The 57,671-nt window shown below is 42.0% G+C and carries 38 protein-coding genes and 1 pseudogene (1 of these 39 running past the window's edge); 30 read left to right on the forward strand and 9 right to left on the reverse strand.

The window, feature by feature from the left end:
* The 20 genes and pseudogenes from AB5542_RS05745 to AB5542_RS05840 all read left to right on the forward strand — a co-directional run.
* Nucleotides 1–1,544 (forward strand): annotated as a pseudogene (locus tag AB5542_RS05745) (SusC/RagA family TonB-linked outer membrane protein); the annotation flags it as partial.
* A 27-nt stretch (nt 1,545–1,571) separates the two neighbouring features.
* Complete coding sequence (locus AB5542_RS05750) at nt 1,572–3,011, forward strand: RagB/SusD family nutrient uptake outer membrane protein (protein ID WP_279040729.1); 1,440 nt, start codon at nt 1,572–1,574, stop codon at nt 3,009–3,011.
* 28 nt (nt 3,012–3,039) lie between these two features.
* Complete coding sequence (locus AB5542_RS05755; protein ID WP_279040730.1) at nt 3,040–3,918, forward strand: hypothetical protein; 879 nt, start codon at nt 3,040–3,042, stop codon at nt 3,916–3,918.
* Nucleotides 3,919–4,070: 152 nt separating this feature from the next.
* A complete protein-coding gene (locus AB5542_RS05760) occupies nt 4,071–5,009 on the forward strand; it encodes an ABC transporter ATP-binding protein (RefSeq protein ID WP_279040731.1) in 939 nt (312 codons plus the stop codon).
* 30 nt (nt 5,010–5,039) lie between these two features.
* The gene (locus tag AB5542_RS05765; RefSeq protein ID WP_279040733.1) at nt 5,040–7,349 is read left to right on the forward strand and encodes a Gldg family protein; all 2,310 of its coding nucleotides are present in this window, start codon (nt 5,040–5,042) and stop codon (nt 7,347–7,349) included.
* 170 nt (nt 7,350–7,519) lie between these two features.
* Nucleotides 7,520–8,074, forward strand: a complete 555-nt coding sequence (locus AB5542_RS05770; RefSeq protein WP_279040734.1) for an RNA polymerase sigma-70 factor — start codon at nt 7,520–7,522, stop codon at nt 8,072–8,074.
* A gap of 102 nt (nt 8,075–8,176) precedes the next feature.
* Nucleotides 8,177–9,349 carry a FecR family protein gene (locus AB5542_RS05775; protein ID WP_279040735.1) on the forward strand — a complete coding sequence of 391 codons (1,173 nt, stop codon included), beginning with the start codon at nt 8,177–8,179 and terminating at the stop codon, nt 9,347–9,349.
* Nucleotides 9,350–9,514: 165 nt separating this feature from the next.
* Complete coding sequence (locus AB5542_RS05780; protein ID WP_279040737.1) at nt 9,515–12,811, forward strand: SusC/RagA family TonB-linked outer membrane protein; 3,297 nt, start codon at nt 9,515–9,517, stop codon at nt 12,809–12,811.
* A gap of 12 nt (nt 12,812–12,823) precedes the next feature.
* A complete protein-coding gene (locus AB5542_RS05785; protein ID WP_279040739.1) occupies nt 12,824–14,263 on the forward strand; it encodes a RagB/SusD family nutrient uptake outer membrane protein in 1,440 nt (479 codons plus the stop codon).
* A gap of 12 nt (nt 14,264–14,275) precedes the next feature.
* Complete coding sequence (locus AB5542_RS05790) at nt 14,276–15,040, forward strand: DUF4843 domain-containing protein (protein WP_368243013.1); 765 nt, start codon at nt 14,276–14,278, stop codon at nt 15,038–15,040.
* Between the two features lie 12 nt (nt 15,041–15,052).
* Nucleotides 15,053–16,585 (forward strand): PKD-like family lipoprotein, encoded by a 1,533-nt coding sequence (locus AB5542_RS05795; protein ID WP_279040742.1) that lies wholly within the window; start codon nt 15,053–15,055, stop codon nt 16,583–16,585.
* 19 nt (nt 16,586–16,604) lie between these two features.
* The gene (locus AB5542_RS05800; RefSeq protein ID WP_279040744.1) at nt 16,605–17,708 is read left to right on the forward strand and encodes a TlpA disulfide reductase family protein; all 1,104 of its coding nucleotides are present in this window, start codon (nt 16,605–16,607) and stop codon (nt 17,706–17,708) included.
* 242 nt (nt 17,709–17,950) lie between these two features.
* The gene (locus tag AB5542_RS05805) at nt 17,951–19,651 is read left to right on the forward strand and encodes a TldD/PmbA family protein (protein WP_270594440.1); all 1,701 of its coding nucleotides are present in this window, start codon (nt 17,951–17,953) and stop codon (nt 19,649–19,651) included.
* Nucleotides 19,652–19,738: 87 nt separating this feature from the next.
* Nucleotides 19,739–21,388 carry a metallopeptidase TldD-related protein gene (locus AB5542_RS05810; protein WP_279040746.1) on the forward strand — a complete coding sequence of 550 codons (1,650 nt, stop codon included), beginning with the start codon at nt 19,739–19,741 and terminating at the stop codon, nt 21,386–21,388.
* Nucleotides 21,389–21,533: 145 nt separating this feature from the next.
* On the forward strand, nt 21,534–22,079 hold the full coding sequence (locus AB5542_RS05815) for an RNA polymerase sigma factor (RefSeq protein ID WP_279040747.1): 546 nt from the start codon (nt 21,534–21,536) through the stop codon (nt 22,077–22,079).
* A 122-nt stretch (nt 22,080–22,201) separates the two neighbouring features.
* Nucleotides 22,202–23,383 (forward strand): FecR family protein, encoded by a 1,182-nt coding sequence (locus AB5542_RS05820; protein ID WP_279040748.1) that lies wholly within the window; start codon nt 22,202–22,204, stop codon nt 23,381–23,383.
* A gap of 165 nt (nt 23,384–23,548) precedes the next feature.
* Nucleotides 23,549–27,073, forward strand: coding sequence for a SusC/RagA family TonB-linked outer membrane protein (locus AB5542_RS05825; RefSeq protein WP_279040750.1), 3,525 nt, complete (start codon nt 23,549–23,551; stop codon nt 27,071–27,073).
* A 37-nt stretch (nt 27,074–27,110) separates the two neighbouring features.
* Nucleotides 27,111–28,541: a RagB/SusD family nutrient uptake outer membrane protein gene (locus AB5542_RS05830; RefSeq protein WP_279040751.1), complete on the forward strand. Its 1,431-nt coding sequence runs from the start codon at nt 27,111–27,113 to the stop codon at nt 28,539–28,541.
* Between the two features lie 24 nt (nt 28,542–28,565).
* The gene (locus tag AB5542_RS05835; protein ID WP_279040753.1) at nt 28,566–29,453 is read left to right on the forward strand and encodes a hypothetical protein; all 888 of its coding nucleotides are present in this window, start codon (nt 28,566–28,568) and stop codon (nt 29,451–29,453) included.
* A gap of 27 nt (nt 29,454–29,480) precedes the next feature.
* Entirely contained in the window at nt 29,481–32,111 is a 2,631-nt protein-coding gene (locus AB5542_RS05840) for a zinc-dependent metalloprotease (protein WP_270581912.1), read from the forward strand.
* 61 nt (nt 32,112–32,172) lie between these two features.
* Here the strand turns inward: AB5542_RS05840 and AB5542_RS05845 are convergent, their stop codons facing one another.
* The gene (locus AB5542_RS05845) at nt 32,173–32,601 is read right to left on the reverse strand and encodes an Hsp20/alpha crystallin family protein (protein ID WP_118303188.1); all 429 of its coding nucleotides are present in this window, start codon (nt 32,599–32,601) and stop codon (nt 32,173–32,175) included.
* A 270-nt stretch (nt 32,602–32,871) separates the two neighbouring features.
* On the opposite strand from AB5542_RS05845, the gene AB5542_RS05850 reads away from it, so the two are divergent.
* The 9 genes from AB5542_RS05850 (at nt 32,872) to AB5542_RS05890 (ending at nt 43,505) form a co-directional block, all read left to right on the forward strand.
* A complete protein-coding gene (locus tag AB5542_RS05850) occupies nt 32,872–33,750 on the forward strand; it encodes an energy transducer TonB (RefSeq protein ID WP_279040755.1) in 879 nt (292 codons plus the stop codon).
* A gap of 147 nt (nt 33,751–33,897) precedes the next feature.
* The gene (locus tag AB5542_RS05855; RefSeq protein ID WP_288215267.1) at nt 33,898–34,473 is read left to right on the forward strand and encodes an RNA polymerase sigma factor; all 576 of its coding nucleotides are present in this window, start codon (nt 33,898–33,900) and stop codon (nt 34,471–34,473) included.
* Nucleotides 34,474–34,554: 81 nt separating this feature from the next.
* Nucleotides 34,555–35,733, forward strand: a complete 1,179-nt coding sequence (locus AB5542_RS05860; protein ID WP_279038443.1) for a FecR family protein — start codon at nt 34,555–34,557, stop codon at nt 35,731–35,733.
* Nucleotides 35,734–35,847: 114 nt separating this feature from the next.
* Nucleotides 35,848–39,342, forward strand: a complete 3,495-nt coding sequence (locus tag AB5542_RS05865) for a SusC/RagA family TonB-linked outer membrane protein (RefSeq protein WP_279038442.1) — start codon at nt 35,848–35,850, stop codon at nt 39,340–39,342.
* Between the two features lie 4 nt (nt 39,343–39,346).
* A complete protein-coding gene (locus AB5542_RS05870; RefSeq protein WP_279038441.1) occupies nt 39,347–40,879 on the forward strand; it encodes a RagB/SusD family nutrient uptake outer membrane protein in 1,533 nt (510 codons plus the stop codon).
* A gap of 20 nt (nt 40,880–40,899) precedes the next feature.
* Complete coding sequence (locus AB5542_RS05875; RefSeq protein WP_279038440.1) at nt 40,900–41,544, forward strand: hypothetical protein; 645 nt, start codon at nt 40,900–40,902, stop codon at nt 41,542–41,544.
* A gap of 36 nt (nt 41,545–41,580) precedes the next feature.
* Nucleotides 41,581–42,105 (forward strand): hypothetical protein, encoded by a 525-nt coding sequence (locus tag AB5542_RS05880; protein WP_340278256.1) that lies wholly within the window; start codon nt 41,581–41,583, stop codon nt 42,103–42,105.
* A gap of 165 nt (nt 42,106–42,270) precedes the next feature.
* Nucleotides 42,271–43,182, forward strand: coding sequence for a DnaJ C-terminal domain-containing protein (locus AB5542_RS05885; protein WP_279038438.1), 912 nt, complete (start codon nt 42,271–42,273; stop codon nt 43,180–43,182).
* An 11-nt stretch (nt 43,183–43,193) separates the two neighbouring features.
* Nucleotides 43,194–43,505, forward strand: a complete 312-nt coding sequence (locus AB5542_RS05890; RefSeq protein ID WP_087419485.1) for a chaperone modulator CbpM — start codon at nt 43,194–43,196, stop codon at nt 43,503–43,505.
* Between the two features lie 32 nt (nt 43,506–43,537).
* Here AB5542_RS05890 and AB5542_RS05895 read toward each other — a convergent pair whose 3' ends face one another.
* The 8 genes from AB5542_RS05895 to AB5542_RS05930 all read right to left on the reverse strand — a co-directional run bounded on the left by AB5542_RS05895 (nt 43,538) and on the right by AB5542_RS05930 (nt 56,551).
* Nucleotides 43,538–45,835, reverse strand: coding sequence for a Gldg family protein (locus tag AB5542_RS05895; RefSeq protein ID WP_279038437.1), 2,298 nt, complete (start codon nt 45,833–45,835; stop codon nt 43,538–43,540).
* A gap of 50 nt (nt 45,836–45,885) precedes the next feature.
* Nucleotides 45,886–46,806 carry an ABC transporter ATP-binding protein gene (locus AB5542_RS05900; RefSeq protein ID WP_279038436.1) on the reverse strand — a complete coding sequence of 307 codons (921 nt, stop codon included), beginning with the start codon at nt 46,804–46,806 and terminating at the stop codon, nt 45,886–45,888.
* Between the two features lie 97 nt (nt 46,807–46,903).
* The gene (locus AB5542_RS05905; protein ID WP_279038435.1) at nt 46,904–48,184 is read right to left on the reverse strand and encodes a hypothetical protein; all 1,281 of its coding nucleotides are present in this window, start codon (nt 48,182–48,184) and stop codon (nt 46,904–46,906) included.
* A gap of 17 nt (nt 48,185–48,201) precedes the next feature.
* A complete protein-coding gene (locus AB5542_RS05910) occupies nt 48,202–49,698 on the reverse strand; it encodes a RagB/SusD family nutrient uptake outer membrane protein (RefSeq protein ID WP_279038434.1) in 1,497 nt (498 codons plus the stop codon).
* Between the two features lie 11 nt (nt 49,699–49,709).
* A complete protein-coding gene (locus tag AB5542_RS05915; protein WP_279038433.1) occupies nt 49,710–53,375 on the reverse strand; it encodes a SusC/RagA family TonB-linked outer membrane protein in 3,666 nt (1,221 codons plus the stop codon).
* 29 nt (nt 53,376–53,404) lie between these two features.
* Nucleotides 53,405–54,655: a hypothetical protein gene (locus tag AB5542_RS05920; protein WP_279038432.1), complete on the reverse strand. Its 1,251-nt coding sequence runs from the start codon at nt 54,653–54,655 to the stop codon at nt 53,405–53,407.
* A gap of 89 nt (nt 54,656–54,744) precedes the next feature.
* Nucleotides 54,745–55,908, reverse strand: a complete 1,164-nt coding sequence (locus AB5542_RS05925) for a FecR family protein (RefSeq protein ID WP_279038431.1) — start codon at nt 55,906–55,908, stop codon at nt 54,745–54,747.
* Nucleotides 55,909–55,975: 67 nt separating this feature from the next.
* The gene (locus AB5542_RS05930) at nt 55,976–56,551 is read right to left on the reverse strand and encodes an RNA polymerase sigma factor (RefSeq protein ID WP_279038430.1); all 576 of its coding nucleotides are present in this window, start codon (nt 56,549–56,551) and stop codon (nt 55,976–55,978) included.
* A 207-nt stretch (nt 56,552–56,758) separates the two neighbouring features.
* Between AB5542_RS05930 and AB5542_RS05935 the strand changes: the two genes are divergently transcribed.
* On the forward strand, nt 56,759–57,671 hold the 5' portion of the coding sequence (locus AB5542_RS05935; protein WP_279038429.1) for an energy transducer TonB. Its footprint extends 17 nt past the window's final position; 913 of the gene's 930 nt are visible here — the first part of the coding sequence; it begins with the start codon at nt 56,759–56,761; its stop codon lies beyond the right edge, outside the window.

Raw genomic sequence — 57,671 nt, forward strand, 5'->3', positions numbered from 1 at the left:
GCGTGACGTTACAGGTGGGATTTGAAGTTTCTTCCAACACGGCGACCGGTTCGAGAAATACACGTTACGGTTATTTGCGTTACCGGGGAGAGGCTTTCGCATCTGTCCCGACGACCTATACCACGGTGTATAATGCCGTGGCACAACAGAATCCTCTTTTGAATACCATGCGGACTGCGTCATCCGTGACGAACCGGGAGAATAATTATGTCAGCGAGTTCCTGACGGCGGTGTATTCTTTTGATAACCGGTATGTCGTGAATTTTAATGCCCGTTTGGATGCGTCCAATCGTTTCGGTCAGGATAAGAATGATCGGTTCGAACCGACTTGGTCTATCGGGGCGAAGTGGAGAGTGGGTAGCGAGTCGTTTGCCCGGAACTGGAATTGGATGGAATCTTTGGATATATCCGGGTCCTACGGTTACCAAGGAAATTCGGTGGAGGAGGTGTCTCCTTACTTGATCGCGAGTGACGGGGGATTGAATCAATTCTATAACCAGTACACTTTGAATATAAAGTATTTGCCCTACGAGAAACTGGGTTGGGAGAAAACGAAATCATGGAATGCCAGCGTGGATCTTTCTTTTTTGAAGGGGCGGATGAACGTGGTGTTCAATGCTTACGGGAAAAAGAGTGACGTTATCGCTTCCCGGCAGGTTCCGGGAGAGAACGGGATGTTGAATTCCAGAATTTTCGGAACGGAAATGGATAACAAGGGGTACGAGGTGACGGTTAATTTTATTCCAGTTCGCACACAAGATTGGACTTGGTCATTCTCCGTGAACACGGGAAAAGTGACGAATGAGATTTCGGATAATGAACGAGTGAACAAGTTGGAAGATTTCTTGGACGGTTCGGCAGTCTTGAATGGAAAGTCTTATAATTCATTCTATTCTTTCCGGTATAAGGAGTTGAGCCAGGAGAATGGTGAACCTTTGTTCTATAACATGGATATTGAGAAAACGAATGATTTCACGGAGTTTTTGGTGCGTAGCGGGAATTTTGATTCCGATTTCACGGGAGGTTTCAACACGCAGGTGAGGTATAAACGCTTGTCGTTTACTATGCAGTTTGCGATGCAGTTCGGCGGGCAAGATCGCTTGCCAGAGTTGTATACCGGCACGTTGAAAGGTGTTCCGGGGCCGCAGGAGAATGTTTCGCGCCAGTTGAAGAAACGTTGGCGGAAGGCGGGAGATCAGACGAATATCCCGGCAGTACCGAATTATAACAGCGCGAGTTCGTTTGGCTATGTTACGTTGCCGGTGTTATCGGGAACGAGTTCGATGACTCCTTATGCCATGTACAGCCAGTCGGATTTGCGGGTGGCCGACACGGATTTGATCCGTTGCCGTCAAATATCGCTTACGTATAGCGTGGGTGAAAGTATTTTAAAAGCTCTTCACTTGAAGTACGCGAGTATCAGTTGGAGCATGAGTAACCCGTTTATGATTGCTTTTGATAAGGCATGGAAGGGGTTGGACCCGGAGACGAAGGATTGGCCTGCACGGCGGACAACGTCTCTTTCTTTGAACGTGACCTTTTAACGAGTGAAACCAATAAACGATATGAAAATGAAAGAAAGAATTTTATTGATGATATGTGCGTTGGGAATCCTGACAGCGTCTTGTTCCGATTTCTTGGACTCCAAGTCTCAGGATGAGGTGATACCTAAAACGACGAAAGATTTTCGTGAATTGTTGTTGGGATCGGGTTATCCTTCTCCCGTTAATTCCCATCCCTTGGCTCTGACCGGATATATGGATGATGATGTTGACACGGATTTGAGAAATAGTATGGCCGGTAGCGATTTGGTTAAAGGAGTTTTTCCGGTTTTCACGTGGCAGAGTGACGCAGAAAGGTACGAGGGTTCGATAATGAGCCCGGAACTGGCGTCAACGCCCTATTATTTGATGTACGAGCGGATCAAGGGGTGCAATGCCGTGTTGGATTATATCGACGAGGCTATCGGAACTCAACAAGAGATCAATCATATAAAGGCGGAGGCTTTGTCGGTGAGGGCGTTGTTTTATTTCTGGTTGGTGAATCTTTATGGCGAGCCTTACACAGAGAACCCGCAGGCGGCAGGTGTTCCCTTGAAACTTTCTTCATCGGTGGAAGAGGTCAGCGTGTCCCGTGCAACGGTGGAACGAGTGTACGAGCGGATTTTGGACGATTTGACGAAAGCGTCCGATTTGTTCGGGGCGGAGAGTCGTGTGACCACGGATTTCAGGATTAACCGACCGACGGTGGAGATACTTCTTTCGCGGGTGTATCTTTACACGGGAAAATGGAAAGAGGCGGTTGAAGCGGCCACGGAAGCGATCCGGATGGGTGGAAAGTTGGCAGATTTGACGGCGATTGAGAAGAATGGTGCTTTTGCTTGTGTCAGGTATTCTTCGCCGGAGGTAACTTGGATGTATGGTGGAGAGGGGATGGGTTTTTATGTTGAGAATGGCTTGAATATGGCAAAGGAGTTGGAGGAAGGTTATGGTGCTAACGACCGGCGGATGGACCTTTATTATTCGCATGATGAAAATCGGGGGCATTATTATCTTCAAAAGACGGGGACTTCTGCATCGGGGGACCTTGGGGATGCTCCCAAACAGGCGATACGTCTTTCGGAGGCTTACTTGAACCGGGCGGAGGCTTACGTGTTGTGGGATAATAAGGTGACGGAGGCATTGAAGGATTTGAACGAGTTGCGTCGAAATCGTATCGAGGGGTATTCGGATGTATCGATCAGTGATCCCGTGTTGTTGTTGGAGGAGATTCGCAAGGAACGTCGTTTGGAATTGGCTAGAGAGGGCCATCGTTGGTTGGATTTGCGCCGTTACGGTATGCCTTCCATCAAGCATACGTGGTTACCGGGAGAAGGGCTGACTTTGCAAACTTTCGTGTTGAAGGCGAAGGATCCGATGTACACGTTGCCGTTGCCAGAGGCTGTACTGGGAGTCAATCCGGCTTTGAGTCAGAATGCTTCGGCCAATACCCCGGAGCGTAAAGCAGAATGATGTATAGGAACGATTAAAAGAATTCATGATGAAAAAAAGATATATAATAGGAATATTTATCGGGAGTGTCCTCTTTTGTTCGTGTGCCAAGGACTCGGCATTGGGACCGGATGTTTCGCTTGAGCGGGATTACGTGTTACCTCAAGGGAAATCCCCGCAGGCAGATGATCGGATCGTGGATTTGTACGAGAAGTATGGTTCTTATTTCTTGTATGATTTTACTTTGTTGGATTTGAATTGGAATCAAGTGGCTAATTCGACTAGTTATAAGTTGGCATTGGGTGATCCGGCTTACGCGGGGGATATGTTGGATTTGTTGGATGAGGTGTGGTTGCAGTTTTACCCGGAAGAGTTCCTGAAAAAGAATTTGCCGTACCGGGTTTTTATGGCAGACACGATTTATCAGGTGTTGAGCTATATGGATCGCCCGATGGAATGCGTGAAAACGGGTGATAATTCGTTGGCTTTCGGTTATATGAATGCGGACACGAAGAAGAAGACGGCTGCCGAGAAGTTGGCGTTGAAGAACACGGTGCAAACGCTGTTTTTTGATTTGTTGCAGGTGCGGAAGGTTATATCAATTCCGGAGGAGTTTTACAAGATCAGCGATTATTCAACGAAAGCGAGTGCTGATCCGAATGACGATGATTACGCTCGTAAGCGGGGATTCGTGGCGAATCCTCAATACGGGAATGAATGGTGTACTTACGTTAATTGGCAGACGAAGACGTTGTTGCAGTCGGATGATTTGACGTATTTTTTGGCAAGTATTCTTTGCCGGACGTCCACCCAGTGGGCCAGTGATTTGACTTACCCTCTGGTGAAGGAGAAGTATGATATTCTGGTGAATCATTTCAAGAAGGAGTATAATATTGATCTGACGAAGATAGGTAACAAGACTTACTAATACCAAGAGTTTATAAAGTCCATAAAGTTTGTAAAGTTTATCAAGTGATGGGAACCCTGTAAACGAGGTTCTTGGAGCTTGTAAACTTTATAAACGGGGGACGTGTTGTCTTTACATTAAGGGAATAGATGTTTGAATTATAAAATTATTGTATGGAAAAATCAGTTGTAAGAGTAGAAAATCTGTCTCATCGTTACAATGTGCAGTGGGCTATCCGGGATATTAATTTCGAGATAGATCAGCGAGGGGTTGTGGGATTGCTGGGATCGAACGGGGCCGGGAAGTCCACCACGATGAATATTATTTGCGGGGTGTTGAAACAAACGCAGGGAGAAGTTTACATTGACGGTATCAATTTCCGGGAGAACCCGGTGGAGGCAAAAAGGAATATCGGTTTTTTGCCCCAGAAGCCTCCTTTATATATGGATTTTACCGTGGACGAGTATCTCACGTATTGTGCGGATTTGCGAATGGTGGATAAGATGGATGTGAAAAAGGCGGTTGACGAGGCGAAGGCTCGGTGTGGGATTACTCATTTCAGTAGTCGCTTGGTTCGGAATTTATCGGGTGGGTATCAACAGCGTGTGGGAATCGCACAGGCGATCGTGCATAACCCGAAGTTCGTGGTGTTGGACGAGCCGACGAATGGGCTGGACCCGAACCAGATCGTGGAGGTGCGGCATCTGATTAAAGAGATCGCCGAGGAGCGTTCCGTGCTTTTGTCCACGCATATTCTTTCAGAGGTACAGGCTACTTGTGAAGAAATTAAGATGATTGAACAGGGACAGCTGGTCTTTTCGGGGACGTTGGATCAGTTTGATAATTATATACAGCCGAACACGATTATGGTGACGTTGGCAAATCCTCCCGTGGAGGGAAGTCTTGTCTGGGAGGGCGTGAGTAGCGTGGAGAGGGTTACGGATCACCGGTTCCGTTTGCGTTATGACGGATGCCGGGAGACGGCGAGACGGGTGGCGGAGCAAAGCGTGAACCGAGGCTGGGGATTGGAAGAGTTGGTGGTGGAGAAGAGTTCCATGGACGAGGTGTTTGCCAAATTATCCGGCAAGGCGAATGGAGAAGGGAAACGATAAGATATTGGTCAAAAAGAAATTAAATATATTATGAGAAGAATATTGAAAATAGCGAAAGCAGAGTTGTTTACTTTGTTTTATTCCCCGGTAGCTTGGCTGATCCTTGTGGCCTTTACCGTTCAAGTCGGGTTGAAGTTCACTGGGTTGATGGCGGATTTCGTTTACCGGGAAGATATTGGGTTCGGGAATGGATTTTTGACAGCGAATTTGCTGGGGGGTATGTTCGGGATGTATAACACGGTGCAGCAGTATTTATACCTTTATATGCCTCTATTGACCATGGGGTTGATGAGCCGGGAGTTTAGTAGCGGATCGATCAAATTGTTGTATTCTTCTCCGGTGACGTCGTCCCAGATTATTATGGGTAAGTTCTTGGCGATGATGGCTTACGGGTTGGTATTGTTGGGAACGTTAATCTTGTATATCGGTTACGCGGCTTGCGTGGTGGATAACTTTGCTTTTGCCGAGGCGTTGTCCGGTTTGCTGGGGTTGTATTTGTTGTTGTGTGCTTACGCGGCTATCGGGCTTTTTGTTTCGTGTCTGACTTCCTATCAAGTGGTTGCGGCTATCGGGACGTTGATTATTCTGGCCGTGCTGAATTACATGAATCAGGTGTGGCAGGATATAGCGTTTGTCAGGGACATCACATATTGGTTGTGTCTTTCCGGGCGTACGAACGAGATGATCAGCGGTTTGTTGTGTAGTGAAGATATTTTATATTTCGTGATCGTGATTTCCATGTTCTTGTTGTTGAGTATCTTGAAATTGCAGTCCACGAGGCAGCGGGTTTCTTTTTCCATGGTTTGGGGAAAGTATCTTGGCGTGGTGGTGGTTGCGATGTTGTTGGGATTCGTGACGTCTCGTCCCGTGATGATGTGCTACTATGACGCGACGGAGACGAAACGGAATACCTTGACGCCTAATAGTCAGGAGGTCATGGGTAAGTTGGAAGGAGGGATGACGATTACCACGTATGTCAATTTCCTGGATCGGGATTATTATATCGGGATGCCCAATATGGTAAATTCGGATTTGGAGAGGTTTAAGCAGTATTTGCGGTTTAAGCCGGAGATCAAGATGAAGTACGTGTATTATTACGATTCGGTTTCTAATAATCCTTGGCTGGACGTGCGATTCCCGAATACGACGACAAAGGAGAAGGCGGAGCAGTTGGCGGATATGCGTGATTTGAATTTCAAGATGTTCATGGCACCCGAAGAGTTGAAGAAGAAGGTGGATTTGTCGGACGAGGGGAATCGTTTTGTACGGATCGTGGAACGGGAGAACGGGCAGAAGGCTTTCCTGCGTCTGTTCGATGACATGATGAAGTTCCCCAGCGAGGCGGAGATGGCCGTGACGTTTAAACGGTTTACCATGAAATTACCGAAAGTCGGATTCCTGACGGGGCATGGAGAACGTTCGATTGATTCGGACCGGGCGAAGGATTATCTTTTCTTTTCGCAATTGAAGAATTTCCGTTATTCTTTGATTAATCAAGGGTTTGACGTGGAGAATGTTTCTCTTGCCGGAAGTTCGGATATTCCGGATGATATTGAGATCGTGGTGATTGCCGATCTGACAAAGCCTTTGGAGCCGGGGGAACAGGAAAAGTTAGATAGGTATATTGCCAGTGGAGGGAACTTGGTGATTGCCGGAGAGGTGGGCAAACAGGATGTTATGAATCCTCTCGTGGAGCAGTTCGGGGTTCGTTTTTTGCCGGGGGTTTTGGTACAGGTGAAACAGGATATTCAACCGGATTTGATGATCGTGAATGCCACGCCGGAGGCGGGAGAGATGTCTTATTTCTTTCAGGATATGTTGATCGGCCGGAATGCGAAGATCGTGATGAACGGGGCTGCGGGATTGGCCTACACGGAAGATCGGGGATTTAAGGTGACGGAGATTTTACGGACAGATACGACCGGATGCTGGAACGAGATGGAGACGAGGGATTTCGTGAATGATAGCGTGATTCTTCATACGGCGGCCGGAGAGGTGGAGGCGATGTACCCGGTGGCACTGGCTCTTTCCCGGAAGGTGGGCGATCGTGAGCAGCGGATTATGATTCTTGGAGATGCGGATTGTATCAGTAATGAAGAGTTTTCTATCCGTAGGAATTTACGGGTGATGACGGCCAATTATACTTTGGTTACAGGTACGTTCTATTGGCTCTCTGATGAAGAGGCGCCTATTGATGTCCGTCGCCCTATGGGAACGGATAATAAGATACATTTGAGCCGGAAAGCGATGCCTTATTTGAAGACAGCGTGTATGGGAATCGTACCCGCTATATTGCTGATTTGGGGTGTGGTGTTGTGGATGAGGAGAAAGCGGAAATAAGTAGTACGGAATTGTCAAGATGTTGTGTGAACCCCCAAAAGTTTTTATAGGGCTTTTGGGGGATTTTTGTGTTTCTTTGAATTTGTGATGTATTTTGTGTTTTTTTTGAATGAAAAATCATAGCTTTGCCTTGGGTATGTGAGCAAATAATATAATGGCGTAAAGTAGGAATGCAACCGGAAGAATTTATAGAACAAATAAATAGAAAGCAAGTAACAGCTTTCCGGGAATTATTTGGCGCATTTTATCGTTACTTGGTACTATTTGCTATACGTTACGTGAAACAGCAGGAAGAGGCAGAGGATATTGTACAAGAGGTGTTTATGGCTGTATGGGAGAGTGATAAAAAGTATAATTCATATCATGGATTTCGGGCATTTTTGTATGATTCGGTCAAAAATCGTTGCTTGAATTATTTAAAACATCAAGAAGTTGAACGGCGACATGCAGAGATTTTATTGCAGGAGCAGGATGAAGAGGACGAAGATTATCGGTTAATGCGTGAAGAGATGTACCGGGCGTTGCATCGGGCCGTGGATGAATTGCCGGAGCGTTGTCGTCAAGTGTTCGAGTTGCATTTGCAGGGCAAGAAAAACGAGGAAATTGCTCAAATGTTGGAACTTTCCGTGGAAACTGTGAAGACACAGAAAAAGAAAGCAATGCATTTTTTACGAGAATGGTTAGGTGAGTTGTTCTACATTTTAGTTGCTTTGAATATTATCTAATTTTTAGCAAGTTACCAATTTAGGTAAAAGTTTTCCAAAAATAAATGAAAATAGGATACCCTTTTTTTGTGGCATAGTTGTATATGTTGCAAAATAGATTGTATGAAGGATCAATATAGCGATAGGATAGTTCGTTTGATACAACTATATTTAGTTGGTGATATTACTGGGGAAGAACAACGGGAATTGGAAGAGTGGTGTGACGCGAGCAAGAAGAATCGTTGTTTCCTTGAACAGATTTGTCGAGAAGAATTGTTCTCGGAAGAACGGTTCGTGTACCGGCAAATTGATGACGTAAAAGCTTTGCGCATCTTTGAGGAACAAATAAAAATTGGTTCCCGACGAAGTATAAGGCGTTGGTGGAAATATGCAGCCGTGTTGCTATTACCCCTTTTGATCGGAGGAATATGGAAATGGAAGTCTTTAGAAAAAGAAGTTTCTGTTGTGGTTCAAATTCCTGCAGAAATCCGTCCGGGATCTCAGCAGGCCGTGTTGGTATTGGATGATGGACAACGAGTAGCGTTAAAAGAAAAAGGAGAAGGGGAGATCCTCGTTGATGAAAGGGTACGAGCAACGAAGGGGAAAGATCGATTAGTGTACGCTCAGGGTATACCGGAGAGTGATGAGATTGTACGTTTTAACGAGTTAGAGGTTCCTCGTGGGGGAGAGTATAAAGTAACTTTGTCTGACGGGTCTTTGGTGTATTTAAATTCTGTGACGAGGATAAAATATCCGGTTGTGTTTAGTAGGAAGGAACGAAAGGTGTTTTTATCTGGAGAGGCTTATTTCGAGGTGGCAGAAGACCCCAAACGTCCTTTTTTGGTAGAAGTCGGGGGAATAGAAGTGAAAGTGTATGGAACATTTTTTAATATTAATTCTTTTCGGGAAGGAGGGGTGCAAACAGTTTTGGTCAAGGGAAGTGTGGGAGTAAAAGTCTTGGCATCAGGAGAGGAAAGTATGATAGAACCGGGACAGATGGCTGAGTTTAGACAAGGGAGTATGAAGGTGGAGGTCAAAGAGGTGGACGTGAATCTTTACACGGATTGGAAGAATGGTATTTTCCGGTTTAAAAATCAGCGTTTGGAGGATATCCTCACGATTCTATCGAACTGGTATGACGTGGATATTTTTTATCAAATCCCTTCTGTGAAAGAATTACATTTTTCTGGTTATATGGAACGATATAAAAATTTCGAAATTATTTTGGAGGCAATTACGTTGTCAACTGGCGTGCAATTTTCAATACAAGGGAAAACGGTCGTGGTATCAAAATAAAACGGAAGGTATTTGGCGTACCTCCCGTATTTTAATCAGATGCAACAAACACTATTTGGCGTAGTGGTTTGTTGAAGTATTAATAACTTAAAATGCAAATGTATGAAAAAAAAACGATCATGTCATCGTCTTTTAAAAAGGCCGTGGCGAAAAATTCTGATGGTTATGAAGTTATTTGTTTTACTGACGTGTTGCTTTACGCTTTCCTTGTCAGCCAATAGCTTGGCACAACAGGTGCGGGTGAGTTTGGATATGAAGGATGTGGGTGTACAAGCATTGTTTGACGAGATTCAACGGCAGACGAATCTTTATTTTCTTTTTAATATCGAACAGGTAAAACAGGTGGGAAGTATTTCCTTGAAGGTAAATGATGAGACGGTAGAGAACGTGTTGACTTCGGTCTTTAAGAATACTGGCCTGACGTACCTGTTTAACGGGAATATGATTGTGGTGAGGTTGGATACTAACGATGATAAAAAGATGAGAACTATTACCGTGAAAGGGAAAGTTATGGACGAGAAAAAGGAGCCACTTCCCGGGGTAACGGTTTTGGTAAAAGGATTTAGTTTGGGGACGGTAACAAATACCGAGGGAAATTACAAGCTTACGATTCCGAATGCCCCGGAAAAGTTTTCTTTGCTTTTTTCTTTCATCGGTATGGTGACTCGGGAGATCGAGTACGTGGGGAAGGATACGATTAACGTGGTGTTGAAAGAAGATGTCGAGACGCTTGAGGATGTGGTCGTGACTGGAATTTATACCCGTAAGAAAGAGAGTTTCACGGGTTCGTCCGAGACTTACACGACTAAAGAACTGAAGATGGCGGGGAATAGGAATATTTTGGAGAGTTTGCGCACGTTGGATCCCGCTTTTAATATCATAGAGAATAATCAATATGGTTCGGATCCTAACCGTTTGCCTGATATTGAGATTCGGGGGAAGAGTAGTATTGTTGGTTTTAAAGAAGAGTTTGGACAAGATCCGAATCAGCCATTGTTTATTTTAGATGGTTTTGAGACGACGTTGCAGACCATCATGGATTTGAGTATGGATCGGGTGGCGAGCGTGACAATTTTGAAAGATGCGGCTTCCACGGCTATTTATGGTGCAAAAGCGGCTAATGGGGTGGTCGTTGTTGAAACCAAATCACCGGGAGTCGGTAGGTTACGTCTTTCTTATAATGGAAATTATGATATTTCGTTTGCTGATCTTTCGGATTACAATTTAATGAATGCGACTGAAAAGCTTGAATTTGAGAGGCGTGCGGGAAATTTTAAAACGAATATAGCTGATGCGCAAGAGCAGTTGACAGAACGTTATAATGATTTATTGAAGAATGTCAAACGAGGTGTGGATACTTATTGGATGTCAGAACCTTTGCGGGTTGCTTTTAGCCATCGGCATAATCTTTACGTGGAAGGAGGAGATAAGCAAATGCGTTACGGATTAGGGGTAAGTTACTCCAATGTCGATGGTGTGATGAAGGAGTCTATTCGTAATACCGTAAGTGTTAATCTCGATTTGATTTATCGTAACGGTGGGTTCCAGTTTATGAATAAACTGACCGTTGATTACGGTAAAACAGAAAATCCGATAGTTGCATTCTCCGCTTATTCAAGGGCTAATCCTTATTATGAGAAAAAGACTCCGGGTGGAGGTGTGGAAAAATGGCTAGAGGCTAGAACTTACGATAATCTGGCGAAACGGTCTTATTCGGAAGTATGGGTGGCGAATCCGTTGTGGAATGCCTCGCAGAATAGCTACAATAAAGGAAATTCATGGGGCGTCCGGAATAGTTTCAGCTTGGAGTATGATCCTGTGCCTTCAATACAGATGCGGGCACGATTTGGTTTAGACAAGACTTCTTCCGAATCAGAGGTTTTTTACTCTCCTTCGGATACCCGCTTTGATAAAGCGGATCAATTAAAGAAAGGTTCTTATTCCAATAGTCGTTCGGATGGTATAAGTTATAATGGTGATGTAACTTTGACCTACGGTGAGGTGTTAGGGGATAAGCATCAGATTAACGCCGCAATCGGTGCAACCTTAAATGAGTCCAATTCTTCATCTAAGGGCTTTTCCGGCTATGGCTTCCCGGAAGGGAATTTTACATCACCGGGATTTATTAATGCTTACCCGGAAGATGGCGCACCCTCATACAGTGAAAGTAAGAGTCGGGGTGTTAATTTTTATTTTAACGGTGGATATTCTTATGACAATCGTTATCTGTTAGATGCTAATTTACGTTCTGACGGGACTTCTGTGTTTGGTGTGAATAAGCGGTTTTCAACGACTTGGGCTATCGGTTTAGCTTGGAATGTGCATAATGAAAAGTTTATGAAAGAGAGCTTACCTTTTATTGATCGATTGAAGATCAGGGGATCAATCGGGAATCCAGGGAATCAGAATTTCGGTTCATTTACTTCCATCACGGTGTATTCTTTTAATAATTGGTTGTTAAATAATTTTGGGACTGGATTGATTATCGAGTCTTATGGTGACCCGGATATGGATTGGCAACGGACAATAGACAAGAATATTGGAATTGACATGACGTTGTTTCATAACCGGTTTAATCTGACTCTTGATTATTATCATAAAAAGACAGATCCTCTAATGGCATCCATTGGCTTGCCGTCATCGGTCGGTACAACCAGCCGTCTTGCTAATGTCGGAATGCAGATAGATAAAGGAGTGAACGGTTCGGTACGTTATGCTTTTTTATATAAACCGGAAGAGCGGATTAACTGGACAACAAGTCTTAATTTCCGTTGGGGAAAAGGATACTATGATGAAATAGGTAAAAATCTGGATCAGATGAATCGTGAAAATTTGTCCAAGAGTTTGGTGCGTTACTATGATAAGGGGAGTACAACGGCTCTTTGGTCTGTGCGTTCGGCAGGGATAGACCCGGCAACCGGGCGAGAGATTTTTATTCGTAAGGATGGCAGTTACACGTATGATTACGATTATGACGAGGAAGTTGAGGTCGGGGATTCTCGCCCGACGTTAGAAGGCGTGTTTGGTAATGTTCTTTATTATAAGGGCTTCTCGTGTAGCGTACAGTTGCGCTATAGTTTTGGTGGGGATGCTTTTAATTCGACCTTGTATAATAAAGTAGAGAATATTTCTTCCACGGCGTTGCAAAATAATCAGGATCGTAGGGCTCTTTATAATCGCTGGCAGAATGTTGGCGACCGGGCAAAATATAAAGGAATATCATTGACCGAATCAACCCCCATCTCCTCTCGATTCGTTATGAAGAACGACTATATTTCTTTAGAGTCGATACGTGTCGGTTATGAATTTCCCGAGCGGTGGTTAAAAAAGGTGCGTGTATCTGGAATGACATTCAGTGCATACATGAATCAGATTTGCAGGATCTCTTCCATAAAGGATGAACGAGGTATTGATTATCCTTTTGCACGTTCGGTTTCTTTTTCTTTAAGTATAAATCTATAATCGCTTCTTGAAATGAAAAAATATATATTAGCATTGGTGGTTCCTGTCTTGTTATGCTCGTGCGAGAGTTGGCTTGATGTGAAGCCTAATGACCGGATTTCTGAAGAGGCAACTTTTTCAACGCCTCGCGGATTTGAATTAGCCTTGAATGGCGTGTATGTTGATTTGAATAAGACGAACTTGTACGGCAGGGCGTTGACTTGGGATTTTGTTGAGGTGCTGGCGCAACGTTATGCCATTGATAAAAATGCGAAATACAATAAAGAAGCGATGGATTTTCATTATGCTTCTGATGAAGTGAAAAGTAGGGTGAGTGGTATTTGGTCAACGGCTTATTCTCTGATTTCGAATTTGAATTTGATTTTACAGAATTGTGATACTCGTAGAGATGTGTTGTCTGACGAATATTATAGTTTGGTTAAAGGGGAGGCATTGGGATTGCGGGCCTTGCTGCATTTTGATTTATTCCGTTTGTGGGGACCGGTTTATAGTTTGGCTTCCGAGAGTGAGTTGACTATACCTTATTACGCGTCTTTTGCATTGGTCGCTAAACCAAAATTAACGGCATCGAAGTTTATGGAACAGGTGATTGCGGATTTGGAGGAAGCTGCCGGGTTATTGAAAGATTATGATCCCGCCATGGAAGCAAGTGGAATGTTAAAACCTTATGCAGGTAATAATTTTTTAGGATATAGGGCTTTACGGATGAATTATTATGCCGTGAAACTTTTGTTAGCACGAGCTTATCTTTACGTTGATAACAAGGAGGAAGCTTTGAAAGCGGCCAAAGAAGTTATTGAAGTTCAAGAACGGTTGTTCCCATGGATTGATCCAGCTTCCTTATCAACATCAAGTGAGAATTTAGACCGTATGTTTTCGACGGAATTGGTATTTGCGTTGCAAAATGTGAACCGTAAAACCATCTATACGGGGAGTTTTGATTCGGATAATTTGAAAATAGGAGCATTGTTGATCCCCGATCAAAAAGTAGTAGATAATTCAATTTTTGATGGGGAGACAAGTGATTTGCGTTACAAAATGTGGTTGGATAAAAATGTTGAATTGGAAGGAGGTAGCTACAAAGAGTTGATGAAGTATCAGATTACTTCGACGGATTCTATCTATGCTCAATTGATCCCGATGTTACGTGTTAGTGAAGCTTTCTATATTGCTGCCGAATGCGAGGGAGAAGAGGATGCGGAGGCAGGGATCGCTTGGCTGAATAAAGTGCGGAACGCACGTGCATTGCAAGGCTATCCATGGTATTATTACGAATATACGCTTGAGTTGGAATATATTCGGGAATTCTGGGGCGAAGGACAGTTGTTTTTCTTTTATAAACGGAAGAATTATGACGAGATTTCTTCGGCGTATGATCCTTATGCAACTGTTTCGATGACACCGGCGAACTACGTGTTGTTGATTCCGGAAAGTGAAAGTAAGTACAATTAAAAATAGAACGACATGATGAGACGATGGATATTTTTTATGTTGTTTGGGTCGGTATTGTTTGCTTGTAAGCAAGAGATAGACCTTTACGAGGGTGAAAGTTCAATTTATTTTGATGATAATTATGCCGGTTATTATGAAGTGACGTGGTCCACGACAGATTCTGATATCAAGAAAATGGATATTCAGTTGAAGGTTAATCTTTTCGGTGCGGTAAAGGATTATCCGAGAAAATTCAATATTCAAGTTATTTCTGAAGAGACGGATTCCTTACACGCTTGTCCGGGAGTGGATTATACTCCTTTCCCTCTGGAATACGAGATGCCAGCTATGGTTAATCATACATATATCAATATCGAGTTGCTACGTACGGATACATTGTTAAAACAAGGAAGGATGTTTACCGTTCAATTAGTTCCTAATGAAAATTTTGGATTCGAATACATGAAGTATTATTGGAATCCTGAAGATAGTACGAACGTTGCTCTTAATGACCATTGTACGGTTTATATGGATGAGAAATTTCCGGAACCTTGGTGGTGGTATCGAATTGGTGTCCCTATTTTTGGAAAATGGTCCGTGACAAAGGGACTTTTGATTTGTGATGTGGGTGGTATTGAGCGGGCAAAACTTCAGGGGGATATTAATGGAATAGACGGGGCTCTTACAGAGGCATTTTTAAAATTCGTCGGGCGTAAAGTTCACTTGTGGTTACAGGAACATCCGACCTTGGATGAAGATGGAGAGCCAATGGAAATGGGGGAAGATTCGATTTATTAAAATGATGAGATTATGAAAAAATGGTTGATAATATTAGGAGTACTATTGTCGGTATCCTGTTTTGACGACAAAGGAAATTATGATTATGCGGATCTTGGGGAAGTGACGATTGAGGGTATCGCTACAGATCGTTGGTATGAATTGTTTGCTTATTCGGATACACTGAAAATTCCGGTAAAGATTACTTCAACCCGGTACACAAATGGGGAGGAGCCTTACACGTATGCGTGGAAGTTCACGAAACTAAATGCTCCGACAATGGATGAGCAAGATAATCCGATAGATTATACGATTTCAAGAGAGAAAAATTTGGCATACGTTCCGGCCTTTAGTGCCGGAGATTATAACTGTTTTTTTGTTGTGACGGATACGATCTTGGGACTACAGAAAAAGGTTGATTTTTTTGTTCGTTTAAGAACTGCTGTAAGCGAGGGATGGATGATCTTATGTGAAGAGAACGGGGAAGCAAGATTGGATTGGGTTATGAATCTAACGGAAAAGGAGGACAGGATATCCCGGAATGTCTGGGCGGATAATGAGTTAAAATTGGGAAAACCTTATGCGATTTTTTCTGCTTATTTTTTAAGAGGTAGTAATCGCTATGTCTTTACAGAAAACGGGACGTTCAATATTGATGCAGAAGACGCTCACGTGGGAGAAGATAATAATGTCAAATGGGCTTTTGGTGATGCACCGGATGTTGTACACGGTTTGGCTACAGAGGTTGCTATTCAGCGGAACAATAGTTTGGATTTACTTGTTACTCGTGATAAAAATCTGTACGTGCGTGATCTCTATCTTGTCGGTTCTATTTATGGGTTTCCGATAAATTATACTTCCGATGGTAAGCGGTTTGATGTTGCCCCATATTTCGGACATCGATATTCGGGAAGCGAGGCTTCCGTGATTATTTATGATGAGACGAACAAACGTTTCATGGAGCTTGATGATGATGAGAAGAATATACCCCATCCGCTCACTTTTGCAGGTGGAACGGTTGACTTCTCGGCGGAAACGGGTAGGGATATGGTGTATATGAACTGGACAAAAGATAGTTATACTTTTGCTGTTTTGGAAGATCCAAGTGATGGAGAAATGTACGTGTATGGAATTAAGGTCGAGGTGTCCGGTAATAATTACCGACAATTTTACATGAAACTGAATCGTCCGAATAAGGATAAAATCATGCATATAGCTTTTCATTCAATTTACCGGTACCTGTTTTATTCAACAGAGAATGCAGTTTATCAGTTTGATATGGAAGCTCCTGAAACTCCGGCCAAGCAAATATTATCTTTCCCGGGTGAGACCATTACAGCCTTGAAAATTAATAAAATGGTTGGTTGGATTGCTTATCAGCCTTGGGAAAAAGCAAGGGAGAATCAATTAGTTGTAGGTAGTTATATTAACGATAAAGAGGAAAGTAAATGTGGCGTTATGCGCATATATGATGTCCCGGGTTTAATGGCTCCGTTAGAGAAGAAAAAGGAATACACGGAGTTGGGAAAAATCGTGGATATAGTATATCGTGAACGTGGAAAATAAATAAGTAAATAATTTGATTATGAGAAAATGGATGATGTTAGTGGCATTTTGTAGTTTCATGTTGAGTGGATGTACTACAAATGTGAAAGAGTATGTAATTAAAGGAAGTGTAGCTTGGGGAAATCCCGATGTGTATTTGACGACAATTAATGAGAATGGTAAATTGGATACTATTCAACATGTCGTCCCCGTGAATGGTAAATTTGAAATGAAGGGGAATTTGTCAGAGCCGAAAATCAGTTTCTTGGTTGTAAAAGACGGGAAAGGAAGAATTCCGTTATTGCTTCAAGATACGATTTTGAGAGTTGATATTAAAGCTGATGATTTATCTAATGTCCGGAATTTTGTTGCACGGGGCAGTGTATTACAAGATCGGAAATCGCTTCTGGACCAGAAGGAAATAGAAATTTATCAAGATCTTGATTCTGTATTGGCACGTTATTACAAGGCTGAGAGTGAGCATAATATTATGGAAAAAATGCATGAAATGGCCTCGTTGCAAGTGATGAGTGAGTTGTATAACCAAGAAGAAAATAGATTTATACAGGAAAATCGAGATAATATTTTAGGGTTGTCGCTAGTGTTTTATCGGTATCAACATTTGAATTACGAGCAATTAAAGCCCAAGTTCGATATGTTGAGCGAAACAATGAAAAAAACACCAGAAGGATTGTTAATTGCGGCTAGATACGATAAGTTGGGAGAGGTGAAGGTCGGTGCTACTGCTCATGATTTTAAAATTCGGACTATGCAGGGGGATACCCTCCGTTTATATGGTACACGTGGATCGGTGAAGATTTTGGATTTTTGGGCATCTTGGTGTGGACCTTGCCGGAAAGAGAATCCACATCTGGTGGAGATATACAAAAAGTATAAAGATAAGAATTTGCTGATGATCGGTATTTCTATGGATACGAACGAGAAGGCATGGAAAGAGGCGGTGGAAGCGGATGGTTTGGAGTGGATACAGGCCTGTGATTTTAACGGGTCGAGTGGACCTGTCGCAAAAGATTACCGCATTTCTGGAATTCCTCATATTTTTGTGTTGGATGGTAATAATAAGATTATAGGGGAAGGTTTAAGAGGAAAAGAGTTGGATGAATTATTGGCGAAATATTTGTAGGATAGCGAGTTATTTAATTTATTAATAGATAGATGGGGTATTCGGGTATAAAACGAATACCCCATCTTGTTTAAATGAACTAGAGAAACTAAATTAACAAAGTTAACAGCTGAAAAGGGAAGAATTAACAAAGAATTAATGTAGATTCATTTTGAATAACAAAATGAGAACTATAATTTTGTTGATGGAAATAGTGCGTGATCTTCAGAGATCAAAAAATTAAATGATTAAAACAATTAGAGATGAAAAAATTAGGATTGATTATTGTTAGTTGTATCTTCTCGCTGTTATCGGTGCATACAACGTATGCGCAGGAACAGGATAAGTTGTTACAACTATTGAAACAAGAGTTGGCAGCTGATATGCAAGAGTTGCAGAAACAGGAGAATCCTCCCTATCACATGAACTTTAGGGTGATGGATGATCGAACGGTGAATATTTCGAGTTCTTTCGGGGCCACGATGATGTCAGTGGAACAACATTCTCGTTCAATGGTTCCACAAATTCGAGTGGGAGATACTATTTTAGATAATTTTAAATATAATGCAATGGGTGCCCCGGCAGATCAACGTGGTAATGTACGGGTGGCTTATTTGGGATTGGATGATGAAAAAGGTGCTGATGCAACTCGTCAGGCAATCTGGGCTGAAGTAATGAAACGTTATGATTTTGCCGTGGAGGCTTACCAGAGAGCGAAAACTCAAAGTCAGGTGAGTGTTGCTGATGAGGATAAAGCTCCTTCATTCTCTGCGGCTCCGGTGGAGAAATATTACGAGGCACCTCTTCCTGCTGAGAAGTTGACGGTTGACCAAGCTGCTTGGGAAAAGCGTTTGAATGAAGTTTCTGCGGTGTTTAAAGCATATCCGTTATTACAATCGGGTGATGTTAGTTTGACGTTCCGAGTGCTTCGGAATTATTTTGTAAATACGGAAGGAACTGAAGTTGTGCAGAATAGAACATATGCACGAATCATGATCAGTGCTTCCATGAAGGCAGAAGACGGTATGGAGTTACCGTTGAATATGTCATACTTTGCATACGATCCGAAGGACCTTCCGTCTAATGACCGGATGATTGCAGACGCTAAGGATATGGTAAAAAGATTGACCGTGTTGCGTGATGCTCCGGTTGTTGATCCTTACACGGGACCCGCTATTTTGTCCGGTCCGGCTAGTGGGGTGTTCTTCCACGAGATTTTCGGTCATCGTATTGAAGGTCACCGTTTGAAAGGTGGTGGTGAAACTTTTAAGAAGAAAGTAGGAGAGTTGGTTTTGCCTGCAGACTTCCAAGTATATTGCGATCCGACTTTACGTAGTTACGCTGGGGAAGAGCTGAATGGTTTTTATTTGTATGATGATCAGGGAGTGAAAGCTCGCCGGGTTGATGTCGTGAAAGATGGTATTTTGAGAGAGTTCTTGATGAGCCGTGTGCCGCTGGATGGATTCCCGCATAGTAATGGGCATGGACGTACTGCCGGAGGTGGTGATCCTGTATCTCGTCAATCTAATTTGGTGGTGGAGACAACAGCACCTCACACGGAGGCTGAATTGCGTTCCATGTTGATTGAAGAGGCTAAAAAACAAGGAAAAGAATACGGGTACTATTTTAAAGAAGTAACCAGTGGTTTCACGTTGACCGGGGAAGGTGGTAGTTTGAATTCATTTAACGTGACTCCCTTGGAAGTGTATCGAATCTATGTAGACGGACGTCCGGACCAGTTGGTTCGCGGGGTGGATTTGATTGGAACCCCCTTATCCATGTTCTCTAATATTGTATGTGGAGGTGATGCTCCCAGCGTGTTCACGGGAGAGTGTGGTGCGGAATCCGGTTGGGTGCCTGTAACGGCTAGTTCCCCAATGATTCTGGTAAATAAGATCGAGACTCAACGTAGACAGAAGTCAAGAGATTTACCCCCGATCTTACCGGCTCCGCAGAACAAATGAAATGGAGAATTGAAAACTGAAAATGAATAGATCGAAATCATTGAGGCTTGGAGTTCTTCGGTCGTAAATTTTAAATTTAGAATAAAAATGAAATATATATTATCGATTATATTGTTTTTCCTGTTGGCAGGATCATTATCCGCACAGAATGAGCAGGATCAGGTGATCTTTAAGGCAATGCAGGATGAGATGCAACGTAGTAAGGAGCAATTGATGTTGCCGGGTATGCAGAAACCATATTACTTGTCTTACACTTTGGGGCGTACACATCAGTTTGAGGTCGTGGGGGCATTAGGTGGTGTTACTAATTTTTACGAGTCCCCTTGGAGTGCCGTTGGTGGGGTGCAGATGTTTTTGGGAGATTACGATCATAATAATGATATTAATTATGTATGTGCTTCTGTTCAGGCTGGGATGCCGGAACAGGCTGATTATGATGTAATCCGGAGAAATTTCTGGCTAGGATCAGATGCCATGTATAAATGGTCATTGCAGGCAGGAGCGATGAAGGACGCTTATTTGAAGGCGAACCCGAAGACTGCCGAAGAAGTTGCCGTGAAGGATCAACAGAAGGTGGATGCTGTTACTCGAATCGAGGAACCGAAAAATGCTTACACGATTGATAGAGTAAAATTAGAGAATATTGTAGAAGAATTATCTGCTATTTTCAAGGACTATAAGGATATTTATGATTCATCTGTGGCTATTACCGGTCAGGAAATGGAAGTGTACAAGTCTACCACGGATGGGGTCGTGTTGAAAGAACCGTTGCGTTATGCAAGCTTGGTTGCCTCTGCTTACGTGATGACAGAAGATGGCGTTCGGATTGATGATGCATATTCCGTGCTTGTTGCTCGTCCGGATGATTTGCCTTCTTTGGATGAATTAAAGAAAGGGGTTAAGGCTTTTGCCGATAACTTGATCAAGTTGAAGAATGCGCCTGCAATTACAGAATATTATGCAGGTCCGGTGTTGCTTGAGGATGGTGCTTGTTCATCTGTTTTTATAAGTAACTTCTTGAAACGAGGAGCTCTCTTCGCTTATCGTAAACCCGATACTGACCGGGCTCAACCGGTGAAAACATTGGATGCTCGTTTGGGAATGAAAATTGTGGACAATCGAGTGTCAATCAAGAATTATAGCTCTTTGGATAAGTATAATGGAGTTCCTTTGTTAGGAGCTTATAATATTGATGCTGAAGGTATCGTGCCTGCCAAAGAGATGACATTGGTTGAAAATGGTATTTTCAAAAGTATGTTGAATGGGTGTACCCCGACTTTGTATGCTCCACAGTCAACGGGTAGTTCTCGTTTCTTGTTGTCCAGTAGAAATGGAATGTTTTCCACGGCTCCGGGTACCATTCATATTGAAGTAGAGAAAGGAACGAAACCGGAAAAGATGAAGAGCGCATTGATTAAAGCTGCTAAAGAAGAAGGTTTGAAATATGCTTATATCGTGCGGAGTTTAGCGGGTAAAGCTTCTCGTATCTATCGGGTAGATTTGGATGGTAAGGAAACTCAAGTCCGTTTCGGTGATGTGAGTGGATTGACATTGATAAACCTGAAACGTATGTTGAATATTTCCAGCAAGGAAAATGTAAGTAACTACATTTTAAATGGTCAATTATTGTCTTCTTTAATTTATCCGTCTTCAATCTTGGTTGAGAACATCGAGATTAATAAATCAGACGTGAAGAAAGACAAAGAGCAAGTATTGACTTTCCCGTTACAACGGTAAGATTATTTTTAGATATTAGAACACAGGGGCCCTTGATTCAGAGATGGATCAAGGGTTTTTCTTTATTTCGTCTATTTTAGAGAATACATTTTAGTTTGTTTGGAATAAATTTGTATTTTTGCCCTAGGCGTGTTGTTACTAAGAGATGGCGGAACTAAGGAATATAGCGGATAAAAGAGTTGGATTCGAACAAATTTACAGAGACTATTCGAAACCCATGTTTTTGTATGCTCTTAGTTTCCTAACTTCAGAAGAGGAGGCGGAAGATGTGATACAGGAAGTTTTTGTTAATTTTTGGAAAGATGAAACTTACCGAAAGGTAAAAGGTGAGGTAACAAAGACCTATTTATTCCGCTCGGTTAAAAATAATTGTTTGAATCGCTTGAAAAAGAAAGACGTATTAAGAGATCGTTTGGATTTGTTATATGGAGATGTTGTGGAGGAAGAGATGATGGCATGGAATGACGAATTAATTCAAGAGGTTGAGACTGAGATTACAAATATGCCGGAACAAACACGGGAAATTATCCGAAGTGTTTTTTTCCAGGATTTAAAATACCAAGAGGTGGCAGATCAGTTGGGTATATCTATAAATACCGTGAAGACCTTGTTGAAAAATGGCATGAAACATTTGCGGGAACATTTTGCTGGACGTGGAGATTTATTTCTTATGGTACTTTTTTTAAGATGATTCTACTATTATGCTGTGTTTTGATCCCGTGATCGAAAAAATAAAACAATATTATTTGAAAATTTCTGTTTTTGATTCACCCGTTTTTATTTTTTGTTGTCTATACAAGAAATAAAGAATTTATGGAAGTAGGAGATCGAATTGACGAATGGGTTAATCAATGTGTACGTGGAGTCCTTTCCGAGAAGGATAGGATTGAGTTACTCCGGTGGCTGGAGGCTGCTCCTGAGCATGAAAAACAATTTCGGGAAATGCTGCGAATCGCAATGCGGGTATCTGCTGTTGGTCAATGGAGTGAGTTGGATGATATACAGCAGAGAACATGGGATAAAATTACGCCTTTTATAGAACGTCGAAGGAAAAAGTTGTATATGTGGGGGACTCGGATTGCTTCGGTGATCATTGTGATGGTTGGAGTCGCATTAATATGGCAGAATGGATCGGATCAGGAGATTGGGACAATGCAGGTTTCCAATGTGCTACAAGTTGAATCCGGTTCTCCCAAGGCGATTTTAGTGACAAGTGCGGGAGAAAAGATAGCTTTAAATGATGACAAAACTTATCAAGTGGCAGATATTTCGGGGGTTGAAATCATTCAAGATTCGACGGGGAGTGTCCGATTTGAAGACCGTGGTGTTGCTACGGAAGAGGAAATTTGTCGATATAGTTCAATCGTCGTGCCAGAGAAAGGAGAATATCAAGCTATATTAAGTGATGGTACGAAAGTTTGGATTAATTCAGATTCAAAATTAGAATTTCCGGATCGTTTTTGTGAAAATATTCGGGAGGTGAAGTTGACCGGAGAGGCTTATTTTGAAGTGATTGCTGATACGAAAAGGCCATTTTATGTACAGGTTGGGGAGGCTAAAGTACAAGTGTTGGGAACGGCATTTAACGTATCGGCTTATCGGGAAGATCAACAAGTTGAAGTTGCCTTGTTAAGAGGTAAGGTTGGACTTGATTTACCGGGGAATGAATATGTGTTAGCACCGGGGGAGATCGCAACTTGGAACAAGGGGGATGGACTGGCTACACTCCGAAAGGGGGATGTCGAATCAATTGTAGATTGGAAAACAGGGCGGTTCAATTTTGAGGATATGCCTTTGGATAAATTAACAGTGAAACTGGCTCGTTGGTATGGTGTGCAGTTCATATTTGAGGATGAGACCACGAAAGAGTTTCGTTTTTCGGGGGCGGTAACGAAATATAGAACATTAGATTACGTGTTGGGGATGATTGTGAAAACGACGAAGGTCGCTTTTCAAGAAAAAGATGGAAAAATTTTGGTTCGAAAAATAGAATAGAGTTTGTGTGAGAGCAAACTAAAAAATCCCGCATAGTGGTGACGCACTATACGGGAGGAAGTTTAATTAACTTTTATAATTAACTAACAATGCAAATGTATGAAGAAAAGGAGTAAAAAGTGGCTTTTTGAGAAAAATAATCAGCTGCGAAAACTTTTTAAAATTATGAGGTTAAGTGTAATTTTATTGTTTATCGGGATGCACCTGACTTTTGCAAATGTGGGTGCTCAATCGAAAGTGACAATTGAGCATCAGTTTGTTACTTATCAGGAATTATTTAGTCAGATTCAAAAACAAACGGGCTTGACGGTTGTGTATAGCAACAATGAATTGAATAAAGATAAGAAAATACAAGCCGGATTTGTACAAATGGAGCTGGAAGATGTGCTGGACAAGGTTTTGGCTGGAACTAATTTGGGGTATGAATTTATGGATGAATTTGTGATACTAAAAGTTGTCACGAAAGATGAAAAGAAGAAAACTATACGGGTTTCTGGAAAAGTAGTTGATGAAAAAAACATGGCTTTACCTGGAGTGACGGTAATGGTAAAAGATTTGAAACTGGGAACAACAACAGGTTCTGACGGACGTTATGTGTTGACGATCCCGGAGATAGATAATATATTTTTGGTATTTTCTTTTGTCGGGATGCATACGCAGGAAGTGAAGTATGCCGGGCAGGACTCGATAAACGTGGTTATGAAGGATGACGTGGAGGTTTTGGAGGATGTGGTGGTTACTGGTTATGGGAATATGTCAAAAGGTAATTACACGGGAGCAGCGACCACGATGAAGGCCGAAGATATTATGATGGCAGGAGTTTCTTCGATTGATCAGATGTTGCAAGGTGTGGTTCCGGGTATGCTCGTTCAACAGGGAACCGGAATGGTTGGGGCATCTCCAAAAATTCGGGTTCGCGGGGTGTCTTCCCTGTTGGGAAGTCAGGAACCGGTTTGGGTCGTTGATGGGGTAATTCAAAGAGATCCGCAACCTTTCAATTCGGAAGATAACACGAAGTTCTCGGTTGATGCAGATGATATTTCTCAGTTGGCTGGTAATGCTATTTCTTGGTTGAATCCCAATGATATAGAGTCTATAACCGTGTTGAAAGATGCATCTGCGACAGCGATTTATGGTTCCGAGGCAGCCAATGGTGTGATTGTAATCACGACTAAAAAAGCGAATGTTGGTAAAGTTTCTGTTGCGTATAGCGGGGATTTCTCCATCGGGCAAAGACCTCGTTATGGCTTATATAACCAGATGAACTCCCGGGAAATGATGGAATTTTCTCAGGAAATGTATGAAGACCGGGTAAGTTATCCTTCAAAAGTGCTATCTATCGGGTATGCTGGTTTGATGCAATCTTATTTGAACAAAGAGATTACTAAAAAGGAGTTTGATCAAAGATATGAAAAGATGGCTGGCACGAATACGGATTGGTTCGATTTGCTTTTTCAAAACTCATTTAGCCATAAACATAGTTTGAGTCTTAGTGGGGGATCAGAAAAGATTCAAAACAGGACTTCTCTCGGGTATACAGATGAAACGGGAGAGGCGAATGGAAATAAGGTTACGTTATTGACAGCGACTTCCAACACGACTGTAAACTTGATGAATAATAAGCTCATTGTAAATCTATTATTGAAAGGGACTTGGCGTAAAGTGAAAGGATTTGCCTATGATGTGGATCCCTTTAGTTATGCTTATAACACGAGCCGGGTGATCCCGATGTATAATGAAGACGGCTCTCTGTATTATCATGAGAAATGGGCCGATGAATCAAGTACGGTTATCAATAACAAAACGAGTTATTTGTACAATATTCAAAATGAGTTGGATAATACGGGAAGTGAAAATAACACGAAAACTTGGGGTACTACGTTAGACGTCAAGTGGAATATTCTACCGGGATTGGATTATCAAGGATTAGTTTCTTACTCGTCTTCATCTGCTGATGTGAAAAAGTATGCGACGGAACGTTCTTTTTATATAGCCTCTTTGCGTGGGTATGATTACGGGGCTTATGAAAGTTCTGCACCGGAGTTTGCTTATACTCGTTTGCCTTTTGGCGGTTTACTGGAAACGGGATTGACAGATGTTTCTACGATCACGGTTCGAAATGCTTTGATATATGATCGTATGTTTAAGGAAATCCATAGGTTGACTCTGCAATTGGGTATTGAGACCAATTCCACGAAGACAAGAGGAACAACAGGGAAACGTTATGGGTATTTGAAAGATAGAGGTGAAACCTTTATCAAATTACCTTTGACATATTCTGATTTAGCGTGGGAAGGTGATCTGTTGGATAATGACCTTGCTCAAGGAGAAGCGACGGTGTTGAATAAGATTGATAATAAGCTCAGCGAGTATGTTTCTGCCGTGTACACCTATGATGGGCGTTACGTGTTGAATGCAAGTGCCCGTCTAGATGCTTCCAATCGTTTTGGACAAGATAAGAATAAACGTTTTGCACCGACGTGGTCTGTGGGGGTCAAATGGAGAGTTGCAACCGAGCGTTTTGCGAAGAATTTGTGGTGGTTGAATAATTTGGATTTAATCGCATCTTACGGATCTCAAGGAAATGCCGTTGAGACGGTCTCTCCCTACTTGATAGCAAAAGATGGAGGTGTCAATGAATACTATAATGCTTATTTGCTAAATATAAGCTCGTTACCTTATCCTGATCTTGGGTGGGAAAAAACAAAAACTTATAATTTTGGTGTTGATGCAGCGTTGTTGGATGGACGTTTGAATTTTACGGTGAATTACTTTAAGAAGATCAGTGATGTACTTTCTTCTCGTAATATTCCACGGGAAAACGGTATGGAGAATGCCGTGGTAGATGGTGGAGAAATGACGAATACTGGTTATGATTTCGTGATCAATGTGATCCCCGTGCGTACCAAAGATTTCACTTGGCAATTGTCTCTGAATACAAGTGTGACCAAGAATGAGGTTAATAAAAATCAACGCATCAATACTTTGAATGATTATTTGGAAGGAAGTGCAGTGGTTGATGGAGAGGCTTTTTCAACTTTTTATTCTTTTAAATATGATGGACTAAATGATGAAAATGGGACACCGGAGTTTGCCTATATGGATGTTTTAAATGGAACAAGTCCATTAGACTATTTGGTAAAATCCGGGAAATTTACTCCTGATTTCTCAGGAGGTTTAAACATGATGTTTAAATATAAAAACTGGTCATTATATGCATTGTTTAATGTGCAATGGGGCGGCCATGCCCGTTTGCCCAAGTTGTATGACACAGACAGTAATTATGGAATCCCCACTCCGGAGCAAAATGTATCCCGGGATTTAGCTCGTCGTTGGCGGAAAGCTGGGGATAAAACAAATATACCTTCTATCCCGACTTCTGAGGCATATATCAATCTTCCGGCAACAGCCTCGGTAGCTAGTACCGAAAGGAGACTTTATGATATGTATAATAATTCTGATTTACGTGTGGCAAGTACGGATTTTATCCGGTGTCGGTCATTAGCACTTTCTTATGAATTTAGTCAGAAATGGTTATCCCGTATTGCAGCTCAACGGTTTGTTATTAAGGCGAGTATGACAAATCCATTTATGTGGGTTTCTGATAGTAAATGGGATGGTTTGGATCCGGAAACAGGTGATTGGCCTGCAAGACGAGTTACATCCTTGTCATTGCAAGTAATGTTTTAAGATATAAATTGAAGATCAAATGCAAAATGATAGTATGATGAAGAAATTACAAATCATGATATGTATATTGGGATTACTTGGTTTAAATTCCTGTTCCGACTATTTGAACAAAGAATCGTCGGATGAAGTAATCGTGAAAACGGTCTCGGATTACAGTGAACTGCTTTTAGGGGCTGGTTACCCGGAACCGACGGGTTCTCTCTATAACACCCTGTATTTGTTGGATGACGATTACATGCTCAATGAAAGTTCTTTGGATGACGAAGAAGATTACAGCGGTGCCGTGAGTGCTTTTCCTTTCTATACGTGGCAAGCAAATATGTGGGAACGACAGGAGGTTGATGTATCTACATATGATGAATCTTATTCTCCAACTTATACCCGGTTGATGGGTGTAAATGCTGTTTTGGACGGGATTGACGAGGCTATCGGAGAGGTTGAGGAGCGGGACCAAGTAAAGGCAGAGGCCTTGGCGTTAAGAGGGTATTATTATTTTATGTTGGTGAACCTGTATGGTGAACCATATAATTATAACAAACAAGCTTTAGGTGTTCCTTTGAAATTAACTGCCGATATGGAGACAAACGGGACTGCTCGTAGTACGGTAGAAGAAGTGTACAAACAAATCGTGTCGGACTTGAAGGCCGCATCGGATTTGTTTGAAAAATACCCAAAACGTCGAGGAAGCTATCGTATTAATCTGCCCACGACAAATATTCTTTTGTCTCGGGTTTATTTACACATGGAATTGTGGGATGATGCGATTGCGGCTGCCACGAAAGCCATTGAAAATGGTGGTGTTTTAACCAATTATGTCAATTTGGAGAGTTCCTCTACTTGTATTTCCAGTTACAACTATTCGGAAGTGGAATGGGTGTACGGGAATGGTAATACCCCTACCCGATCTTTATCTGGTATGGTTGTGTCGACAGAGTTGCGTAATAAATTTTTAGAGAATCCTAATGATACCCGTATGAACTTATGGTTTTTGATCAGTGGTACGAATTGGAATATTACCAAAAAGCGTCTTAGCTATCCTTCCGGGACACCTCGGACCCCGACAAATTCCATTCGTATGTCAGAGGCTTATTTGAACCGAGCAGAAGCCTATGCTCAAAAAGGAGAGAGTGGGGCGGCTTGGGATGATTTAAGCCATTTACGAGAGAATCGTTATAAGGAATATAGTGAAATAGCAATAACGGATGCAACCGTGTTATTGGAGGAGATTCGTGAGGAGCGTCGTTTGGAATTATGTTTCGATGAAGTACGTTGGTTTGATTTACGTCGTTATGGAATGCCCTCTATCTCCCATCTTTACAAGGTGAGAAAATCGGCATCTTGGCAAACATACACGTTAAATGAAAAGGATCCGTTATATACATTACCACTTCCTAGCGAAGTAATGAATGAAAATCCGGCTCTTCAACAAAACGAGTCAGCCAAAGAACCGACAAGACAAGGAAGATGATGTGAAATCTAAAATGTAATCGAGATGAAAATGAGAATATATGCAATTCTGTTAGCCATTTTATTTCTAGGTGGCTGTGCGAAAGACACCGAGATTGGAAAAATCATGGTGCCCGGGGCAGATTATACACTTCCTCAGGGAGGTGACGTTACGGCGGATCAACGAATCTTGAAATTATACGAGACTTATGGCAGTTATTTCTTGTATGAATTTTCAGAAAAAGATTTCAATTGGACACAAATTTCGGGTTCTTTAGGTGATGATATATTTCGGTTTGACCCTATAGAGCCGGGTAAAGTGGCTAATTTGCTTGATTTACTTCAACTTACTTGGTTTGATTTCTATGATCAAGAATTTCTAGCCAAAACCATGCCTATACGAATATTTTTGGCTGAAACCGTACAGTTGCAGGTTAGTGAATTTGACTGGGGTACATGGGATTATATATTAAGTTGGAAAGATATATATGCTCGTTACTTGGATAATCAGATAGCTATTAGTAACGTGGATAAAAATATAACCGAGATGTCTGCGGAAGAAAAAAGAGAGTATAAATCTAATTTGCAGAGTGTATTTCTGGAATATCTTGTAACTTCTGCAATTATTGTTGCTCCGGATGAATTTATTGCGATTAGCGACTACTTAAATAATGTAAGTGATACCGAGGAGGCCCGGAATGCTGGATTCGTTTTAAATCCAACGATGGATTATGAATGGAGTGTTGACGGCAATATGACAGAATCGAATGATTTGAATGCTTATCTCGCTTCTCTTGTTTTTCGGACAACTGAAGAGTGGAAGGAAGATCTACAATATCCTTTGGTCAAGCAAAAGTATGATATACTGGTAAATTGGTTGAAAACGGGATATGGCATAGACATCGTTAAAATCGGAAATGCTATTTATGAATAAATTGTTGTATGTAATAAAATTACGTGTATGAAAAGATGGATTGTACTGTTTGCTGCAGTCATGTTTGTAACTTCTTTTACGAACATAATTTCTGCAGCTGATAGAAAAAAAGACAAGAAAAAGGAGATTAAAGAGTCTTCAGCAGTGAAGGAAACGGCTTATGATAAGTTAATGAAAAAATCTGATCGTGAGACAGCGGTAGGAGATTTTATGACTTTACACAAAATAGGGGGTAAGCTTTATGTTGAAATACCTCTGAAATATTGTGGACGAGATTTGTTGATTGCCTCTACTACGGCAGAATCTAGTAATTCAAGATTAGCCACTGTGGGGTATAAAATCAATGATCCGATGCATGTCAAATTTGTCAAAATGGACAGTTCTATGATATTGCAGTCCGTGAATTCTAGGGTTGAAAGTGATGCTGAATTGAAATTGGCATTACAACGAAACTATATGAATTCATTCAATAAAAAGTATGCTATTGAAGCTTATAATAATGATTCTACGTCTGTTGTCATTGACATGACAGAAATGTTTATTGGTGATGAACCTGCTTTAAAGCCTGTAGAAGAGAGATATAGTATTTTGACGGTGAATTCAAATTTAAGACCCAATTTTGCATCGTTGGGGAAGATTAAAGCTTTTGAGGATAATGTTACGATCGAATCCTATATGACTTATGACTACACGTTGTCCTTTTTTGGAACTGAAGTGCAGAAGAATGAAATAACAACGAAAGTGAATAGAACCATTCTTTTATTGCCCGAGGAACAAATGAAACCGCGTATTGCGGATACTCGGGTAGGAATTTTCCTCACCACGAAACAGGATATTACGATGGAAAAAGATGGTATCTATTATTATACGTTGGCTAATCGTTGGCGTCTCGAGCCGAAAGATATGGAAGCTTGGGAGCGTGGAGAGTTGGTGGAACCGGTGAAACCTATCGTGTGGTATATTGATGATGCTTTTCCTGAATCATGGAAAGCTCCTTTGAAACAATCCGTGTTGATTTGGAACAAGGCGTTTGAAAAAATAGGATTCAAAAACGTAATGAAAGCTTTGGACTTCCCCAAGGATGACCCGAATTTTGATCCGGATAATTTAAAGTATTCCTGTATTCGTTATGTACCTATTGCTGTGGAAAATGCTATGGGACCTTCTTGGGTTGATCCTCGTACGGGAGAAATTATTAATGCAACAGTACTTGTTTATAATGATGTAATTAAATTGATTAATAGCTGGCGTTTTATCCAAACCTCACAGATTGATCCAAGAGTACGTGCAAAAAAAATGCCGCAGGAGATTATTGATGAATCTTTGACCTATGTTTTTGCTCACGAGATTGGACATACTTTGGGACTGATGCATAATATGGCTGCATCCAGCGCTATCCCCGTAGATTCTTTGCGTTCTGCAACTTTTACTCAGAAATATGGAACCACTCCTTCTATTATGGACTATGCCCGTTTTAATTATGTTGCTCAACCTGAGGATAAAGGAGTTCGCTTATCTCCTCCTGATATGGGGGTGTATGATGATTACGCTATAAAATGGTTGTACTCTCCGATCCCGGGGAATAAGTCTGTAAAAGAAGAGGCTAAGATATTAGAAAGTTGGGTAGATGAGAAGGCTGGAGATCCTATGTATCGTTACGGAAAACAGCAAGTTTTTTCCCGTTACGATCCGAGTGCTCTTGAGGAAGATCTTGGAGACGATGCATGTAAGGCCGGAGATTATGGGATCAAGAATTTGCAATATATTTTGGGGCATTTTGATGAATGGATAAAAGACGATGAAGCGATGACTCGTCGTGAAGAGCTCTATATTGAGCTTTGTACTCAATACACTCGTTATTTATTAAATGCTTTGGCAAATGTGGGAGGTATTTATTTGACGGAAGTAAAGGATGGAACTCCGGGGGAACGTTGGCAATCTGTGCCCCGAGAGATTCAGCAAAAATCTTTATTGTGGGTGATCAAGCAGATTCGTAATAGTGATTGGTTAGATCAACATGAATTGACCCGTCGACTTCCTTTAGCATTAAGTAAATCTATCATTTTAAAAGGTATTATTGGAAAAAAACTTTTGGAATTGAATAATGGAGTACTCCTTTCTTCACACGTTAGTATGCAACCTTATGCACTAAAAGATTATTATGATGATTTATATACCGGGATTTGGGAACCTACTATTCAAGGTCGTCATTTGACAGACGGAGATAAATTGTTACAGAGAATGTTGGTACAAAATGCTGTAAATTCTGTAGGTAAGATTGTTGGAAATAAGAGTAGTAAGTCTCTTCAAAACCAGATATTGGCTTATGCTCCCTCCGTGGACGAGTTGGCTCTTTATGGTTTGGACCCTATGGGATATGTTGAGGAATTTTTACCTGCACTGCGTGCTTTAGAAGAAGAACGAGGACAAGGGTATGTTGCTTCGTGGTTATCGAAACATAAACAGTTTGGAGATAAGGGAGATTATGGCTGGCAATCAGAAGTTAAAACAGACCAGATAGACGAATCAGGAGCCTATTATGTAGATATGTTGGAGAAAATCGAACGTTTGATAAAAAGTAAAATGACTTCGGTCAATGCTGCGGACCGGGTGCATTATCGCTCTATTTTATTAATAATTGATTCTTTGAAAAAATGATAATATAGAATGAAAAAGGACTGATTCCATCATGGAATCAGCCCTTTTGGGTTACCTGTCTTTATTTAATTTCAATGGTTCTCTCTGCTTTTTTAATCTCTTCCAGAGATAGTTTCGGCAAGTCGATGGTTAGAACTCCGTGTTCAACCCCGGCAGCGATTTTCTCTTTATCCACGTCATCTGGTAAGATCATGGTTTGTTGGAATTTCGAGTATGAGAACTCCCGGCGTAAGTAGCGATGTTCTTTTTGCTCCTCTTTACTCTCGCTCTTTTTCTCCATGGAGATCACTAGATTGTTATCCTCGTCTATGCGAACGTTGAAATCTTCTTTTGTCATACCCGGAGCTGCAACTTCAACTTTATAATCTTTTTCGGATTCGATCACGTTAATCGCGGGTGCGGTTGCGTTTGCTCTTGTCATCCACTCGTTATCAAAGAAATCATTAAAGATACTTGGTAACCAATTTTGAGTTCTTCTTACAGGCATCATAATTTTAGTCTCCTATCTTTAAATTCAACATTATCATTTAATTGGATTCAAGTTCTTTGTGAACCTGCATTCGATTATAGTTAATGCAAAGCACGTGCCAATGGATTTTGAGGACTTTTTGTCACTGATATTATGTCAAATTTTCAGTGTTTCTGTCAATTAATGACGAGAAAAAAGCAAGATTAAATATTCAAATTTCTAATAATAATTGTAGCTTTATACCTTATTTTAGCAAGAGGATAGAGTAACTTAATGACAAATAAACATCGTATGAAGAAAAACTACAATTGGGCTAAGGCAACGCTTGTTATGGGTTGTATGCTTGGTTTGGGGTGGCTGGCTACCCCGGTAATGGCACGGGATATGGATGTGCGGTTAATGGATGAAGATACGACAATAATGGTAGTTGCCGAAGTTCAGCCGGAATTTAACGGGAATTTGAATCAATGGATCGGGGAAAACGTGCAATATCCGGAAGAGGCGTATGCCAACCAAATTGATGGACGGGTGTTCGTGACTTTTGTGATAGAGAAAGATGGAGCTGTGTCTCACGTACGAGTAGTTCGTTCTGCCCACCCGCTTTTGGATGCAGAAGCACTTCGGGTAATCTCCGGAATGCCGAAATGGAAACCGGCTATGTCGGGAGGAAAGGCTGTGCGTTTTGAGAAGACGTTACCGATCACGTTTAAATATACGCCACAAGAGACCGAATTGACTTTTGAGCAATATTTGAAGAACCTAGAGGAAGAACAGGAAATGCTAAAGAAAGGGGAAAAAATGAGTTTGGAAGATATGGCTCGCCGGGTGAATGCTTTCAAGGAACAATTAGGTGATGATGCAACATTGCGTAAATTATTGCTGGAGAAAAGTCAGACGATTAAGGGTGAAATCGATAGTACCGTGAAGGCTCAAACGAAAGTGTTGAAGCTGAAAAAGAATGACGTGAAGGAGTTGACAAAAATCTACGAGGACGAGATTAACACGAAGATTCAACTGATTGAAAGTTTGGGAACAGATCAGTTCATCAGCCATTTCGTTGAATCCGAGCTTGAGATGAGAAAGATCGAGATGGACAAGATGCTAAAGATTAAAGACCTTTTGAAAGATCGGTTCAAATTGTATTTTGAGAATTATATTTTGCAACAATAGCATTTTATTGTAATGAAAAGATGCCGGGATAAACAAGTCCGGCATTTTTTATTAGAAGTATTTATGTTCTGGTTGATTATAAGGTAAATTTCAGTTGAAATCACATTATAATGAGAGAGAATTAATATATTTGTACAAAGTATTACTATGTATTCTTCAGATCAGGATATTTTAGCTTTCATGCGAAAGGATAAGACTATCGGTATTCAACATTTGTTTGACCGGTACTATCGACCTTTAGTGCTATTTGCTGATGAATTTTTGAAGGATAGCCCTACAGCAGAGGATTTGGTGCAGGATTTTTTTGTAAAACTGTGGGAGGATAATTATTTGTTAAAGGTGTCTGAAGGAGCTCTCGGTTCTTATCTTTATTCTGCGGTAAGAAATCGGGCGATTTCTTCTCTTCAGAAAAAAGATGTATTACGCAATCGTCAAGAATTAGGAAAGATAGATATCCCAGTGGAACAGGTGGAAGACATTAACGAAGAACGGATGGATGTCGTGATGAGGGAGGTTGAACGATTGCCGGAAAGAACCCGTCAAGTGGTAGAATGTGTCATGTTACGTGGTTTAAAATATAAAGAAACCGCAGAAGAGCTGGATATATCAATAAATACGGTAAAATTTGCTTTAAAAGAGGGAACAAAACGTTTACGAGAGAGGCTGGTCTCTATTAGTTTGGAGATTCTTTTTTATTTTCTCCGGAGATTTCCTAATAATTAATATTGCCTTTTCTGAAAAAAGTTCAAATTTACCCTACCCTTTTTTCTCTTTTTTTGGTCTTACTGGTAAAAGAAATTGATTATGCAATTACCAGAAGAGATACATGAACTTATTGTCGCCGAGTTGACGAAGGAACTTGACCGGGAAGGACGAGAGAAATTGGAGGTTTGGTTTAAGAAAGAAGAAAGCAACCGGGAGGTGTACAAGGAATTGTGTACCTTATGGTATAGTGGTAAATGGGGCTTGTCTCGAATGGGGATAAAAAAGTGGGAAGCGTGGGAACAGGTGGTAAAGAAACGAAGGGTTCGAAGAAAGACACGTGTGATGGTGTTGGGTGCATCGGTGGCAGCCTCGATCGTGCTGATTGTAGGAATGTTTGGTTTGTTTCATCTTAAAGATGAACGGTTACCCGTGGCATTGCTGTCCGAGTGGAAACCTAGAGATGTGACTTTGATTCTTTCTAATGGGGAATTGCGAAGTTTGAAAACGCTTGCATCTGATACAATAGAAGAGAAAGGAGTGGTAATTCGTTCGGATTCTGCTTATCTGGAGTATCGGAATACGATGGAGGAGCAAGTGGCAGAAGGAATTGTTTATAACGAGTTAATTGTGCCGAAAGGGGGAGAATATCGTTTACGGCTGGCGGATGGAAGTTTGGTAATCGTGAATTCCGAATCAAAATTGCGTTACCCCGTAAGCTTTAATGGTGATAATCGAGAAGTATTTTTGTCCGGGGAGGCTTGTTTCGAGGTTACAAGGGATTCGTTAAAGCCTTTTGTCGTGCGAGCGGAACAGGCGGCAGTGCAGGTGTTAGGGACGTTGTTTAACGTGTCGGCATATGCGGATGAGGATAATATGGAAGTTACTCTCGTGAAAGGGTGTGTACAGGTGGTTATGGGCGAAGAGAGGGAATTGTTGAGACCTAATGAACAGTGGCTGCTTGATTATCAAACTCGGCAACAGATTATTCGGGATGTTGATGCTAGGAGTTATATTGCCTGGACGAGCGGGTTGTTCCGTTTCGACGCGATGCCTCTTGAACAATTGATGTTAAAATTGAGTCGTTGGTTTGACATCCGTTACGAATTTGGAGATGATTCGTTGAAAGAGGTACGTTATTCCGGAGGTTTCCGGAAATATGATAACGTGTCGGACATTCTGGGAATGATTGGAGAAATTACAAATGTATCTTTTACGATAGTGAATGGAGTGATAAGAATAGATAAAAAATCGGATAGTGCTACCAACACTACCCGATGATTTTCATTCCCTTAGGGGAATAACTAAAAACTTTAATAACACAAATGTATGAAAAAAAATCGAGAGCACAAACCTGTGCTGCACAAGGACAGGTGGTGGAAAATTTGTACAATTATGAAATTGACATTATTGATGAGTGTTTTCCTCGTGTTTACAGCTTTGGGGAACGGGTATTCCCAAGAAAAAGTCAGTATGCAGCTGGGGAGTACGACAATTAAAAAGGCTTTGACCGAATTCCAGCGATTGACAAACAAGATCGTGATTTATAGTGATGACGATTTTGTGGTTCATCGGAAGGTGAAAGCTGATTTTGACGAAGTGGAATTGGAGGATTTTCTAAAATCTATTTTGAGAGGAAGTGACATGACTTACCGGATGATGGATGATTACATCCTGATTCTTCCAGCGCGGAAGAATCCTATGGATAGTGTGAGGACAAAATCCGTTAGACTAAAAGGTTGGGTTTATGATGTGAAGAAACAACCCATGCCAGGGGTGACGGTGAAAGTGGCGGGCATTTCCATGGGAACTGCGACGAACGAGAAAGGATGGTTCGCCCTGGAATTACCCTTGCAGAGAGGTTCGTTGGAGTTTTCTTTTATTGGTTACAAGAAGGAAACTATCACGTTCACTGAAAAAATAGCAAGAGATACGTTACGGGTTACTTTAACGGAAGATGTCCAGACGTTGGATGAAACGGTTGTCGTTGCTTATGGAACCACGACCCGACGTGAAACAACAGGTGCTATATCCGTGGTGAAGGCCGAGGAATTACGGGGGATTCCTTCTCCGAGTATTGCTAATTTACTCCAAGGGCGTGTCGCGGGAATGGATGTCACGAATATGTCCGGGGCTCCCGGTGGTGGCGGAACGGCAATCACGATCAGGGGCTATAATTCTTTGGACGTGGAACAGGGACGACGTTTTTCTAATCCTTTGTGGGTGGTTGACGGGGTGCCTCTGAATACTTTTACTTCGCCGGTCACGGGGACAAATATGCTGGCGGAAATCAATCCGGACATGATAGAGTCTGTCCAGATATTGAAAGATGCCTCGTCTGCCGCTATTTATGGTTCTCGGGCGGCGAATGGAGTAATTTTGATCACGACAAAGAAGGGACGGAAGAATCAGAATGCCACGTTCTCGGCTAATATTTCACAGTCTTGGAATATCTTGCCCGAACTGCCGACTGTGACGACGGGGCGGGGAGAGCGAGATTTCCGGTTGAAAGCGTTGAAAAAACATTATGCGGCATATCTGGATATGGAAACTCTCCGGTATAAATATCCAACCTCGTTGGAGGAGAGTTATTTGCATGATAAAAGTAGCCTTGATTATTTTTTCACGGGTACTCCTTCTACCGCCGATGGGTTGACTTTGCAGGATAGTTTGAATTCCTTTTACAATAATTCCACGAATTATTTTCCGATGTATTTTGTGAAAGCAAAGATAACGAACGTAAATATCCAGACTTATGGAGGGTCGGATCGGATGAATTACGGGATTGGATTAGGTTACTACGATGAATCGGGGATATTGAAGGGGACTGGGTTTACCCGAATCGATTTAAATTCAACCATGAATGTAACCCCGGTGCAGCGGCTGAACGTGGATTTGCGGTTGAATGCATCTTTGACAAATAGGAAACGAGGACAGCCATCGGAGTATTTTAATAGTAGCGAAAGTATAGAAACCGTGCCGGGTGATCCCTATAAACTTTCCACGTTATACCCGGGGAAAGGGTCCGAGGTGTGGGATAATGTTCTTGAACAATTGAGGGGGACGAAAGAGAAGAATCGTTCCGTGCGTTTACGGGCAAATTTTAAACTAGGGTACGATATTATTGATGGCTTAAACATTTCGACTTCTCTCGCGGCGGATTATTCCGTGCATCGACGGAATTATTTTAGTCCCTCTTACCTGAATTCTAACGGGTATTCGAGTTCCGTGGGTGAAACGGCTATCAACTTGATGGTGTTGAACGAGAATTTACTTTCTTACCAGAAGACGATCAAGGAGTATCATAATATCAGTTTTGTTGCCGGATTCTCTTACCAGTATGATCAGATGGAGTACAATGGGGGAAGTGCTGAGAATTCTCCCAGTGATAAGATTTATTACGCGCCTCAAGGTATGCCGGATGTTGGAGAAGAGGAATACTGGGGAACGAAAAGGGCTATCGCTTTTCAACATTATCAATCGGATATGCAGGAAAAGGTGTTGCTTTCGTATTTCGCCCGTTTGGAGTATAATTACATGAAAAAGTATTTACTTTCCGCGAGTTTTCGTCGGGACGGTAGTTCCGTGTTCGGGAAGAATAACAAATGGGGTACTTTCCCTTCTATCGCGGCTGGTTGGACCTTTACGGAAGAATCGTTTATGCAGCCCTACGCATCATGGTTTAATTTCGGTAAATTCCGGGCGAGTTGGGGAAAGTCAGGGATGCACTTTGATCAGGCTTATTTGGCCTTAGGGCTTATGAATGTGGGAGATATTGTGTATCAGGGAAACGGTATTTTGATCCCTAATTATTATGACGGTTTGTATAATGAAGATCTGTCTTGGGAAGAAACGGATCAATACGATTTTGGTTTGGATCTGGATTTTTTGAATTATCGGTTAGGAGTCACGTTTGATTATTACTACCGGTACACGGATAAAATGTTGATGCGGGTTCCGTTACCGGGGGATTATAATGGATATATGACACAGTGGAGAAATGCGGCTGCCGTGTCGAATGAAGGCGTGGAATTATTGATAAAATACGAGATATTCAGGAAACCGGATTTGTATTGGAAAGTTTCGGTAAACGGGGCTCGAAATTGGAATCGTTTTGAAAAATCCTATGATGGTAGAGATGTCATGGATTCCCAGACGAATTGGATTATTGGCAAATCGCTGAATGGGATTTACGCTCGTAAAACGAATGGTTTTGTTCATCATCAGGATGAACTGCCGGTATATTATAACGCTGCCGGGATTAGTTCTTATCTGGCGCAATGGTCTCGGAACTTTTATAAACCGGGAGACTACAAGTTCGTGGATGTGAATAGTGACGGGCAAATTATGAATGATGTGGCTTATTGTGGGAGTGCCTTGCCAATCGTGAGTGGTGGTATCGTGAGTGAATTCCGATGGAAGAATATAGATTTAAATTTATCCATGAGTTACCAGTTGGGACGGCACATGATTAATCTGACGCGGGCTAATTCTTTCGCAACGGATGCTAGTAATAATTTGGAACATCCCCTGCTTGTTGATATTCGTGGAATCACGTTTTGGGAAAAGCCGGGAGATTATGCCGATTACCCGATGTTGCAATTTGACACGATGGTCGGAAATTTTGACGGCGAAGTGGATCGTAATGTGGAGAAAGTAAATTGGTTGAAATTGAAAACTTTGACTGTCGGTTATTGTCTGCCGGAGAAGTGGATAAAGAAGAGTGGCATGCAGGAAGTTCGTTTCTTCGTTAGTGGAGAAAATTTATTGACTTTCACGAATTATTCGGGAATTGACCCGGAAATCGTGAATATTAATACGGGTATTGATCAGGGAAGAAATTATCCCCTGGCTAGAAAGTACACTTTAGGTTTAACCGTAAAATTCTGACATGATGAAGTATAGAATTATATATTTCTTGATTATACTTTGGAGTATAACAGGATGCGAGGATTTGCTGGATGTGAATCCTAAAAACTCTCTGACTTTTAAGAATGCCTTGGAAACGGAGAAGGATTTGACGGCGGCGTTAGATGGTGTTGGGCGTTACGTGAGGAATATGGCTAATTTAAATTATCGGGATCAAATAGACAAAGGTTGTTACGCGGATGTTGTGCTTGAAGATCTGCCGTCTCGAAGGCTTTCTCCCGAAATGATAGACTGGGGATATTGGGAGCAATATTATTCTATTATTGCCCAAGCAAATATCGTGTTGCATTTTGCCGCCCAGATAGAAATGAAAGATGATCGAAAGGCTATTTATACGGGGCAGGCATCTTTTTACAAAGCATTGGCATATTTTGACTTGATTCGTAAGTTTGGGGATTGCATGCTGATTAAGGATGAGGTGGAACTGGAGCCTAAGGCAAAAACTCCTTGGACGGAAGTGGCTGACTATGCTATCGGGTTGGCCCGGGAAGCGGCGGCAAGTTTGCCCGAGTTTTACCAGATGACGGATTATAGCGGGAAGGCTCCTCGTTATAAATCCACGCCTTGCCGGGGTGCCGCGTATGCCTTGCTGGCACATCTTTGTGCATGGAAGGCCGGGGGGAAGTATTTCGCGGCAGATCGTGATTATGATGAAGAGGCTTTGTGGCGGGAAGCGAAGGAGGCTTGTGATAGCATTATCCTTTCCGGGACATACGTTTTGGCCGGAACCCCGGAAGAAGTTTGTTCTGTTGTGTTGTCCGGGGATAGTCAGGAAAGCATATACGAGACCGTGTATAAAAACTTATTGCATGAATTGGGTGATGAAATGAATCAGACGAATATGATGTGTTTGGGGCGATTTTACCAAAGTTTTCCCGTGATGCCGAATAGTGTGCCATCGGATATAAAATCTACTTATTTTAACGTGTATTCTTCTAAGATGAAAGAAATGTTTCCCGGTGAGGATCAGAGGTTACAGGCTTATTTTTACAAGTTTGATACTTATGCAGACCCGGATAGTGTGTCGGTAACTGGGGGATATGCCTTCCCTTATAAGTGGAGAGAGGCATACGTGAGTACGGAACAGGGAAGTGCCGGAAGATTTATTAATTTCAACGTGAATCGGGTTTGGTGGCGTTTGGCGGATATTTACTTGTTGCGTGCCGAGTGTAAGGCTCGTTTAGGCGATGTCACGGCTGTTGATGATTTGAACGCAGTACGTGACAGGGCTCGGGCAAAACGTTACGAGAGTTCGGAATACGATGGTGATTTGCGATACGCGATTTATAAGGAGCGGGAACGGGAGTTGTTGTTTGAGGGGCAGCGTTATTACGATATTATTCGGAACGGGTATGTCAGGAGAGAATTGGATGGAGGGTATAAAACAGCCTCGGATCAAGATTTTATTGACGGAGCTCTTTTTTTGACTCTTGACGAGAGGGCATTTGTTCGAAATCCGTTAATGCGGCAGAATAAGTATTGGTTGAAATTTATGTAATTTTCAAAGGAAAGAGTAATATGAAAAAAATAGCGATTATTATATTCGTGTTGGCAGGATTTGCGGCTTGCGACACGCGACAGGATGTTATCGATACCGGGATTTCTTCTCCTTATTTCGAGGGAAATATGATGGAATATCTCCGTTCCGATGCTTATAATTGGGAATTGACCGTACAGATGATCGAGCGTGCGGGATTGACCGACCTGTTCGAGGGGCGGGTGGATTCTTTGTCGGAGATCACTTTTTTTGCTCCCAAGAGTTATTCCGTTCTCCGTTTCTTGTTGGATTCCCGTCATAAGGATCAATCAGAAGGTATCTTTGTCACGGTGAATGATATTCCGGTGGAAAGATGTCGGGAAATCATCTTGAAATACGTGGTGAAAGGTAAACATCTGAAAGAGACAATCGGGTTTCGTAATATGGATTATGTAATCAGTGATCCTAAACAAAATGGCGGAACTGATTTCAAATGTTTGGGAGGTAATGTCGTGCGTGCTTATCTGGAGAAAACCCCTTACGGGGGAGTTCCGGATGCGGGGGCTGTTATCATGATGTTGCATTCTTTGAGGGAAGGGAAAGTACCTATGGCGACACCGGACATTCAACCAACCAATGGCGTGGTACATGCCTTGAATTATGGACATGAATTAGGTAAAATTTAGTGTTTCACTTTAGTATTGAAAATGATGAAGAAAATAATGATAATGATAATCGTGGCGTTAGGTTTTATGGGAACCGGGTGCCAGGATATTACGGTCGGTTATTTATTGACGGAGGATGCCAGCTATGAAATAGATTCTTTGGTTATTAAAAGTGTATTGGATACTCGTCCCCCGGTTGAAATTCCTAACCCGGAATTTCAAAGATACTTGGATTATGGTTGGGATGCCGAATCGATTATTAGTATTTTGGGTGTCTTCCCGACGATCAAAGAAGGGGGGGGAGCTGATTATGATCGGGATTTTTATGGAATTCCTTGGACTTCAACCCCAATAGAGGGAGTACAGGGAACAGAGCCAATTTTTGCGTCAATTAAGACTGTCACATCTGATGTGGGAGATGTTGGTAAGATTTTGGAGTTCTTGACTGTTCGGGGTGATGGGACATTGAGTATTCCTACCCGTCATGAGATACCGGTAGGACGGTATAAAATCTCGTTGACATTTGCGAATGAAGGGTATTCCAAGGATGTAGATGATTGTTTTACGATTATCGTGAAATAATATTGTAGTGTGTTTCTGATGATACCCGGGTTGTGGAAAACTGCCCGGGTATTTTTATTGCCACATTGTCAGTGCGGTCGTAACAATGCGTCAGCTTAGAACGTATATCAGAGGTTGGTACGTAGTTTGTATTAACATATTACAGAATGTATAAATTATAAAAGTATGGCCTACATAGATTACTATAAGATTTTAGGAGTTAATAAAAGTGCTTCACAGGATGATATCAAGAAGGCTTTTAAGAAACTGGCCAGAAAGTATCATCCGGACTTGAATCCGGACGACCCGAATGCTAAGCAACGTTTTCAAGAGATTAACGAGGCAAACGAGGTATTGGGTGATCCGGAAAAGCGGAAGAAATATGACCAATATGGAGAGAATTGGAAACATGCCGACGAGTTTGAGGCCCAGAAACAGCGTTACCAACAGCAAGGCGGTGGAGGTTTCGGGAGTGGAGCTCATTGGTCGTCGGAAGGCGGGTTCTCCGGCATGGGCGGGGATGGCGAGTTTTCGGACTTCTTCGAGTCGTTATTCGGTTCCCGTCGGGGTGGAGGACGTTCTGCTGCGTTCCGGGGACAGGACTACAATGCCGAATTGCATTTGTCATTCCGTGATGCCGCACAGACACACAAACAGGTGTTGGCTGTAAATGGTAAAAATATACGTATTACCGTTCCGGCCGGGGTGGCTGACGGGCAAACGATTAAATTGAAAGGACAAGGCGGACCCGGTGTAAACGGGGGACCTGCGGGAGACTTGTATATCACATTCGTGATCGCGGAAGACCCCGTGTTCAAGCGTCTAGGAAACGATCTGTACGTGACGGCTCCTTTAAACTTGTACTCGGCTGTTTTAGGAGGAGATCAGGTGGTGGATACGATGAATGGTAAAGTGAAATTAAAGGTAAAACCCGGAACGCAGAACGGGGCGAAAGTAAGGTTGAAGGGAAAAGGTTTTCCTATCTATAAGGAAGAGGGAAAGTTCGGTGATCTGATCGTGACTTATTCTGTGGAGATTCCGACAAATTTGACGGAAAAACAGAAAGAGTTATTCCAGGAATTACAAAAACTTAGCTAAAGGGAAGAGTTATGGAAACAGATTTAATTATAGTTAGGGAATACTGTCAGAAAAGTCACGTGGATCCGTTGTTTATCGTGTCTCTGGAAGAAGATGGGCTAATTGATATTCAGGTTGTCGATGGTGAACGCTACTTGCTTGGTTCGCAATTACAGGACCTGGAACGATTTGTCCGGTGGCATGAAGATTTGTCTGTCAACACGGAAGGAATCGGTGTTATCCACGAGTTGATGGGACGTATGCACGAAATGCAACAGGAACTGAAGCAACTGCGACGAGAAGTCCGATTACTTCGAACGAACTATTTGGAAGAAATACTGTAATGCTTGATCAAGCATTACAGTATTTCTTTAGTTTATCTACCTCTGCGTCTGACCCAAATAAGGAGGGCAATGATAAGAAGTAAACCGGGAAGTCCTTCTACCATGGCGTGTTTCGTGATTTTCATACCTCTCTTTTCGATATAAACTTCATTGTCTGGCGGGATAAGACGGCGAACGTCAATCGGTGCTTCTTCATAAGACAACCATGAGAATGCACCTCTTACAAAAGAGTAATTTCGTGCGTTAATACCTCTTCTCATCATTTCTATTTCAGTATTGCTGATGCAGTCAGCATCGCTGATAATAATGATTCGTTGTTCTTTTGCTCCGACCTTTCGGGATAAAGCGACAGATGTCACGTAAGATCGTTCGATTTCTCCCAGTTCCGGGTTTAGTCGGGCCGTATCTTCTACAAAGTCTGTTGTTTGCAATTCATTCCAACTTCCGGTTGAATCACTGGTAAATAGAGGGGTTACCGTGAACCCTTTATCTGTACTGTAAGTTAATCCGGTTGCTCCCGGCATGGATATGGCATTTCCCATTTGTTGCATTCCTTCAAAGATGTAAGATAAGGCTGCGGCTCCATCTGTGGGGTTTGACGTGATTAAATCGGCTGCAAAATCCTCGGTTGGTTTCACCAGACATCCGGGCATGAATTGAACACCGAATTGTTCCACTAGCGGGTTCATGATAGCTTGTTGTTTGGGTTCTCCGGCAATGAACAGGTTACCACCTTGTGCAATATAAGAGTTTAATACTTCCGTCTCTTCTGCCGATAGGGTTCGTCGAGGATCTGCGATGACAAGAATACGTACATTAGATGGGATTCCTTGATGCAAATCGACTTCCGTGATGTCGAAACCTTGATTTATTAAAGCGTATCTGAAGGGCTTGTCTTGTGAGAAGTGCTTGTAATCCCGGTCACTTTCTCTCTTTATGTCCCGCTCTCCATGTCCTTTCACGAATCCCACAAGAGGCAGATCCATGATAAGATGCTTAAATGCGGCGGATATTTCAGATTCATGGGGGAATGCCCCGTTGAAATCTTCGTATATTCGTAAGAAGGTCTTTTTACCGTTTCCTCTTTCCAGTAACCGTACAAAGCGATTACCTTCGCCTGAAAGGTCTATGATTTTTCTGATCTCTTCCGGTGTTTTAACCTTATTCGTATCAAAGTCAACGGTCTCGGCAATCCTTTTCATTTGCTCTCTTAATGAAAGGCCGGGATAACGTATGGCTAAAGACGGGTTGTTGATGGAATCGTAATAATACACGTATTTCATCTTGATTTCAGGCTTGAAACGGGTGTACATTCTGAATCGGTTCATATCATCTTTGACCGCACTGGAAAGGCCGTAATATACATTTCTGTCCAACATATTCACGTAGGTCGTGATCGTAAGATCTCCCTCCAGTTTGGATATGATCTCTTGGCTATTGGGGGTTAACGTCCTTGCTTTTGTTCGGGTCGCATCATAAAAGCACATCAGTTGGGGACGAGAACTAAGATAACCTAAAAAGATAGCGATGGCGAAAACACCAATATATCTTCCCCATGCGGTGAGCCAGTTCGTTTTTTGCCGTATCACTTGTAACCGCAAAATAGTCAGGGTCAGGAAGAGTACGGATACAATGATGAAATAGAGAACATCTTCACTACAAATCAAACCGTTCACGAATTCATCAGCTCGTCCGTTAATGGACAGCCAGAAGGTGATATCACGAACAACTTCCATGTCTTGCCATACTCCGCGCACTAAGCTCAAGGCCGCCAGAATTGCCAGAGTTCCCATGGCAGAAACAACCTGATAAGAGGTTAAACTTGACATGAATAATCCAATGGCGGAATAAGCACAGGTTAACAAGTAGAGCCCGAGTAATCCGGCCAAGACACAGATAAAATCAAATGATTTTATGGCAAAGGCAGAATAAATGACAAAGATGGATAAAATGGCCATCAATAATAGCCCGTAGAGCATCATTGCCAGATATTTTCCCAACACGATTTGTTTATTCGTGACAGGCGAAGAGTAAAGCAATTTGATAGAACCACTACTTAGCTCCCGACTCATTAAACCCATTGTCAATAACGGGATGTATAGATACAAATATTGTTGTATTCCGGAGAATAAACCGAACATTCCCCCGAAAGTAAAGAGCGTTACGTTATCTAGTTGGTATTCCAGTGATTGACTTTTCACGGACATATCGAAAACATTCGTGAAAAGAATACTGGCTTGGAAGGTAAAGATGATAAGAATTAACCATGCAACCGGCGAATAGAATAAAGTTTGTAATTCCGTTTTCGCTATTTTGAATATCATTTTCATTGCTTGATGATTTTAATTATATGAATCTTAATTTCGTATTCGGAATTGTGTTATTTCTTTGATAATTCAGCAAATACAGTGTTCATAGAACTCCTTTCAACGTTAATTTCGTTAAGACGCCAACCTTTGGCGACGCTTACTTCTACAACTCTTTCCGCTATATCCGACCTCTCTTGGAAGTATAAACGGTAGTAGGAGCCTTCCAGCGCTTCCGCATCGAAAATACCGGGAATGGCCTTTAGTTCTGTGACGGAAGGGCAGGCAGCTAGTGAAACCCGCAAGGAGTTAGGTTCGATATAATTGTCAAATTCATCAATACTTCCGGAGAATACGACAGATCCTTGTTCTATCATGTAGATATAATCGCACGTGGCCTGTACTTCCGGTAGGATGTGGGTCGATAGAATGACAGTACGGTCTTGGGCAATGTCCTTGATCAATTGGCGGACTTCCAATATCTGGTTCGGGTCCAGTCCGTTAGTGGGTTCATCAAAAACCACGAAATCCGGATTATGGATAATGGCTTGTGCAATGCCCAGTCGTTGTTGGTAGCCCCCGGATAGGTTACGAATCAATCGTTTTTTGAAATGCGAGATGCCACAACGGATCGTAACAGTATCGACGGCTTCCTTCACTTCTTTTTCCGGTACGTAGCGCAGGTTGGCACAATAAGTTAAATACTCTTCCACGGTTAAATCCGGGTGCAAAGGAGGGGTCTGTGGTAGAAAACCGATATGGCGTTTCGCCTCGACAGGTTGTTCCCGCATATTAATGCCCTTGATGAATATATCCCCTTCTGTTTGTTTAAGAACGCCACACATGATATTCATCGTGGTAGATTTCCCTGCCCCGTTAGAACCGAGTAGGCCATAAATCCCGTTCTTTGTAATTTCAAAGTTTATGTCTTTGATAGCCCACTGCACGCTATAACGGTGGGACAGATTTTCGACTTTTACGATAGGTTCTTCCATACGAAATGATTTAATACAATAAATTGAGTTCTAAAGGAAGAGACTTTTTAATCCCTGATGTCTCTTCCTGTAAATGATTATTATTTTAACAATGCTTTTATTTGCCTGTAAATGCGAAGTCTGATTTCCATGCCGAACGCTCCGGACAGTTATTCAAAACCCACCGCATTCGTATGCTTTGTTGCAAACTGATGGAACGGTGGACCCCTACGGGATCATCCATAATATTTTCAGCAAGGAAAAAACAATCTCCGACTAATTTGTATTGTGTGGTATTGTTTTGATAACCTTCGGTATCATAGCCACAATATTTCTGTGTATCAGTACAATAATCTTCAGGATACCCAAAGAAAATATAGGTTTCCCAAGTGGGAAGTAAGCCTAAATAAAACCCGAAGCAATTCACAAATTCATTATCACTTTTCATGAAACTCCGAACCATTGTTTGGATAGACTGTAATTTATACAGAATACCGATTTCATTGGCAACCGGTGCCCAGTTTGCAGGTTGGTCTGCCAATGCCAGTCCTTCCGGTTGTTCGGAAAGGTCTGTTCCCGAGTAAACATAGCGAGGAATACACTGGGTGGATATCGTGGAATGGAAAGACGTGTATTCATTATTCCGGTCAGAAATCAGCCAAACGTTCAAGTATTTGTCGTATGGCCACAATGCTTTTTGTTCTGCCAATAACGTCTTGTACTGATCGTTCGCTACATCACTGACTTCATCTACACGAATCCGGTTAATTCCGGGTTCCCGTAATTTATTGCCCGAAGGATCATAAAGGGCCGCTTTGAATCTTATTTTGGTATCGACTCCCATGGCATTTTGACTAACAGCTCCGGAGAACGTGTTGTTGATCTTATCTAGCAATAGGTTGATTCTTTCTTGAGGAATCTCCCCGCCATATTCGATAATGTCGTTATTGGATTGAACCAAATGAAATACGATAGGAACCGTGATTTCGGTATAGGTATCTAAAATTGAAGGATCGGCAACTGAGAAAGCTACCGTATTGGAAGTGACATCTTGGCCTTTGATTTTAGCGTAAACTTTAATTTCTTGGCCGATAAGGGATTTGTCGGAAGTTGAGTATATTTTGGATAAAGTTTCTCCTGTCGAGGTATAGTACTCTATTTGGGTATGATCAACTCTGCCGTCTTGTACTTCAAAGCCGTCTTCCGTGATCAAGAGAGGACAGAATTCAAGTTGGGCCTTTCCGTCAGCCAACACTTGAAAATGATTCATTCGTAATTTTATTTCTTTGATAGAACTCATGTCCACGGTCCCCATTTCCACGACTTCATACTTGTCCGGAGTGCAGGAAAACACACATCCGACGAGGAGGGCTGTTATTGAATATAGAAATCTTTTCATGTTTTTCAAATTAAGGATTAAAGACTGATTTCATTCCAACCGGGATTTTGAACCATATTCTTGTTGGCTGACATTTCACTTTGCGGGATAGGCAAACTGTAGCGAAAATCGTCAGGTTCTAAGATATACATGGTCCCATTAACAATTCTTTCCACGCGGGTCTGTAAACGCTTCATGTCCAGCCACCACATATCCTGTTCGTGATAAAATTCCAGTTTTCGTTCTTTTAGAATCTCGTTCAGAAGGTCGGATTCCGTGTAGGACCCTTCGACATCAAGGTAGCGTCCTTGTTTGAAATCGTCAAGGACTTCTCTCGCCTCTGTCGTTTTCCCCAAGCGATGTAATGCCTCGGCTTTAATCAGATAAGTTTCAGCCAAGCGGAAAGGCATGATAATCCCGCCTGCACCTAAAAATGCCATAGGATCATTGGATATATTATATTTATCAAATATGATCTTCCCATCTGTTTTGGTCCTGAAGAACGTCTTTTTCCTCACATCGTCTTCTTTATATTGGGCATAGAACTCTTGGGAAGGGTTCGCCTCTGCGGGACCCCACTCTGAGGTTTGAAAATACGTGTCGGCAAAGTTGGCAATTTGACCGTTTCTTCCATCTACGAGACGCAGGTAAAATTCATCATTCCTGAATGTCTGTTGGGCTGGGGTATCGAACATGGCGTCATATACGGACTGATCCCGTACGAAACTACGTCCGGCAATAGCTTTGTCAGCGTAGGTAATCGCTTGTTGCCAGTCGTTCTCTTCTGCCGCGGCGGACATGGCTTTATAGCAATAAATGCTGGCTAACATCCCGTAAATAAATCGGGGTTCGTAGGCACAATTCCATTGATTGGAAGGAGTCTCTGCCATAAGGTCTATAACCTCTTGGCAGTCGGCAAGAATTTGTCTGTACACGTCTCTCTGTTTTTCTCGTTGTGGCATGGCGTTTCCCGGGTCATCGTATGGTTTCAGGAAAACGGGAATACCGTAATCATCCTCTTTATAAGGGGAATAATATTGTATCAATTTGAAATAAGAATAAGCTCTCCAAACCAGAGCCTCGCCTTTGACATAATTGCGCAGGTTCTCATCGTCTCCTTCAGCTGTTGTAATCCCATCGATGATCATGTTTATCGGTCCTAGAAATGAATAAAATCTGTCCCAAAGTTCATAATCGCTTTCCATCCATGTCATGATCTTTACGCCGCTATTATTATATTCTCCTAAATTGGCATCATAATAACTGGTTGAATTTTTATTAATCGTGAGTTCCCCGGTTTTATAGGCAAATTCGGCTGCAACATGGAATTTCGGATATAAGAAAGTGCTTCCTAATACCGGTTTTTGACTGCCATCGGTGGTTTTTAATAGCCGCATATAACTGGCTAGAAGATCCCGGTAATCCTCCACTTTGCTAACGACCTGTATATCCTGTGGTTTCAGGTCAAGAAATTTATCACAACTTTGGATAAATAATAAACTTGTCAAGGCAATTAATATGTATATCTTTTTCATGTGATTAATTTTTAGAAGCCTACGGATAATTTGATGTTATACTCTCTAGCGGTAGGATAAGCGAATGAGCCTCCGGTTCCCACATCCATCCCCTTGTATTTGGTAAAAGTCAGTAAATTGTACGCGTTAAATGAAAGTGACATATTCTTCATTCCAAAACGTTGTACCAAATGTGCGGGGAGACGATAACTCAAGCTGATATTCGTCAGGCGGATGTAATCCCCTTTCTCGTATTTGTCGGATGTTGCCATTCCTGCCCAGTAATCATTACCTGAAGAAACGAAACGGGCAATGTTTGTGACATCTCCTCTTGTCTTCCAAAAAGATAGGTAACGGCGTTCCCTGTTGGTGGACGATACGGCAAGGTCGCTGGAGTAACTTGCGGATGGGGCTAATGCACTATTCGCGTTATTATTAGGTGCGTTCTGAAGATCGTTAAAAGAAGGAATAATATGACCGATCTTGTAACTCCATTGGGTTGAGAACTCTAGATTTTTGTAACGCAAGTACGTGTTGATTCCTCCCACGTATTTGGGGTTGGAACGACCAAGATATTGCATGGAAGAGGTAAAATATTGAGGCGCACTCCCAGCTTCCCGGTTATAAGCAACATAGTCCGGTACGGAAGTTAGCGAGGGAACGGCTCCACTTGCTTGATAGCTTTCTTTTTCTGGCTTAATCAGATTGTCCCATTTATCCAATAGTTGAGCGTAAGCTCTTTTCCCGTTAGGGGTAAGATAATACTGGGGATTACCGGATAACGGGTCAACTCCCGCAGTTTTCCAACCATAGATGGCTCCGGTTTCCCTTCCGACGATGTTTACAATCCCTCCTTTGATAGAGCTGGAATTAATGGCCTCTGAATACGAGGCGTAATCATGCTCGGAACGAATAATGACATTCTTGTTACGAGCAATATTTGTTGAGACACTAAACGTTAGATTTGTCGTGTTTATCAATCTGGAACTGATAAAGAATTCAAGCCCGCTATTTTCAACGGTTCCCCCATTAGCTTTCACCGTGGGGCGTCCCGTGGAGATTGGAATAGTCAGGTTTTCCAGAATATTCTTTGTCCGGTTATTATAATAATCCATAGTGAAATTTAGTTTCCCTTTAAAGAACGTGATGTCCACGCCGAAATTCCGATCCAGTTTTTTCTCCCAGTTTACAGATGGATTCGGATAAGTAAAGTTCGTTGCGAAACGATTGCCTTCATACGTGTCACTGCCTAGCGTGATCGTGGCAAACGGGTAGGCGGTTCGGTCAATATTTCCGGTATATCCATAGGAACCCCGGATGGATAATTCTGTAATAATGCTATTTTTGAAGAACTTCTCGTGATGTAAGTTATATCTCAGTCCGACAGACCATAACGGGGTAAAACGGTTTGCATCACCGATGGCATCGGCTCCATCTGCCCGGTAATTGAAGTTAAACACGTACCGGTCTTTATACCCGTAGCGGAAAGATCCTAAGAATGAAACCGTCCTGTCTTGACCAATGGAAGTGTTGAACATATCGTTAATTTGTGAACGTAATGTCTCGTAATCAACATCGATGTCGAAATTGGGAACTCCCGTGATACGATAGTCTCCATAATACATGGGAGAAGTGTACCCGAAATTGTTGAATTTCTTGGATGTCACCTCGTGGGCCACCAAAACGGTAAATAGGTGTTCGTTCTTGATATTGAACGAGTAGTCAATCTGGTTCCGGATTGACCAGTTAAAGTTTTTACCGGATGATTCGGATAATTCTCCATTGTTATACTCGGAAGGGATGACTTCTTGGTTACTGAATACCTGTTTGGCAAAGGATTCTTGGGCATACGAGGTATATGTTCCGGCCTCTATCGTTTTGGTACTTGTGTTATAACTGGCTCCTTTCCGGATGATGGAAGAGATGGCAAGGCCGGGAATAATATCGTAACGGATATTAAATGTTAGGCTGGCATCCAAGCCATCTTCAGCGGATTTAGTTTCGTTTAATTCCCGAAGAATGTTGAAAGAATCGTATTTGTAACCGGAAGCGGTTGTCTCGGTATAATTTGCCCCGAGATAGCTCAGATCGGCAGCGTAATTCCCGTTTTCATCATAAGGACGTTCATAGCGATTGGCGAATACGGCATATTTGAAGGGATCAATTGCTGATGCGTGATCTCTTGATTTCCGGATGTTAGCATTAATGTCTAAGGCGAGAATTAAATTTTTGATGGGTCGGTAGTCCAACTTCATTAGTATCCCGGCATTGGAATATTTATTTGAAAGTAGAATCCCGTTCTTTTCTTGGTAATTGACAGAGGCGTAATATGTCATTTCTTCAGAACCACCCCGTATGCTTAAATTGTGGGAATGAGACTGTGCGGTACGGAATAGAACCTTGAACCAGTTCGTGTTCGTGTTTCTTAGTTTATTAATTTCTTCGTCATATATTTTTTGTGTGATATACCCTTCCAGTAATTGTTTGTAAAGATAACCACCTCGCCCCGTGCTTTTCGCGAAGGTTAGTCCAAAAGTATCCATGATGTCCCGTTCATATTGTAATTTTTCACGAGAATTCATGAAGTCCATGTGTAACCTCGGTGCTTCCGACAGGCTATAATTCCCGGTATAGTTGAATTGTGTTTTTGAACGGAATCCTTTTTTAGTCGTGATAACAATGACCCCATTTGCAGCTTTGGCACCATAGATGGATGCAGCCGAGGCATCTTTTAAAATCGTGATGGATTCAATGTCTTCCGGCATGATGTTCCCGACCCCGTCCTGCATGATGGTTCCGGCATAATCTCCGGTGCTGTTTTCCGGTACCCCGCTCATCAGGGGAAGGCCGTCCACGATCCAAAGGGGCTCCGTTCGTCCGGACAGGTTATTTTCACCCCTAATCGTGATTCTGGATCGGGTACCCGGGGCTCCTGACAGTGTCGTGCTATTCAGTCCGGCAATGGCTCCTTCCAGTAGTTTGTCGATAGAGGTAATCCCTTGAGATCGGATGTCTTTTGCCGTGATCACGGATGCACTTCCGGTCATGTAATCTTTTTTGATCGTCTCCATTCCGGTAACGACCACTTCGTCCAGTTCTGCAACATCCTCTTCCATGATAACCGAGATAAACTGTTCCCCGTCAATTTCACGTTGCACGGCTTTCATTCCGATGAAAGTGAAATTCAACGTGCATTTTTCATTCGGAACTGTGATTTGAAACCGTCCGTCGGGATGGGTAACCGTCCCCAACGTCGTTCCCTGTAAAATGACGGCGACACCCGGTAGTGGCATCCCTTGTTTATCCTTCACGATCCCGCTGATATTGGTGCGGACGAGATGAGAGATCTGTTTTTGTTGCTTTAAAATAATGATCTTGTCTTTGATGACATAAGTCAGCTTAAACGGGTTAAGACAAACTTTTAATGCAGAATCAAGAGACACATTTTTTAATTCAACCGAGAGCTTTTGCTCCGTATCGATTTCTTGTGCGTTGTACATGAAATCGAATTGTGTCTGTTTCTTGATTTCTTTTAGAATATGGGCCAGAGAGGCATCCTTGAATGACAGATTTAATTTTGTCCCGTCGCTCATGGCCTTTGTCGATAGAACCGAAAAAAACACGAGCAAGGCAAGGAGAATGGATTTCGAGTAGATGGGTAATCTATAATGTTGTTCGGTATGATGTATTTTTTCCATAATAAACATTGTTATTGGGTCGTGTATGCTTATCTGATCTTTTGTTCTGAAAAACTGCGAGGAAACTTCATGTCGATCGTGATTGCCGGGTTGACAGGGTACGTGATCCCTCCAATGATTTCTGTACCTTCAGGAATGATACTGTTAATCCGGATTACTCCTTTTAAACCGTTACCGGTCTGCACGAATACAAAACATGGTGTTGTCGCGGTGACCGGGATGGCCGTTTTTGATTCTGTGAAAGCGAATCCGAAATCTTCCTGCCGAGAGAGCTTTTCGAAATCTTCGTTTGTAAAATCAGCCGGGGCAGGCATATATTGAGTATGGCAGGGTAAATCAAAACTATAATTAAACAATTTTTCACTTTGGTACGTGTTGTGCCACAAGAGGGCTCTCATTTTAATCGGGGATTCAAAATATACAGCTTGGTTGGCTCTATCGTAAGCTAGGGCAACATCAATACTTTTTTTGGCACTTTCCGCTAAATCTTTATAAAGATTAGCCGTGTACACCTGTTGAGAAGAACTGACTAAAAAAGAAGTTGCTCGCAGGTAATCCGGCTCCCGTTGGGGAATCCCGTCGCCATCCGTGTAATTGACTTCATCATATAAGGCCTCTAACTTGATATTTTTGTAGAAGTTTGTGGTTTCATACTCTTTACGGATGTCTATCGATTTCAATGGTCCGGTGTATGATCCTTCAACAGGTCCGCCAAAACTGGTTTCACACTTGAACGTGATCGTGTACGTGTCGCCCTCTTGGGAAATGTGTACCTCTCCCTCGGTTAATTCATTCGGGGTGACATCCTCGCTTGTGCTGTAATTTACACTGGAATACCCTTTAAACGTGTATTCATCGTGATTCAACGAGTACGTGTACTTTCCGGCAACGATTTTGTCCGGATCGGGAGAGGCTATTCGCAAGCAAATACAGGCACCGCTTCCTCTCGCGTCATTCGTGATATCACTGATGATAAAGCTCCCTTCATATAGGCCGATGAGAAAATTCCCCGTTTGTTCCTCTTTTACCTCGGCACTGAATCCGGAAATGCGATCTACTTGTTCCCCGTTTGCCCCTTGATAACGATCTTCAAACGTGTAATCATTAATAGCGATAACCGTGTGATTATTGTCATGATAGATAGCTCCTTTTTCCAGTAGGTAGCTTTCTCCGTATAATTGAATTTGATTCGAGCGATCAATTTCATCGTTATCCGAACAGGAGAATAAGCCTAATAGGATAATCATGTTTAAGATGAATATCAGACTGTTTTTTTTCATAAACTTGTTTTTTAAAATTGCATATTTATGGTAATCCCATAAAACGATCGTTTTATAAAGCGCTAAAATTCAATATGTTTTATTGGTTGTTATTCCTTGTAACTGACGATTAATGTATTCCCGTTTATTTTGAAATGTATTCCTCCGGCAATTTCCATGGCTTCCAGCAACGTGGTAATGTCATTATATTTCCGTACATCCCCGCTAAATATAACGGATTTCGCTTTTTCATTGCTGTAAAAGACTTCAATGTTATACCATCGGGAAAGTTGTTTTAATATATTTTCTACACTTTCATCGACAAAAATATATTGTCCGTGTCTCCATGCCGTGTATAATTCCGTGTTTACACTTGTCGTTTCAATTCCTTTCTCCGGTTGATAAACAGCTTTATACCCGGGGGAAAGCGTAACTTTTTCTTTGCCCTTGCTCATCCTTACGGAACCTTCCTCCAATACCGTTTCGACTTTCGTTTCATCGGGATAACTTCTCACGTTGAAAGATGTTCCGAGTACCTCGATCGTCACCCGATCCTTTGCATTCACGTGGAAAGGATGATGGGGATCTTTTGTAACTTCAAAATAGGCTTCTCCTTCTAAATATACCTCTCGGTTTGTGTCGTTGAAAGCGACGGGGTACTTTAACTTACTCTGGGAATTTAACCATACTTTTGTCCCGTCCGATAAGGTAAGGGTATATTCTCCGCCTTTGGGAACGATCAATTCGTTATAATTATTGGCGTGCTTGTTGGTTGCGTTCTCTGTGGTTGCGTATTGGAGTTCCGTGCCATTATTCCGGATGATCAACTCTTCTGTGGTCACGATCTCGTCATGAGTTTTATCCGAAAGATTAATGATATTGCCATTATTTAGAACCAGCATGGCTTTTGAACTGCCGGGAACAATGCTTTCTTGCGGGGCTGTATGATCTGTTTTTTGAAAGAAAAAGATAGAACCGATACCTATCATGAACACCACGGCGGCAGCACTCCAATACCATTTTGCCAGATAGCGTGTTTTCTTTTGAGTGTACCGTTCTCGATACCGTTCTAAACCATGTTGGACATCAATCTGTCGGTATCTTGATAGATCTTTTTTATAATCTTTTTCGTGTAGGCGGGTATATGTTCTCTCGTTCCGGGGATCAGCCTGTCGCCAGAGGTTTAATTCCTCTCGTTCTGCCTCGTTTAATCCGACGGTATTCTCTTTTAACATGAGAGATGCAATCCACTGTTTCTGTATAATTGGGTCCATAGTGATTTGTTCTTTACTCTATAAACCCGCAACTTTTTATTCCGGTGACAAAATGGAGAAGTTTTTTTTAATTTTTTCCATTACTTCGTATCAGGATAAGCAAGACAAGGAAAGGTGTATCTTTCAGTAATTCCCGTAAGGACTGGATGGCACGTAGTTTATATGTCTTGGCTGTGTTGATGGATATTTGCATTTCTTCTGCAATCTCTTGAAGAGTTTTTCCGGCGAGTAGTCCGACAATAACCAATTCGCATTGTTTGGGTAACTGGCTGACGGCTTCGTCCAGTAAACGACTCATCTCTTCCTCTATCAAGTAATCGTAAGCCTCTTCCGTTTCTTCTTGTTCCGAATAGTTTTCGTTTATGATCTTTTGGCGGTTTTTGAGATTACGGGCCACGTTCAGTGTGCGATTTCTCGTGGCGGTAAAAAGTAGGGAATGGAGAGCGGCAGGAGATTTTAATTCTTCCCGGATTAGCCAAATATGGTGGAATGTTTCGAGGACAATATCTTCGGCCTCCATGGCTACTAAATCATGACGCATGACGTATGATACCAGTGTTTTGTAATACTGGCAGAAAATGGTTTCAAAGGATTTCTCATCTCCTTTGACGAATTGCTGAAAATCTTTCTCGCTAATAATCATGATCACACATCTTATCCTGCTACAAATTTAAAGATAAATGAATAAATAGCATCACTAAAAGATAAAAACTATTTTGAATTGTTGTATGGAAATGTTGTTATCAGAATAAAAATAAGGGTGTTCGAATGTAATTATTTTTTAATGGCTGGGATTATTCCATATTTATTTATACTTTTATGCAAGTTGTGTGTTAAAATTATGCTAGAAATGGAAATAATTAATCTTCTCCCTAGGAAATGGTACAAATTGTACGTGATTTTATTTTGTTGTATTTTGAATGCAGGGGGCTTGAACGCATCGGGGCGGTCGGATGGCAACACGACGGCTTATGCTGTGGCTGAATCTTATTCGTATGATGAATTTATTGCTATGTTAGACCGGGAAGGAAAGGTCCCATTGGAAAATATTCAGGAAGAGACGGATCCGGCAATCATACAGATGTACGTGGCACAGAAACAACAATTCTTGAGAGGTGGGGGAAGAGCTTTGAAATTGGCACTCGATAGGATGAGTCCGTCGTATAATGTGAGAGCGTCTGTGGGTTTTGTTCGGGAATACAAGTTGAATAAAGAACAACAGAAAAAATTGGAGGCCGTGTACAAATGGAAAAGCCTTGAGCAAGATAAACTGATAAAGAGAATGGGAAAGAGGGATCTGATGAAAAGATATGCGGAATTATCACCGTTATTCGCTCATTTGAATATCTTGGAAGAGGCGAAAATAAGGGAATGTATGAATCCTGAACAACACGTGTTGTATTTCCGTGATTTGATGGAAGAAATGAGAATCTCCCACCAGCCCGACGATAACGAGCCTTGTTCTTGTAAATGTTTTTATCATCTGAATATTTCTTTACTGGGAATCGGGGAGATACAGAACTGGCTTGTAAGAGAAGTGAAGTACCCGATGATGGCACAGGAGCGTAATATTCAGGGGAAGGTGGTCGTGGGTTTCCTGATTAACACGGATGGGAGTATCTCCGATGTTCATGTGGTTCGAAGCGTGGACCCGAGCTTGGATGCGGAATCTGTGCGGGTCATGCGCCGGTTACCGTCTTTCGCTCCGTTGATATGTCCGATCCATAAACGGAAAGTAGCTGTTTATTATACAGCTCCGATAA

Source organism: Butyricimonas sp. RTP31003st1_G1_RTP31003_210430, from assembly GCF_040920905.1.
Classification (GTDB): Bacteria; Bacteroidota; Bacteroidia; order Bacteroidales; family Marinifilaceae; genus Butyricimonas; species Butyricimonas paravirosa.

Bases quoted from the DNA above. Each gene is read 5' to 3' on its own strand.
- AB5542_RS05750 (WP_279040729.1), top strand. From the start codon at position 1,572: ATGAAAGAAAGAATTTTATTGATGATATGTGCGTTGGGAATCCTGACA.
- AB5542_RS05755 (WP_279040730.1), top strand. From the start codon at position 3,040: ATGAAAAAAAGATATATAATAGGAATATTTATCGGGAGTGTCCTCTTT.
- AB5542_RS05760 (WP_279040731.1), top strand. From the start codon at position 4,071: ATGGAAAAATCAGTTGTAAGAGTAGAAAATCTGTCTCATCGTTACAAT.
- AB5542_RS05765 (WP_279040733.1), top strand. From the start codon at position 5,040: ATGAGAAGAATATTGAAAATAGCGAAAGCAGAGTTGTTTACTTTGTTT.
- AB5542_RS05770 (WP_279040734.1), top strand. From the start codon at position 7,520: ATGCAACCGGAAGAATTTATAGAACAAATAAATAGAAAGCAAGTAACA.
- AB5542_RS05775 (WP_279040735.1), top strand. From the start codon at position 8,177: ATGAAGGATCAATATAGCGATAGGATAGTTCGTTTGATACAACTATAT.
- AB5542_RS05780 (WP_279040737.1), top strand. From the start codon at position 9,515: ATGAAGTTATTTGTTTTACTGACGTGTTGCTTTACGCTTTCCTTGTCA.
- AB5542_RS05785 (WP_279040739.1), top strand. From the start codon at position 12,824: ATGAAAAAATATATATTAGCATTGGTGGTTCCTGTCTTGTTATGCTCG.
- AB5542_RS05790 (WP_368243013.1), top strand. From the start codon at position 14,276: ATGATGAGACGATGGATATTTTTTATGTTGTTTGGGTCGGTATTGTTT.
- AB5542_RS05795 (WP_279040742.1), top strand. From the start codon at position 15,053: ATGAAAAAATGGTTGATAATATTAGGAGTACTATTGTCGGTATCCTGT.
- AB5542_RS05800 (WP_279040744.1), top strand. From the start codon at position 16,605: ATGAGAAAATGGATGATGTTAGTGGCATTTTGTAGTTTCATGTTGAGT.
- AB5542_RS05805 (WP_270594440.1), top strand. From the start codon at position 17,951: ATGAAAAAATTAGGATTGATTATTGTTAGTTGTATCTTCTCGCTGTTA.
- AB5542_RS05810 (WP_279040746.1), top strand. From the start codon at position 19,739: ATGAAATATATATTATCGATTATATTGTTTTTCCTGTTGGCAGGATCA.
- AB5542_RS05815 (WP_279040747.1), top strand. From the start codon at position 21,534: ATGGCGGAACTAAGGAATATAGCGGATAAAAGAGTTGGATTCGAACAA.
- AB5542_RS05820 (WP_279040748.1), top strand. From the start codon at position 22,202: ATGGAAGTAGGAGATCGAATTGACGAATGGGTTAATCAATGTGTACGT.
- AB5542_RS05825 (WP_279040750.1), top strand. From the start codon at position 23,549: ATGAGGTTAAGTGTAATTTTATTGTTTATCGGGATGCACCTGACTTTT.
- AB5542_RS05830 (WP_279040751.1), top strand. From the start codon at position 27,111: ATGAAGAAATTACAAATCATGATATGTATATTGGGATTACTTGGTTTA.
- AB5542_RS05835 (WP_279040753.1), top strand. From the start codon at position 28,566: ATGAAAATGAGAATATATGCAATTCTGTTAGCCATTTTATTTCTAGGT.
- AB5542_RS05840 (WP_270581912.1), top strand. From the start codon at position 29,481: ATGAAAAGATGGATTGTACTGTTTGCTGCAGTCATGTTTGTAACTTCT.
- AB5542_RS05845 (WP_118303188.1), bottom strand. From the start codon at position 32,601: ATGATGCCTGTAAGAAGAACTCAAAATTGGTTACCAAGTATCTTTAAT.
- AB5542_RS05850 (WP_279040755.1), top strand. From the start codon at position 32,872: ATGAAGAAAAACTACAATTGGGCTAAGGCAACGCTTGTTATGGGTTGT.
- AB5542_RS05855 (WP_288215267.1), top strand. From the start codon at position 33,898: ATGTATTCTTCAGATCAGGATATTTTAGCTTTCATGCGAAAGGATAAG.
- AB5542_RS05860 (WP_279038443.1), top strand. From the start codon at position 34,555: ATGCAATTACCAGAAGAGATACATGAACTTATTGTCGCCGAGTTGACG.
- AB5542_RS05865 (WP_279038442.1), top strand. From the start codon at position 35,848: ATGAAATTGACATTATTGATGAGTGTTTTCCTCGTGTTTACAGCTTTG.
- AB5542_RS05870 (WP_279038441.1), top strand. From the start codon at position 39,347: ATGAAGTATAGAATTATATATTTCTTGATTATACTTTGGAGTATAACA.
- AB5542_RS05875 (WP_279038440.1), top strand. From the start codon at position 40,900: ATGAAAAAAATAGCGATTATTATATTCGTGTTGGCAGGATTTGCGGCT.
- AB5542_RS05880 (WP_340278256.1), top strand. From the start codon at position 41,581: ATGATAATGATAATCGTGGCGTTAGGTTTTATGGGAACCGGGTGCCAG.
- AB5542_RS05885 (WP_279038438.1), top strand. From the start codon at position 42,271: ATGGCCTACATAGATTACTATAAGATTTTAGGAGTTAATAAAAGTGCT.
- AB5542_RS05890 (WP_087419485.1), top strand. From the start codon at position 43,194: ATGGAAACAGATTTAATTATAGTTAGGGAATACTGTCAGAAAAGTCAC.
- AB5542_RS05895 (WP_279038437.1), bottom strand. From the start codon at position 45,835: ATGAAAATGATATTCAAAATAGCGAAAACGGAATTACAAACTTTATTC.
- AB5542_RS05900 (WP_279038436.1), bottom strand. From the start codon at position 46,806: ATGGAAGAACCTATCGTAAAAGTCGAAAATCTGTCCCACCGTTATAGC.
- AB5542_RS05905 (WP_279038435.1), bottom strand. From the start codon at position 48,184: ATGAAAAGATTTCTATATTCAATAACAGCCCTCCTCGTCGGATGTGTG.
- AB5542_RS05910 (WP_279038434.1), bottom strand. From the start codon at position 49,698: ATGAAAAAGATATACATATTAATTGCCTTGACAAGTTTATTATTTATC.
- AB5542_RS05915 (WP_279038433.1), bottom strand. From the start codon at position 53,375: ATGGAAAAAATACATCATACCGAACAACATTATAGATTACCCATCTAC.
- AB5542_RS05920 (WP_279038432.1), bottom strand. From the start codon at position 54,655: ATGAAAAAAAACAGTCTGATATTCATCTTAAACATGATTATCCTATTA.
- AB5542_RS05925 (WP_279038431.1), bottom strand. From the start codon at position 55,908: ATGGACCCAATTATACAGAAACAGTGGATTGCATCTCTCATGTTAAAA.
- AB5542_RS05930 (WP_279038430.1), bottom strand. From the start codon at position 56,551: ATGATTATTAGCGAGAAAGATTTTCAGCAATTCGTCAAAGGAGATGAG.